This window comes from Streptomyces sp. NPDC127197 (assembly GCF_042672405.1).
Classification (GTDB): Bacteria; Actinomycetota; Actinomycetes; order Streptomycetales; family Streptomycetaceae; genus Streptomyces; species Streptomyces flavusporus.
The window spans coordinates 1-55,153 of record NZ_JBHXVG010000018.1 but is presented as its reverse complement, the minus strand read 5'-3'; the positions used below and the strand labels follow the sequence as shown (position 1 = coordinate 55,153).

57 protein-coding genes and 4 pseudogenes (1 of these 61 cut by a window edge) are annotated in these 55,153 nt (G+C 69.2%); 31 read left to right on the top strand and 30 right to left on the bottom strand.

Annotated features, from left to right (window positions below):
• Positions 1-469, top strand: partial view of a SigB/SigF/SigG family RNA polymerase sigma factor gene (locus ACFVJQ_RS26090; RefSeq protein ID WP_385787398.1) — the 3' portion only. 350 nt of this gene lie to the left of the window's left edge; 469 of the gene's 819 nt are visible here — the last part of the coding sequence; the start codon falls outside the window, past its left edge; the stop codon is at positions 467-469.
• Positions 470-602: 133 nt separating this feature from the next.
• On the opposite strand, the gene ACFVJQ_RS26085 is transcribed toward ACFVJQ_RS26090, so the two are convergent.
• The 4 genes from ACFVJQ_RS26085 to ACFVJQ_RS26070 form a co-directional block, all read right to left on the bottom strand.
• Complete coding sequence (locus ACFVJQ_RS26085; protein WP_385787395.1) at positions 603-1,319, bottom strand: ANTAR domain-containing protein; 717 nt, start codon at positions 1,317-1,319, stop codon at positions 603-605.
• A gap of 78 nt (positions 1,320-1,397) precedes the next feature.
• Positions 1,398-2,126 carry an ANTAR domain-containing protein gene (locus ACFVJQ_RS26080; protein ID WP_385787392.1) on the bottom strand — a complete coding sequence of 243 codons (729 nt, stop codon included), beginning with the start codon at positions 2,124-2,126 and terminating at the stop codon, positions 1,398-1,400.
• A 22-nt stretch (positions 2,127-2,148) separates the two neighbouring features.
• Positions 2,149-2,820, bottom strand: coding sequence for a hypothetical protein (locus tag ACFVJQ_RS26075; protein ID WP_385787389.1), 672 nt, complete (start codon positions 2,818-2,820; stop codon positions 2,149-2,151).
• On the bottom strand, positions 2,817-3,242 hold the full coding sequence (locus tag ACFVJQ_RS26070) for an STAS domain-containing protein (protein ID WP_385787386.1): 426 nt from the start codon (positions 3,240-3,242) through the stop codon (positions 2,817-2,819). Before ACFVJQ_RS26070 ends, ACFVJQ_RS26075 begins: the two co-directional genes overlap by 4 nt.
• Before the next feature lie 431 nt (positions 3,243-3,673).
• Here ACFVJQ_RS26070 and ACFVJQ_RS26065 point away from each other — a divergent pair, with 431 nt between their 5' ends.
• Positions 3,674-4,147: an Asp23/Gls24 family envelope stress response protein gene (locus ACFVJQ_RS26065; RefSeq protein WP_385787383.1), complete on the top strand. Its 474-nt coding sequence runs from the start codon at positions 3,674-3,676 to the stop codon at positions 4,145-4,147.
• Positions 4,148-4,601: 454 nt separating this feature from the next.
• Here ACFVJQ_RS26065 and ACFVJQ_RS26060 read toward each other — a convergent pair whose 3' ends face one another.
• The 5 genes from ACFVJQ_RS26060 to ACFVJQ_RS26040 are packed head-to-tail and all read right to left on the bottom strand — an operon-like array spanning position 4,602 to position 6,607.
• Positions 4,602-4,913: an STAS domain-containing protein gene (locus tag ACFVJQ_RS26060; protein ID WP_385787380.1), complete on the bottom strand. Its 312-nt coding sequence runs from the start codon at positions 4,911-4,913 to the stop codon at positions 4,602-4,604.
• Positions 4,914-4,924: 11 nt separating this feature from the next.
• Positions 4,925-5,317: a hypothetical protein gene (locus tag ACFVJQ_RS26055; RefSeq protein WP_385787377.1), complete on the bottom strand. Its 393-nt coding sequence runs from the start codon at positions 5,315-5,317 to the stop codon at positions 4,925-4,927.
• A 10-nt stretch (positions 5,318-5,327) separates the two neighbouring features.
• A complete protein-coding gene (locus ACFVJQ_RS26050; protein WP_385787374.1) occupies positions 5,328-6,032 on the bottom strand; it encodes a DUF5994 family protein in 705 nt (234 codons plus the stop codon).
• A 39-nt stretch (positions 6,033-6,071) separates the two neighbouring features.
• Positions 6,072-6,419: a hypothetical protein gene (locus tag ACFVJQ_RS26045; RefSeq protein WP_385787371.1), complete on the bottom strand. Its 348-nt coding sequence runs from the start codon at positions 6,417-6,419 to the stop codon at positions 6,072-6,074.
• On the bottom strand, positions 6,416-6,607 hold the full coding sequence (locus tag ACFVJQ_RS26040) for a CsbD family protein (RefSeq protein WP_385787368.1): 192 nt from the start codon (positions 6,605-6,607) through the stop codon (positions 6,416-6,418). Before ACFVJQ_RS26040 ends, ACFVJQ_RS26045 begins: the two co-directional genes overlap by 4 nt.
• A 314-nt stretch (positions 6,608-6,921) precedes the next feature.
• Here ACFVJQ_RS26040 and ACFVJQ_RS26035 point away from each other — a divergent pair, with 314 nt between their 5' ends.
• Positions 6,922-7,923, top strand: a complete 1,002-nt coding sequence (locus ACFVJQ_RS26035; protein WP_385787365.1) for an acyl-CoA desaturase — start codon at positions 6,922-6,924, stop codon at positions 7,921-7,923.
• 48 nt (positions 7,924-7,971) lie between these two features.
• A complete protein-coding gene (locus ACFVJQ_RS26030; RefSeq protein WP_385787362.1) occupies positions 7,972-8,370 on the top strand; it encodes a DUF5994 family protein in 399 nt (132 codons plus the stop codon).
• A gap of 54 nt (positions 8,371-8,424) precedes the next feature.
• On the opposite strand, the gene ACFVJQ_RS26025 is transcribed toward ACFVJQ_RS26030, so the two are convergent.
• Positions 8,425-8,973: a DUF5994 family protein gene (locus ACFVJQ_RS26025; protein WP_385787359.1), complete on the bottom strand. Its 549-nt coding sequence runs from the start codon at positions 8,971-8,973 to the stop codon at positions 8,425-8,427.
• A gap of 157 nt (positions 8,974-9,130) precedes the next feature.
• Positions 9,131-9,382 carry an ACT domain-containing protein gene (locus ACFVJQ_RS26020; RefSeq protein ID WP_224738082.1) on the bottom strand — a complete coding sequence of 84 codons (252 nt, stop codon included), beginning with the start codon at positions 9,380-9,382 and terminating at the stop codon, positions 9,131-9,133.
• Between ACFVJQ_RS26020 and ACFVJQ_RS26015 the strand changes: the two genes are divergently transcribed.
• Complete coding sequence (locus ACFVJQ_RS26015; RefSeq protein WP_385787357.1) at positions 9,381-9,923, top strand: DUF5994 family protein; 543 nt, start codon at positions 9,381-9,383, stop codon at positions 9,921-9,923. The genes ACFVJQ_RS26020 and ACFVJQ_RS26015 overlap by 2 nt on opposite strands.
• A 254-nt stretch (positions 9,924-10,177) precedes the next feature.
• Here ACFVJQ_RS26015 and ACFVJQ_RS26010 read toward each other — a convergent pair whose 3' ends face one another.
• Positions 10,178-11,353: a UDP-N-acetylglucosamine 1-carboxyvinyltransferase gene (locus ACFVJQ_RS26010; RefSeq protein ID WP_385787355.1), complete on the bottom strand. Its 1,176-nt coding sequence runs from the start codon at positions 11,351-11,353 to the stop codon at positions 10,178-10,180.
• 3 nt (positions 11,354-11,356) lie between these two features.
• The gene (locus ACFVJQ_RS26005) at positions 11,357-11,788 is read right to left on the bottom strand and encodes an ATP-binding protein (protein ID WP_385787352.1); all 432 of its coding nucleotides are present in this window, start codon (positions 11,786-11,788) and stop codon (positions 11,357-11,359) included.
• Positions 11,789-11,964: 176 nt separating this feature from the next.
• Between ACFVJQ_RS26005 and ACFVJQ_RS26000 the strand changes: the two are divergent.
• Together ACFVJQ_RS26000 and ACFVJQ_RS25995 are read left to right on the top strand one after the other, a co-directional pair.
• Positions 11,965-13,243: pseudogene (locus ACFVJQ_RS26000) on the top strand (helix-turn-helix domain-containing protein).
• Positions 13,240-13,784 (top strand): annotated as a pseudogene (locus ACFVJQ_RS25995) (flavoprotein). The pseudogenes ACFVJQ_RS26000 and ACFVJQ_RS25995 overlap by 4 nt, the downstream one beginning before the upstream one ends.
• Positions 13,785-13,878: 94 nt before the next feature.
• Here the strand turns inward: ACFVJQ_RS25995 and ACFVJQ_RS25990 are convergent.
• The 6 genes and pseudogenes from ACFVJQ_RS25990 to ACFVJQ_RS25965 all read right to left on the bottom strand — a co-directional run.
• A pseudogene (locus ACFVJQ_RS25990) lies at positions 13,879-14,279 on the bottom strand (hypothetical protein); the annotation flags it as partial.
• Between the two features lie 25 nt (positions 14,280-14,304).
• Positions 14,305-14,472 carry a hypothetical protein gene (locus tag ACFVJQ_RS25985; protein ID WP_385787349.1) on the bottom strand — a complete coding sequence of 56 codons (168 nt, stop codon included), beginning with the start codon at positions 14,470-14,472 and terminating at the stop codon, positions 14,305-14,307.
• Between the two features lie 233 nt (positions 14,473-14,705).
• A complete protein-coding gene (locus ACFVJQ_RS25980; protein ID WP_385787346.1) occupies positions 14,706-14,978 on the bottom strand; it encodes a hypothetical protein in 273 nt (90 codons plus the stop codon).
• 83 nt (positions 14,979-15,061) lie between these two features.
• Entirely contained in the window at positions 15,062-15,322 is a 261-nt protein-coding gene (locus ACFVJQ_RS25975) for a hypothetical protein (protein ID WP_385787343.1), read from the bottom strand.
• Positions 15,323-15,428: 106 nt separating this feature from the next.
• Complete coding sequence (locus tag ACFVJQ_RS25970; protein ID WP_385787340.1) at positions 15,429-15,653, bottom strand: hypothetical protein; 225 nt, start codon at positions 15,651-15,653, stop codon at positions 15,429-15,431.
• A 4-nt stretch (positions 15,654-15,657) separates the two neighbouring features.
• Positions 15,658-16,218, bottom strand: coding sequence for a DUF5994 family protein (locus ACFVJQ_RS25965; protein WP_385787582.1), 561 nt, complete (start codon positions 16,216-16,218; stop codon positions 15,658-15,660).
• Between the two features lie 278 nt (positions 16,219-16,496).
• Between ACFVJQ_RS25965 and ACFVJQ_RS25960 the strand changes: the two are divergent.
• Positions 16,497-16,984: pseudogene (locus tag ACFVJQ_RS25960) on the top strand (DUF5994 family protein).
• 39 nt (positions 16,985-17,023) lie between these two features.
• On the opposite strand, the gene ACFVJQ_RS25955 reads toward ACFVJQ_RS25960, so the two are convergent.
• From ACFVJQ_RS25955 to ACFVJQ_RS25940, 4 genes are all read right to left on the bottom strand, one after another.
• A complete protein-coding gene (locus ACFVJQ_RS25955) occupies positions 17,024-18,253 on the bottom strand; it encodes a PP2C family protein-serine/threonine phosphatase (RefSeq protein ID WP_385787579.1) in 1,230 nt (409 codons plus the stop codon).
• A gap of 588 nt (positions 18,254-18,841) precedes the next feature.
• On the bottom strand, positions 18,842-19,600 hold the full coding sequence (locus tag ACFVJQ_RS25950) for a DUF899 family protein (protein ID WP_385787338.1): 759 nt from the start codon (positions 19,598-19,600) through the stop codon (positions 18,842-18,844).
• A gap of 448 nt (positions 19,601-20,048) precedes the next feature.
• A complete protein-coding gene (locus ACFVJQ_RS25945; RefSeq protein ID WP_385787335.1) occupies positions 20,049-20,870 on the bottom strand; it encodes a hypothetical protein in 822 nt (273 codons plus the stop codon).
• 55 nt (positions 20,871-20,925) lie between these two features.
• Positions 20,926-21,762 (bottom strand): alpha/beta fold hydrolase, encoded by an 837-nt coding sequence (locus ACFVJQ_RS25940; protein ID WP_385787332.1) that lies wholly within the window; start codon positions 21,760-21,762, stop codon positions 20,926-20,928.
• 96 nt (positions 21,763-21,858) lie between these two features.
• Here ACFVJQ_RS25940 and ACFVJQ_RS25935 point away from each other — a divergent pair, with 96 nt between their 5' ends.
• From ACFVJQ_RS25935 to ACFVJQ_RS25860, 16 genes are all read left to right on the top strand, one after another.
• Positions 21,859-23,058: an acetyl-CoA C-acyltransferase gene (locus ACFVJQ_RS25935; RefSeq protein WP_385515588.1), complete on the top strand. Its 1,200-nt coding sequence runs from the start codon at positions 21,859-21,861 to the stop codon at positions 23,056-23,058.
• A gap of 10 nt (positions 23,059-23,068) precedes the next feature.
• Positions 23,069-23,698, top strand: coding sequence for an HAD family hydrolase (locus tag ACFVJQ_RS25930; RefSeq protein WP_385515589.1), 630 nt, complete (start codon positions 23,069-23,071; stop codon positions 23,696-23,698).
• 79 nt (positions 23,699-23,777) lie between these two features.
• The gene (locus ACFVJQ_RS25925) at positions 23,778-25,304 is read left to right on the top strand and encodes a long-chain fatty acid--CoA ligase (protein ID WP_385787328.1); all 1,527 of its coding nucleotides are present in this window, start codon (positions 23,778-23,780) and stop codon (positions 25,302-25,304) included.
• A gap of 59 nt (positions 25,305-25,363) precedes the next feature.
• Positions 25,364-26,329, top strand: a complete 966-nt coding sequence (locus ACFVJQ_RS25920) for an NAD(P)H-dependent flavin oxidoreductase (protein WP_385787325.1) — start codon at positions 25,364-25,366, stop codon at positions 26,327-26,329.
• 80 nt (positions 26,330-26,409) lie between these two features.
• Entirely contained in the window at positions 26,410-27,096 is a 687-nt protein-coding gene (locus ACFVJQ_RS25915) for a TetR/AcrR family transcriptional regulator (RefSeq protein WP_385787322.1), read from the top strand.
• A 197-nt stretch (positions 27,097-27,293) separates the two neighbouring features.
• Positions 27,294-28,112 (top strand): SDR family oxidoreductase, encoded by an 819-nt coding sequence (locus ACFVJQ_RS25910; protein WP_385515593.1) that lies wholly within the window; start codon positions 27,294-27,296, stop codon positions 28,110-28,112.
• A complete protein-coding gene (locus tag ACFVJQ_RS25905; protein ID WP_385787318.1) occupies positions 28,109-28,921 on the top strand; it encodes an enoyl-CoA hydratase-related protein in 813 nt (270 codons plus the stop codon). The genes ACFVJQ_RS25910 and ACFVJQ_RS25905 overlap by 4 nt, the downstream gene beginning before the upstream one ends.
• Positions 28,908-30,137 carry an acyl-CoA dehydrogenase family protein gene (locus ACFVJQ_RS25900; protein WP_385787316.1) on the top strand — a complete coding sequence of 410 codons (1,230 nt, stop codon included), beginning with the start codon at positions 28,908-28,910 and terminating at the stop codon, positions 30,135-30,137. The genes ACFVJQ_RS25905 and ACFVJQ_RS25900 overlap by 14 nt, the downstream gene beginning before the upstream one ends.
• 1 nt (position 30,138) lies before the next feature.
• A complete protein-coding gene (locus ACFVJQ_RS25895; RefSeq protein ID WP_385515596.1) occupies positions 30,139-30,921 on the top strand; it encodes an SDR family oxidoreductase in 783 nt (260 codons plus the stop codon).
• Entirely contained in the window at positions 30,914-31,948 is a 1,035-nt protein-coding gene (locus tag ACFVJQ_RS25890; protein WP_385515597.1) for a phosphotransferase family protein, read from the top strand. The genes ACFVJQ_RS25895 and ACFVJQ_RS25890 overlap by 8 nt, the downstream gene beginning before the upstream one ends.
• 54 nt (positions 31,949-32,002) lie before the next feature.
• On the top strand, positions 32,003-32,215 hold the full coding sequence (locus tag ACFVJQ_RS25885; protein WP_385515598.1) for a hypothetical protein: 213 nt from the start codon (positions 32,003-32,005) through the stop codon (positions 32,213-32,215).
• A complete protein-coding gene (locus ACFVJQ_RS25880; RefSeq protein WP_385515599.1) occupies positions 32,212-33,009 on the top strand; it encodes an SDR family oxidoreductase in 798 nt (265 codons plus the stop codon). The genes ACFVJQ_RS25885 and ACFVJQ_RS25880 overlap by 4 nt, the downstream gene beginning before the upstream one ends.
• A 78-nt stretch (positions 33,010-33,087) precedes the next feature.
• On the top strand, positions 33,088-34,746 hold the full coding sequence (locus ACFVJQ_RS25875) for an AMP-binding protein (RefSeq protein WP_385787311.1): 1,659 nt from the start codon (positions 33,088-33,090) through the stop codon (positions 34,744-34,746).
• 20 nt (positions 34,747-34,766) lie between these two features.
• Positions 34,767-35,651, top strand: coding sequence for an acyl-CoA thioesterase (locus ACFVJQ_RS25870; RefSeq protein WP_385515601.1), 885 nt, complete (start codon positions 34,767-34,769; stop codon positions 35,649-35,651).
• A gap of 31 nt (positions 35,652-35,682) precedes the next feature.
• Complete coding sequence (locus ACFVJQ_RS25865) at positions 35,683-37,758, top strand: 3-hydroxyacyl-CoA dehydrogenase NAD-binding domain-containing protein (protein WP_385515602.1); 2,076 nt, start codon at positions 35,683-35,685, stop codon at positions 37,756-37,758.
• A gap of 180 nt (positions 37,759-37,938) precedes the next feature.
• Positions 37,939-38,811, top strand: coding sequence for a hypothetical protein (locus ACFVJQ_RS25860; RefSeq protein WP_385787306.1), 873 nt, complete (start codon positions 37,939-37,941; stop codon positions 38,809-38,811).
• A 1,006-nt stretch (positions 38,812-39,817) separates the two neighbouring features.
• On the opposite strand, the gene ACFVJQ_RS25855 is transcribed toward ACFVJQ_RS25860, so the two are convergent.
• The 4 genes from ACFVJQ_RS25855 to ACFVJQ_RS25840 form a co-directional block, all read right to left on the bottom strand.
• Positions 39,818-40,867, bottom strand: a complete 1,050-nt coding sequence (locus tag ACFVJQ_RS25855) for an NADP-dependent oxidoreductase (protein WP_385787303.1) — start codon at positions 40,865-40,867, stop codon at positions 39,818-39,820.
• Positions 40,868-40,913: 46 nt separating this feature from the next.
• On the bottom strand, positions 40,914-42,233 hold the full coding sequence (locus ACFVJQ_RS25850) for an aldehyde dehydrogenase family protein (protein ID WP_385787300.1): 1,320 nt from the start codon (positions 42,231-42,233) through the stop codon (positions 40,914-40,916).
• Positions 42,234-42,317: 84 nt separating this feature from the next.
• Positions 42,318-43,022 (bottom strand): type 1 glutamine amidotransferase domain-containing protein, encoded by a 705-nt coding sequence (locus ACFVJQ_RS25845; RefSeq protein ID WP_385787297.1) that lies wholly within the window; start codon positions 43,020-43,022, stop codon positions 42,318-42,320.
• A 112-nt stretch (positions 43,023-43,134) separates the two neighbouring features.
• On the bottom strand, positions 43,135-44,622 hold the full coding sequence (locus ACFVJQ_RS25840) for an MFS transporter (protein ID WP_385515607.1): 1,488 nt from the start codon (positions 44,620-44,622) through the stop codon (positions 43,135-43,137).
• Between the two features lie 158 nt (positions 44,623-44,780).
• On the opposite strand from ACFVJQ_RS25840, the gene ACFVJQ_RS25835 reads away from it, so the two are divergent.
• Entirely contained in the window at positions 44,781-45,245 is a 465-nt protein-coding gene (locus tag ACFVJQ_RS25835; protein ID WP_385515608.1) for a MarR family winged helix-turn-helix transcriptional regulator, read from the top strand.
• Between the two features lie 58 nt (positions 45,246-45,303).
• Here the strand turns inward: ACFVJQ_RS25835 and ACFVJQ_RS25830 are convergent, their stop codons facing one another.
• The 3 genes from ACFVJQ_RS25830 to ACFVJQ_RS25820 form a co-directional block, all read right to left on the bottom strand.
• Positions 45,304-45,957, bottom strand: coding sequence for a TetR/AcrR family transcriptional regulator (locus ACFVJQ_RS25830; protein WP_385515609.1), 654 nt, complete (start codon positions 45,955-45,957; stop codon positions 45,304-45,306).
• A gap of 127 nt (positions 45,958-46,084) precedes the next feature.
• Positions 46,085-47,422, bottom strand: a complete 1,338-nt coding sequence (locus ACFVJQ_RS25825; RefSeq protein ID WP_385515610.1) for an MFS transporter — start codon at positions 47,420-47,422, stop codon at positions 46,085-46,087.
• Positions 47,419-48,981, bottom strand: a complete 1,563-nt coding sequence (locus tag ACFVJQ_RS25820; protein ID WP_385787292.1) for a long-chain fatty acid--CoA ligase — start codon at positions 48,979-48,981, stop codon at positions 47,419-47,421. The genes ACFVJQ_RS25825 and ACFVJQ_RS25820 overlap by 4 nt, the downstream gene beginning before the upstream one ends.
• Positions 48,982-49,467: 486 nt before the next feature.
• Between ACFVJQ_RS25820 and ACFVJQ_RS25815 the strand changes: the two genes are divergently transcribed.
• The 6 genes from ACFVJQ_RS25815 (at position 49,468) to ACFVJQ_RS25790 (ending at position 55,068) form a co-directional block, all read left to right on the top strand.
• Entirely contained in the window at positions 49,468-49,608 is a 141-nt protein-coding gene (locus ACFVJQ_RS25815; protein WP_385787597.1) for a hypothetical protein, read from the top strand.
• A 45-nt stretch (positions 49,609-49,653) separates the two neighbouring features.
• Positions 49,654-50,847, top strand: coding sequence for an acyl-CoA dehydrogenase family protein (locus tag ACFVJQ_RS25810; protein WP_385515893.1), 1,194 nt, complete (start codon positions 49,654-49,656; stop codon positions 50,845-50,847).
• Between the two features lie 16 nt (positions 50,848-50,863).
• Positions 50,864-52,351: an AMP-binding protein gene (locus tag ACFVJQ_RS25805; protein WP_385787288.1), complete on the top strand. Its 1,488-nt coding sequence runs from the start codon at positions 50,864-50,866 to the stop codon at positions 52,349-52,351.
• A 1,163-nt stretch (positions 52,352-53,514) separates the two neighbouring features.
• On the top strand, positions 53,515-53,781 hold the full coding sequence (locus tag ACFVJQ_RS25800; protein ID WP_385787285.1) for a hypothetical protein: 267 nt from the start codon (positions 53,515-53,517) through the stop codon (positions 53,779-53,781).
• A gap of 291 nt (positions 53,782-54,072) precedes the next feature.
• Complete coding sequence (locus ACFVJQ_RS25795; protein WP_385787282.1) at positions 54,073-54,429, top strand: hypothetical protein; 357 nt, start codon at positions 54,073-54,075, stop codon at positions 54,427-54,429.
• A gap of 24 nt (positions 54,430-54,453) precedes the next feature.
• Positions 54,454-55,068, top strand: a complete 615-nt coding sequence (locus ACFVJQ_RS25790; RefSeq protein ID WP_385787279.1) for a hypothetical protein — start codon at positions 54,454-54,456, stop codon at positions 55,066-55,068.
• Positions 55,069-55,153 lie beyond the last annotated feature (85 nt).

The window sequence follows — 55,153 nt, the reverse complement described above, 5'->3', positions numbered from 1 at the left end:
ACCGCGACGCGTACAGGAGCTGCGCAGCCAGGTCCGCTCCGCCGGCCACGAGTGCGCTTCGCTCTACGGCCGCGAACCCTCCGTCCACGAGATCGCCACGCACACCGGCCTCACCGAGGCGGAGGTACGGCTGGGCGAGGGAGCGCTGGAGAGCTTCACCTCCCTGTCCCTGGATGCCATACCCGGTCACTCCGAGCACAGCCACCCACTGACCGACACTCTCGGTGGCACAGAGCCCGGCTTCGACCTGATCGTCAACCGTGAGGCGCTCCGTCCGCTGCTGCGGGCACTGCCCGAACGCGAACGGCAGATCCTCTACATGCGGTTCTTCTGCGAGATGACGCAGAGCCGCATCGCCCTGCAGCTCGGTCTCTCGCAGATGCACGTCTCCCGGCTGATCATCCGCACCTGTGCGCGCCTGCGCGACCAGGTGATGGCCGAGGCCCACGATCGCAGGAGGACAGTGTGACGACGTCCCGGGTGCACGGGCGGCGCCGGACCGCCAGGGGGCGGTGTGGGCCGTTCCCTGGCGCGGGCGGTGCCCTGCGGGCAGGGGCGATGCCGTTCGTCTCCATCGAAGCGGGCCCCGGCAAGGGCGTGGATCAGGACCCCAGACCGGTGAGGGGTTCGGAACTGTCGATGAGGGCACGGGCCACATCGGCCAGGCGCCGGTTGTGGGCGCGGGCGTAACCGCGCAGCGCGCTGAACGCCTGCTCCATGTCGATGCCCTGGCGTTCGGCGAGTTTCCCCTTGGCCTGTTCGATCAGTACCCGGCTGTTCAACGCCGTCTGCAGTTGTTCGTTGAGCACCGTGCTGCGCTGAGCGGTGCGTTGTTGCAGCAGGCTGATGGTGGCGACATCGGCCAGGGCCTGGGCGACGGGTGTGGCGGCCGGGTCGAAGGGGCGGGGGGTGGTGCGGAAGAGGTTCAGGGCGCCGACGATCTCGTCCCGTAAACGCATGGGCAGGGCCTGGACTGCCCCGAACCCGCTGCGCTGGGCCGCCACCGCGAAGCGCGGCCAGCGGGCGGTCACCGTACCGAGGTCGGGGACGATCACCGGTACGCCGGTACGGAAGCACTCGAGGCAGGGGCCTTCGTCGTTCTGGAGCTGGAAGAGCTCCAGCAGGCGCACCCGTTCGTCGGAGGCGGCCATGACGCGGAGTTTGCCGTCCCGGTCGGCGAGCAGCACCCCGGCGGCGCTCGCATCGAGCATGCCGACGCAGCGGTCGGTCAGCAGGCGCAGGAAATCGATGAGGTCGAAGTCGGCGACCAGATTGTCGGCCAGCTCGACGAAGGTCTTGGCCAGAAGCTGTTGATCCATCGTGGGCACCCTTGATTGAGACTAGTCCCTGCCCGAAGGGGCGGGAAGTACGGCACGTTCCTCGGCCGGGACCGAACGTCAGGTTTCTTCCTCGGCCTGATCCGGCTCCGCGTCCGGGGAGAAACGAAGCCGTCGGGCCACCACATCGGCGGCCACGTCCGCGAGCCGGCGTCCCTGCCCATAGGCGTAGGCGCGGAGCCGGACGAAGGCTTCTTCGATGCCGACTCCGAGCTGAACCGTGAGCATCCCGCTGGCCTGGTCGATCTCCGCTCGGTATGTGCCCAGGTCCTCGAAGCTGCGGTCCGGCATCGGCCCGTCGGTCGGTGCGCCCGTCTCGTCGATCCTTGTGTCGAGCAGGAGCAGCGTTGCGAGATCGGCGAACGCCAATGCGTCGGCCAGTTCCTCCGTGTTCAGTACGGTCGGAATGCTGGCGTACAGGTCCAGAACTCCCGGGCTGATCGCCCCCTTCTGCAGGGGGAGCGAGAACACCGCGCGGGCTCCGGCTTCCAGGGCCGCATCGGCGAACACGGCCCAGTGATCCTGAAGTTCAGTGGTGAGCAGATCGGGTGTCAGGACGGCCGAGCCCCGTACAAAGGCGTCCACGCAGGGCCCCTCACCCAGCGTGAGCTGGAGCTCTTCCAGTTGCTCGCTGATGTCGTCGGTGCTGCACAACGGATGGCTCGCCGCGGCCTTGGACATCGCCGACAGCCCGGCCCCGCCGACCGGCAGCGCGGCCACAGCCGCGGTGCAAACGTCCACCACACTCACTCGGGCACCTCGTCGGACCGCCTGCTCGGCCACCAGCATCCGAATGCGGGCCGACCGCCTGTCAGACCCCACTGGGGCCACCGCCTCCAGGCATCGTGACAAGGCCCTCCAGCCTCGCCGTGGTGCGTTCCCCGAGGGGAAATACCAGCGCGCGGAACGTGGTGGCGCCCGCCGGCCTGCGAAGCTCTCCGATGTCCAGCCACCCCCAGGAGCGGAGCGCAGCGAGGGTTGGGCGATCGGCCCGGTCCACCAGGGCGGCGCCGAGCGATGCCTGATGGTCGGTCAGCAGCCGCTCCTGCACACGATGGGCGAGTTCCCGGTCCTGAGGGTGCGGCCGGATCAGGATGTCGGCGAACGCGAAGACGTTGCCGGACACTGTGAGTTGCTCGATGCTGCGCGGCAATGCTCCGTCGAAGCCGAGCCACCAGGAGCCGTCGCCGCGTACCGGGAATCCGAAGGCGCATCCCATCAGGCTGTCCGTCTCGGCGATCACCATGGCGAATCCCGGTCGGCGCATGTCCGCGGTGAGACGGTTCAGGAAGTTCTGGCGGCTGGGACGGCGGTATGGATCACCCGGCGCCGTTGCGCGGGACTCCACATACAGAGCCGCCAGATCCTCACGCAGGCCCTCCACCAGCCAACGGTTCAGCCGACGCAACCGCACCGGAGCCACGGCCGACGGCTCGCCGTCCCCCGGCTTCCGTGACTGTCCCCGCCCGGGTTCGGCCGTCATCGCACATCACCCGAGAGAACAGGCGCAAGCGGGACAGATCGGTGCGGCGAGGCTGGACGGGGCGCGGCCGGGGTGTCGCCGAGAGGAGGTGGCAGGTGGCCGAACGGACGGCCGAGGAGCAGGAACCCGCAGCCGGCGAGGCCGAGAATCCGAGCCGGCGGCGTCGGCGGATGGTGCAGTCGCAGGGTCCCGCCGGCCACAGTGGTCTGCTGCGCAGCGTGGAGGAATGCGTTGAGTCCGCTGCAGTCGCAGAAGGTGACGGGGGTGAGGTCGACGTCGATGATGCGGATACCGTCCCGCAGGCACCGCGCCAGGGACACGCGTACCAATGGCGCGGACTCGAGGTCGATCTCACCGGCCAGGGTGATCAGCGCCTGCTTCCTTCGGTCATGGCGGTAGACGGTGAGCTGTAAGAGGGGCATGACGCCTCGGTTCGGAAGACCATCCGGCAGCGGGCACGGTGGGCCGGAGTTCCGGCCCCTGGGCGCGCTCCCGGCAGGGGCGTATTTTCGGCGGAGGCAGAGCAACGGCCGGTCCGACAGCCTGCGCAGCAGGACAGAGGACCCACCCAGTTCTCTCCAGGGATGCGCCAGGTGACAGACGAAGAGTCCGCACCAGGCAGCCATCTGGGTTCAGCAACAGCATGCCGCCGGGGTCTGGGACGTCTACACAGCAGCGTAGTCCTCGCGTCGTGTGACGGATGGTCCGAAGCAGCCCAATCCCAGGATATGGACGGTGCAAAAAACGCGGTGGCGCGTGTGTATCCGAGGCACCGCACGGTACTCGTGCCTGAAGTACTCATGACGGCCGCCCGAGTAGGGCACTCCGTGCACCGCCCCAGGAGGTGGCTCGCATGACGGAGCCGAACAGTTCAGTTCTGCGGAAGCCTGATCCGGCTGAGTCCCACCCTGGCCTGGGCACGATGCTGCCGGCTGCGTCGGAGCCCCGTGGCAAAACGACCATCGCGGACGGAGTGGTGGAGAAGATCGCCGGGATCGCCGCACGGGAGGTCCCCGGAATCAACGCACTGGGCGGCGGATTCACCCGCACCATGGGAGCCATGCGCGACCGGGTCCCGGGCGGGCGCCCGAGCGCGGGGCGCGGTGTCAACGTGGAGGTCGGTCAGAAACAGACCGCCATCGACCTCCAGGTCGTCGTGGAATACGGGGTGAGCATCACCGACGTCGCCGCAGAGGTCCGCGAGAATGTGATCGCGGCGGTGGAACGGATGACGGGCCTGGAAGTCGTCGAGGTGAACATCGCGGTCAACGACGTCCATTTGCCGGACGAGGGCAGTCCGGAGACCAGTGAGGGGCGAGTGCATTAGGGCGACGCCTCAGAAGCGGTAGGCGTGATCGGAGGTACATGCCCGAACCCTGGGTGACGGGCCGCGTCGAAGGCCCTGCGGTAGCGGGCACGCTCCTTGTCGCTCGGATCCGGGATCCGAAGGAACCGGCCAGCTTGCTGCACTTCCGCGATCAACGCCGCTCCGACTTCCGCAGGGGACGGCCGTGGCGGCTTCACAGCACGCGCCGATCGACATCGCCGGGATGAGGCCGCAGCTGATGCGTGAGGGGCAGTGCGTTCTTTGGACTCGGGCGTCAAGGAACGTTGCGTGCGCGGAGCCCGCTCCGGCCGGTCCGGAAGATGGCCGTGCTCCAGGTAGAAGCGTCCGCGTCAGCGATCTCCGCCTGCCACTTCCCACCCTGCTTTCGAAGACCGCGGGCAGGAGGGCCGGCTCATCAACTCCTTCCTCGGCGTCGCCGTTCCGGCCCGGTCCATCACAGGAGCACACGATCGGAGCCGGTGTCCGCGAGGAGCCGGGCGGTCTGCGGGGACGGGTGGTGCAGCCGGAGGGACGCGTGGGTCTCGGCGGCGTGCCGCGATGCGTCGAGGAAGACGCGCAGGCCGCTGCTGTCGCAGAGGCCGACGGTGGTCAGATCGACGTCGATGGTGGTGATGCCGTCATGCAGGCACCGCTCCAGAGCGGTCCGCACCTGGGGCGCGGTGGCCGGGCCGATCTCACCGGCCAAGGTGATCAGTGCTCGCCTGCCCCGGTCGTGCCGGTAGATGTTCAGCTGCGGAAGAGTCATGACGCCTCGGTTCATGGGTCCCGGCCGCTCCTCGCGCGGTCCATGGCCGGGTGTACGTTCGCGGGCGCACGTGTCGGTACGAGCCGAGTCGACGGTCCGTGTGCGAGGCCGGTGATGGAAACCGGCTGGTCACCTGCGGTGAGTGGTACGGCTGCGGCGGCGGCGCGGCGGAAAGCGGCCGCGGCCGCCGTCGCGGTGGTCCCGCCGTTCGCCAGTGGTCGGCGACTCGGACCGGTCCGGTCCCACCGGGGGCTGCGGCGTGCCGCGGCCGCGGCGGCCGGGCAGGGGGCGCTGTACCGGTGCACGGCGATTCTGTCGGCGTGCTGGAGGTTGAGCTGGTGGATCACGTATGCCGCTGCTGCGATGAGAACCACGAAGGCGGCGGCTGTCAGGAAGGCGTTCATGGCGGCCACCTCACATACCGATGATCAGGCGACTGGCCCGACCGGGCGGACCGGTCTGCTCCGGAACGGCTGCGGACACCGCGGAGGCACCGCCTTCGTACTCCCATGACTCGTCCGGGTCCAGTGGCTCGTCGGTCGCGGAGACGCCGTGCCGGGCCTCGTCCGCGGCGATGAGCGCGCTCGCGGTCAGTGGCGGGCCGTCGTAGTCGGACGCGGCAGCCATCAGCCGGGCCGCCGACTCCGCCCCGGTTTCGGGCGGGATGACCAGCAGGTCCCAGCGTCCGGTGCCGTAGGAGAGCAGCAGCAGCTTGTGCGGGTCGATTTCCGGGGTGAACCAGCCGACCTTGACGATGTGGCCGTCCACGGGAACCTTGCGGGGGATGACCGGCCAGTACTTCGGGTTGACGGCGATGCGGGTGATGCGGCCCCACAAGGGGTCCAACACGTCGGTCAGTGTGGGCAGTTCGCTCAGCAGATCCCGGGAGCGGGGCCACCAGGCACCGTCCAGGAGTCCGCGGGACGTGCCGTCGGTCTTCAACGCGAGACGCGCGGCCGGGGCTGCGACGGACTCGTGGTGCGGCGGGGATGGGTACAAGGTCGCCGACATGATGCGGACCCGTCTCCGGGCCGCCTCTGCGGCGGCCCGGGTTTCATCGTTCGCCGAGAACGACCCAGCGTGGAAGCCGGCGTGCGAAATGCCCTCGGTACTGTCCACACTACTCCGCGCTCCGCCGCAGCGCGGAGTAGTGGCCGCCTAGATGTGGAGCAGTCGCTGGGTGATCTCCCGGTACTGCCTCAGCGCGAGCCGGAGTTCGTCGGCCCCTGCCTCGGGATCCCGGTCCTGCCAGCCGGCGCGCAGGACACGCCGCCGTTCCGCAAGGGCGTTCACGAGCTGGGTGGTGGCTTCGTCGTAGGCGCTCTCGGCCTCTTCCAGCGCCTCGCGCGGGGTGTCGGCGAAGGTGTTGAGGGCGTGCCGGAGACGCTGGACGATCTTGTCCTGTTCATCCGACGGGAACAGCGGATCCGGGCCCGGGCTGCGGCGCTCGGCGGGGCCCGGGGTTCGGCCCGCGGGCTGCTGGGCGCGTGCCTGGTCGTACATCATCGGGTGCCGCTTCCGTTCCGCCTCAAGGCGTCCTTGGTCTTCTCGACGGCCTGTGTCAGGCTTCCGGAGACCCGGTCGATCCTGCCCCGGCGCTGCAGTCGCCCGTTGCGGGTGACCCGGCCGAGCTCTTCCGTGATCCTGCCCTTCATCGTCTGCGCCTTGTTCCTGATGGTCCGTGAAACGGTCATGGCCGGCCTTACTGTTGTCCGGTAGGTGAGTTCCCGCGGGGTCTGGGCGAGGCGGGAAGGCGGAATGCTTCGCCGTGTGTTCCGGAGTGGCATCGCCCTGCACCGTGCCGCCAGTCAACGTCCGGCGACGGTCCGTGTCAACGCGGTGGCACGCGACCCGGCCCGCCTCGTTTCGGAGCGTGCGGGAGTACGGTGGAGAAAGCGAGGTCTCTTCGTATGCCGGTGTCCGAACCGGCCCCGTCCTTGCGAATCCCATCACAGGGGCAGCCCGTGACCCCGGCCGCGCCATCCGCATCCAGGCCGAGGAGCCACGTATGCCACTCAGTCCGAACACCTCCACGACGGTCACACCGTCGGACACCGTCCCGCCGCCCCAGGGCTACGACGGGACGTCCCCCTTCCCGCCGGACGGCCCGGCGCCCGCGCGCAATGGCGGTGAGCGGCTGTACGTCACGGTGACGGCGGTGATCGTCGTGCTGCCGTTCGTGGCGATCGGCCTCGCAGGCTGGCTGCTGTGGGGGAGTCTCATCCATCCCGCCGACATCGTGCTCGCCCTCGTCCTCTACACGATCACGGGTCTCGGCGTCACGGTCGGCTTCCACCGCGGCCTCACCCACGGCGGCTACCGGGCCGTGCGTCCCGTGCGGATCGCGCTCGCGGTGGCCGGTTCGATGAGTTTCCAGGGCGACGTCATCGGCTGGGTCGCCACTCACCGCCGCCATCACGCCTTCACTGACCGGCCAGGCGATCCGCACTCCCCGTACCGCTACGGCACGCATCTGCGCGGCCAGTTGCGCGGGCTGCTGCACGCTCATGTCGGCTGGCTGTTCCGCAACGACCGCACACCTGCCGACCGGTACGCCCCCGACCTCCTTGCCGACCGCGACATCCGTGCCGTCGCCCGCGCATTCCCGGCGCTGTGCGTCCTCACGCTCGCCCTGCCGTTCGCGGCGGGCTGGGTCATCGGCGGTACGTGGCTGCACGGCGTAACCGCCCTGCTGTGGGCGGGACTTGTGCGCATCGCGCTGCTCCACCACGTCACCTGGAGCGTGAACTCCCTCTGTCACATGATCGGTGAGCGGCCGTTCCGCACCCGGCGCCACGACCGGGCCACCAACCTGTGGCCCCTCGCCCTGCTGTCGTTCGGCGAGAGCTGGCACAACCTCCACCACGCCGACCCCACCAGCGCCCGCCACGGCGTCGACCGCGGCCAGCTCGACCCCTCCGCCGCCGTCATCCGCCTCCTCGAACGCCTCGGCTGGGTGCACGACGTGCGCTGGCCCACTGCGGAGCGCGTCGCCGCTCGCCGCGTCTGACACCGACCACTCACCTCCTCTGTCGCACAGCAGTTGACAGGAGCTTCCATGACCACCGCACTGCAACCCCCGCCTCCCTCCCATCCCCTCCTTCGCCTGCGCCTGGCCCCCCACGGCGGCATGCCCCGGCCCATCGACGGAGCGTGGTGGCCTCGTTCGTACGACCTGCTCGCCGAACTCCCCCGGCTGCTCGCCGGGTTGCCGCGCGCGTGGGGCCACATCACCAGCGTCACCGTCAACGGGGCGGTGTGGTCCGCTGTGCCCGGCCGGATGCTCGTCTTCAACCAGGTCGTACGGCTGCGCAGGACCGTGGCGGCATCCGCCCCGCACACCATCGTCCTGCTCGCCCCCGGTCGGGGGCGCTGGGACCTGCTGGTCGTGCCTCCGGATACGACCGAGGAGGCCGCGGAACCGCTCATGGCAGCCGCCGCAGGCGATCACGTGTGACTGGACCCGCCACGCACTGCCCGGCCGCGGCGGCCGATGCGTTCTGCGTGCCGGTCATATCCCCACAGCGCGCTGCTGATTCCGGCCGTGTGACGAGAAAGCACTGCCGCTCCCGTCCTTCCCGGCCTCCGGGCCTCCGTGGCGGGCCCGTTCCGCCGTGATGAGCGCGGTCGCGGTCATCGACGGACCGGTGTCCGCACTCGCGGCGGCCATCAGCCGGGCGGCCGAGGGGGCACTGGTCTCCGGGGGGATCACCAGAAGGTCCCAGCGGCCTGCGGTGTAGGACAGCAGAAAGATCCCGTGCGGATCCAGCTCAGAGGTGAACCAACCGATCTTCACCACATGGCCGTTGACGAAGATCCTGGGTGGGAGGATCGGCCAGTGGCGGGGGTTGACCGCGATACGGGTGATCCGCCCCCACAGCGGATCCAGCACGTCCGCCAGAGCGGAGAGTTCGTGTGTCAGGTCACGTGAACGAGGCCACCAGGCGCCGTCCAACTCGACGTGCCCTGGTGAAGGGCTCTCGGATTTCAGCGCGAGGCGTGCGGTCGGGGCCCGGAAGGGAACGGCCCGTAGCGGGGGATGAGGGGTGGTCGCGGACATCACGCAAACCTGTCTCCGGACCCCTGCGCAAAGCGCGGCCGCCCGGTGTCGTCGCTCACCGGGAACGACACCGGCATCGGGGCCGGTGTGCGAAGTGCTCCCGATGAGTTCACGCTACTCCCCGAAGAGGCCGGACGGACCGCTCCTGGACGTCGGCTCACTTCCGGCGGCGGGCGTCCTCCGCGGAGCGGCTGGTCTCCAGCCAGGACCGTGCCGGTTCTGCCGGGCGGGTGGTGTCCACGGTGAGCTGGAGGCGGGTCCCTCCCTCGGTGTCCGCGGGATAGCTGCGCTGCTCGGTGGCGGCGAAGCAGTGGCGGAGAACCTCCGCGACGCGACGGGCGACCTCGGGGGAGGCGGCGACGATGTTGACCTCGGCGTGCCCGTCCGGGGGTGTTGCCGTGGGCTGCATGGCGACCTCGTTGTGTGGGCACAGATTGGCGGACCGGATCTTTCACTCTACTCCGGCGTCCGACTCCGGCTCCCCGCGTGTGACCAGGCTCCTGCCGGACGCCGTCCACCAGGCCGTGCAGCCCGGGACGGCTGTCGTACGGCTGGAGACGACGCACGACCGCTGGGGTGTTCTCGACGGGGCGTGGCGGCCGCGTTCCCGGGACATCGCCGCGGAGCTCCCCGCCCTGATCGCCGCGCTGACCGAGTACCTCGGGCCGGTCACGCGCGTCGGCCTGGACGCCGATGCCTGGGAAGGACTGCCGACGAGGCTGGTCATCGATGACCGCGTCGTGCACATCGACTCCTTCCCGGTCGGCGACGACACCGTCCTCATCACCCGGGGCGATCAGGACCACTTCTCCCTCCTCGTGGTCCCGCCGCACGCGACGCCCGGCGCGGCCCGTGCCGCGATGGCCGAGGCCGTCCGCGCCGACAACGTGATGCCGGCCGAACAGATCCTCATCGACACCGGCACCGACCGAGCAGCGCCGGAGATGTGAGAGCGGGGCAGCCGCGGCGGTCCTCGGGCCGGACCGGTGCGGGTGCCGGGATGGCCGTGGTGTCGAAGTCGCCCGGGATGATCCGCGTGGCGAGGGGACTTGACCGATTCCTCCGGATCCTTCGGCTTCAATGGAACGGCACCGCAGCTCCGTTCCGAACCACGGAACCTCGGCGAACAGCCCGTTCCGGATCGGGCCGTGACGGCCCGTGCCTCAGCCGAAGGCGAGCGCGCGGAAGGCGTTGCGGACGTAGGTCAAGGGTTGGCGGTCTCCACTCCGGCGCCGGTCAGCTGCTGCGGACCAGTGAGGCGGCACTTGGTGGGCGACAGCTCGTGGATCTCGGCGCCGAGGCGGGCGAATTGGGGCAGTAGGTTGCCGTGGCGGCCGGGGTTGATGGTGTCGGAGAAGAGGTGCGTGCCGGAGCGGGTGAGGGCCAGGGCCATCAGGGGTGGTTCGAAGTCGGCGTCCAGGCCGCCAGGGGCGAGGGAGGCGACGGCTCGCAGCGGTCGGCTGGTGGGGCGGGTGTCTTGGGCCCGGACGGTGAGGACGTCGTCCTCGGTGCCGGCGGACACGCCGAGCCATCGAAGAGCGCTGATCAAGGGAGCGACGTCGTCGCCGCGTACGCCGCAGATACGTGCGTCGCCGCCTGTCGCTGCGACGGCACACGCCAGAGTGCCGGCCTCGATCTTGTCGCCGGGCACCTTCCAGGCGATGGTCTCCACGGGGGCGGACGGGGACGGCGCGAGCGTGAGGAGGGACTTGCTGACTCGGCACTGCCATCCGGCCGTCTGTAACGCCTCTACGACGCTGAGCACTTCTGGCGAGAGGTTGGGCAGCCCCAGCTGCAGCGGTCGTCCGGCCACGACCGCGCGCAGGAGAGCGGCGATACTCGCGCATCGGGAGCGGAAGGGCAGCATGATCGAAACCGTTCCGGTCCGTGCGGCAGCTGCTTCCACGAGGTAGCCGCGGTCGTTGACGGTGGTGCCGTCACCGAAGCGCTCGTAGACCTTGAAGTGCTGCTCCATTCCGCGTTCCCCGATCCGGCAGCCGCCTGGCCAGGGGAGTCGGGCCCTGCCGTATGCGCCCAGCAGTGCGGGTACGAGGTAGTACGAGGCTCGGATGCGTGTGGCGATCTCGGGGTCAGGTCCCGGTTGCGGCTTGTCGCTGGGCAGGATGACCGTGGTGTGCGGATCGCTGAGGGGGCGGGCAGTGTGCCAGCCGGCCTGCTGGAGCAGGGTGAGCATCGTTTCGACGTCCGTGTTCGCCGGGACGTTGCCCATGTGCACCGGGCGGTGCAGGGCCGCGGCGGCGGCCAGAAGCGGTAGGGCCGCGTTCTTGGACCCGTCGACAGCCACGGAGCCGGCAAGGGGGGTGCCGGGCCGGGTGGCGACTACTTCGGCGGCGACTGGGGGGATCCGTACGGCTGTCAACCGTCAACTCCTTTGGAAGGGAAGGCGTTGTGTGGGCTGGTCCGGGCCGCTGACCTTGAACTCGGCCCAGCACCGCTTGCCGGACGGCAGCGGGTCGATCCCGTGGCGATCCGCGAGGGCGGCGACGAGGAACACGCCGCGCCCGCCCTCTTCCTCCGCGTCCGGCAGCCCGGCCCGTGGGACCTTGGAGCTGGCATCGGTCACCTCAATCAGCAGACGTTCGTCGTTCAGGCGGGCGCCGGCCGAGATCGGCCCGTGGCCCCCGTGCCGTACCGCGTTCGCCAGCAACTCGGCGGCGACCAGCTCCGCTGTCTCCAGCAGTTCCTGATCGAAGGAGGCATCCCAGGCCCGTATCCCGTTCGCGAGCTGCTGCCGCGCGGACCTCGCGGCAGCGGGTGTGCCGGGAACGGGAAAACGGATCTGATGCGCTTCCATGAGCGGCCTCCTGGATCGGTGCGGCTACTCCACGCAACCGCTCCAAGGGCAAGCGGGACCACGCCGTGTGCCGGGGCTGCATCACTTATGCATGAGCTGCATCGCGGTCAATTGCCGCTCGGTTACGCTCGGTTGAGCAGGCAGGATCGGCGACGGCAGGAGGGGCCGTGGCACAGATGGCCGACGCACAGAGTGAAGCGAGACGGATCGGCGAAGTGATCCGTCAGGCACGCGTGTTACAGCGGCGCTCGCAGAAGGACGTTGCCGCCGCACTGGGGTATCGCCAGTCGAAAGTCAGCCGCCTGGAGAGCGGCAGGGGTACGGAGGACGTGCGCGTGCTGCGCGAGATCGCGCAGGTGCTGGACATTCCGCCGCACCGCCTCGGCCTCGCCGCCGCCCCCGACGCCAGCCCCGCCGACCCCGGAACAGAGGACATGCACCGCCGTACCTTCCTTGCCGCGAGCGTCGCTGCGCTCGCGGCTCCGCCGCCGTCGTCGACCGCAGCGCATCACGACCTGATCCAAATCCTGCTGCCGGGCACGAGCCCTGTTGTCACCGGACAGCCCTTGGGCATCGATGAGCTGCGGGATCGGGCACGGGCCGTACGCCGGATGTTCTGCATGTGCGACTACGCGGAGCTGGAGCGGACCCTGCCGGGTCTGATCGCCGACCTGCGCCAGGCTGCCGGTGACTCATCCGGCTCGGCGGAGGCGTCCGGACTGCTCGCGACCGCCTACCAGACGTCGGTGAGCCTGCTGCTGAAGCGAGCCGATCAGGGCAACGCCTGGCTCGCGGCCGGCCGGCCGGGCCATGGCCGAGGCGGAGCGGTCCGGGGATCCTGTCGTCCTCGCCGCCAGTGTCCGCGTGCACGCCCACGTCCTCGTGCGCGAGAAGCACACCGCCCAGGCCGTGAACATCATCCGCCACACCGCCGACCAGCTCACCGGCTCCTACGACCAGCGCTCGCCCCGGTACCTGGCAGCGGTCGGTCTGCTGTTGCTCCGCGGGGCGACTGCCGCCAGCAGAAACGGCGACCGCGGCACCACCCAGAGCTTCCTCATCGAGGCCAAGGAGGTGGCTCGCTACGCCGCCTTCGACCGGCCGGACGCCTGGGCGAACTTCAGCCCCACCAACGTTGCACTGCACGAAGTCAGCGCGGCCGTCTCCTTCGGCGACGCCGGCATCGCCCTGCAAACCGCACGGCCGCTCATGCGGCGGCACATTCCCGTTCCCGAGCGCCGGGCCGCGCTCTGGGTGGAGACCGCCCGCGCCTACAGTCAGCAGGGCAGACTCGCCGACGGCTACCAGGCCCTGCGCATCGTCGAGAGCTGCGCGGCACAGGACATCCGCCGCCCGGCCGTACGCGAACTGGTCGCCGACATGGCAGCCCGCGACCGCCGCCGGGCACTGCCCGAGCTGCACCACTTCAGCCGCCGACTGGGAGTGCCCGCGTGAGTGATCAGCCCGACAAGCCGTTCCTCCAGATCGTGGTCTGTGCGGTCGGGGTCGCCGCCGACGTCGGCCGGCTGATCAGCGCAGCGCAGGAGCGGCACTGGGACGTCGGCGGCATCGCGACCCCGCAAGGACTCGGCTTCCTTGACGCGGAGGCGGTCGAGGACCAGGCCGGCCGCCCTGTCCGCTCGGCCTGGCGATCACCGGGTGAACCGCGCCCGACTCGGCCTGCGGATGCCATCGCGGTCGCCCCGGCCTCCTTCAACACCGTGAACAAGTGGGCCGCCGGGATCTCCGACAATCTCGCCCTGGGCATCCTGTGCGAAGCACCCGCCATGGGCATCCCGGTCGCCGTGCTGCCGTACCTGAACTCCGCCCAGGCCGCCCACCCCGCATACCGTCAGAGCCTGGACCGGCTGCGTGAGATGGGCGTCCTGATCGGCTCGTACGAACCCCACCGGCCGAAGCCGGGGGCGGGGCCGACCGTTACCGCTGGGAGGAAGTGCTGGAGCTGCTTGCCCCCAGGCTGTCCGTGCGGTCGTGATCAGTGCCCCCGTGCTTGTTGCGGTTGCGGGGGCAGGACGGCAGCTGCTTGGTGGGCCGACTCCGTCGCCGTGGGCACCGATGAGCCCGCACATTTGGGCGGGCTCCAGCCGGGGGTCCTCTGGGTGCGCGTACGGTCCGAGGATCTTCGAGCAGACGAACAACGTCATCAGCTTGCTGTCCCGGCTCTCGAAGTCGGACCGGCGTTCGTGCCGCACGCGATCGGCCAGAGCCGGGACAGCAAGGGAACTCGCCCACAGTGAGGCCGAGTCCAGCCCCAGTGGCGCGTTACCCCAGTCCTCCCAGTCGAAGAGGCTGAAGGCTGGCGCGGTCATGTTCGCCCAGTTCAGATCCGCATGGGCCGTACCCACGGCTCGACGGTCGTATCGAACTCGCCGGAGAAGACACCGTGGATGGACTCGGTGACGAGGGCCTGGGTGATGGTGACGGTGTCCGGCGTGGCAACCCGCCTGGTGTCTTGAGCCGCCAGCGCGTCCGGTCGGGTGGCCGGCCGGGCCGCCCTACCGGACGCGGGGCCTGCGGCTGCGCCCCATCCGCGTTCTGAGGAGGACAAGGTCGGCGATGAGCACCATCACCCCGATGATCAGCAGGTAGAGCGTGTCCCTGCCGAGCGCACCGATGACGCCGAGCGCAACCGCCACGATGAGCAGCAGAAGAAACAGCACCACGTCAGCCTCCCGGCATCAGCGGCGGGCCAGCCGCTGTCCGCCGTCCGCGTAGACGGCGCGCTGATGACGCACAACGGCCCCGGCGTATACACACCGGGGCCGCCCTTCCGGGTCGTTGCACGTGAGAGTGCACCAGCCCACTCACCATGGTATGCCCGGTAGGCCATTTCAGTCATATGGGAGGACATGGCCGTAGTGACCGGCCGGAGCCCTGAAGGGCGGCCTGGGCCGTGTCAATCACTGTCCTTCTCCTCGGTCTCCATGAGCTGGATCCCCTTGTGCGTCAGTGTGACCATCGCGGGGGTGTTTCCTCGCGCCCAGTCGACCTGGATCAGTCCCTCGGCCGCCAGGTACGTGCAGGCGGCGGCCAGGTCCTCCTCGGGCATGGAGAGGTTCTCGCGCAGCTGCTCCCCGGTGAGGCCGAGGAGGCGATTGCCTTCGACGGCCTCGTACAGGGTCTTCATGATTGCCTCGCGGTAGTGCTCCCGCTCGTGCAGCGTCGCCATGGTCGCCTGCCTCTCGTGCCGGCACTGACGGAAACCCGTACGTCTGGGGCGGTGTCCTCCTTCCCTGCTGAGGGGCATCCTCCTCAGATTTCGTCCGGCTGTGTGTGATCGTCCCGGGAGGACTGGCTGGTCAACAGCCAGGAGCGCACCGGCTCCGCTATGCGCGTGGTGTCCACGGTGAGGTGGAGGCGTGTTCCGCCGTCGGGGTCTGTGGGGTAGCTGCGCGTTTCGGTGGCGGCGAAACAACGGCGGAGAGTCTCCGCGACATGGCGAGCCGCCTCCGGGTCCGCGGCGACGATACGGACCTCCGCGTGCCCGGCCGACGGCAGTTCCGGTGACTTCATGGTGACCCCTTGCTCCTTCAGGACGACGTGCATCAGGGGCGACGTGCCGGTGGGTGTGACGGCCGTCGCCCCACACCCACCCCTGGCTGGAAGCAGGTCTGCGTCATCAGCGGCTCCCCTCTCGGTGCTCACGGCGTGTGGCGTCGGCAGGAGGGCCCTTCGGCACGGTGGCACGTGGGCTCTTACGGGTCCGCCGACCGATTCCCGGTAGGGCGTCGCTGTAGTGGAACGCTCCGATCCTTTCGTCATGCTGCGCGTTGAGCCGGTGGATCAGGAACATGCCCGCGATGATCACGAAGACGATCACGGCGACGGTGACGGCGGTCTCCACGTCCTCACCTCCTCAGGGCGGAACTGAGGATCCCGATCGCGGCTCCGGCCGCCGCAGCGGCTCCGCCGTCGGTCTCCCATTCCTCTTCCCGGCTTTGAGCATCTGTCGCCTCGTGGCTGATGGCCTCGTCGGCCATCAGACCGCTGGCGGTGCGGATACCTCCCGGAACGGTTGCTGCTGCCATCAGCCGGGCGGCGGCGGCCGGCTCCGTCTCCGGAGGGATCACCAGCAGGTCCAGGCGGCCCACCGTGTAGGAGAGGAGGATCACTTTGTTCGGGTCCTGCTCGGCGGCGAACCAGCCGACATGCACCGTGTGCCCCGTGACGGGGACCTTGCGCGGGATGACGGGCCAGTGGGCCGGGTTCACGGTGACGTGGGTGATCCGGCCCCAGCACGCGTCCAGCGCGTCTGTCAGAGTGGGGATCTCCCGGAGGAGATCACGGGAGCGGGGCCACCAGGCACCGTCCAGAAGACCTGGAACCGAGCCGGTCGGGGCTAGGGACAGCCGGCCCGACGCCGAAGGCAGGCGCTCTTTGATGAACGTAGGTTCGATGGTCGCGGTCATGACGCGGACCTGTCCCCGGGCCTCCTCTTGGAGGCCGGTGTTGTTGCTCGCCGGGAACGACACCGACATGGCGGCCGGTGTGCGAAGTACTCCCGGTGCTTTCACTCTACGTCGCTCCGAGGCCCCGGGACGTGCGCATGAGCAGGCATTTCACCGACAGGCAACGAGTCCGGAACCGTCGGCGAGCGCAGCCGGTGCGGCGGCGCACGACTTACGGTGAGAGGACGAGGTCCCGCGTTCGGCGGCGACACCGAATCCCGCAGACAGGCGGACATATCATGACCGAATCCGACCTCCCTCGCGCCCCCGGGCTCCTGCCGGACGCGATCCATCGGGCCGCGAAACCCGGACAGTTCTTCTGCGGCTGGAGACGACACATTCCCGGGAAGGCAACCTCGATGGCGCGTGGTGGCCGCGTTCCCGCGACATCGGCGCGGAGTTGCCCGGCCTCATCCACGTGCTGACCGGGCACCTCGGCCCCATCACACGCGTCGGCCTGGACGCCACCGCATGGGATGGACTTCCCACGCGCCTGGTCATCGACGACCAGGTCGTCCATATCGACTCCTTCCCGGTCGGTGATGACACCGTCCTGATCACTCGGGGCGACCAGGACCACTTCTCCCTTCTCGTGGTCCCGCCGCACGCGACACCCGACGCCGCCCGTGCCGCGATGGCCAGGGCCGTCCGGGCCGACAACATCACCCATGCCGCACAGGTCCTCATCGATACCGGCACCCATGAGGCGGGGTCGTCGTCCGCGTGAGCGGCGCTGTCCGGTGCGGACTCGGTTGGCGTCGAGGCTCTAGTCAAGAACGGCGAGGTGGTCGGCGGCGCCCCCGCGCCACTCGATCATGAAAAGGGTGGCGTCGTCGCTGGTGCGCCCACCCCGTTCGTTCTTCAGCATGTGGGAGAGGCGGCGCAGATCTGCTCGCACCCCCTCCGACGGCTGGTCCCTCAGGCGGTTGACACAACTGATGAGGCGTTCCTCGCCGAACAGCTCCCCACCGGCGACGTGCTCCTCGATGATGCCGTCGGTGTAATACAGCACCCGGTCGCCTCGCTGGAGCGTGTGCTCTCTGATCCGGGGCGCCTCACCGCCGAAGCCGATGGGCAGCGTCGTGGCGCTCTCCAGCTGCCTGACGACCCGGCCGTCGCGGATCAGCAGCGGTGCGGGGTGGCCCGCGTTGACCAGCTCCATCTCACCGGTGGCGATGTTCATATGCATCAGCTGCGCCGTGACGAAGTGGTCGGGGCCGAACTGCCGGGAGATGGCATCGTCCATGAACGCGTACTTCTCAGCCAGGCCGATGAACACGCGCCGGGCATGCCGGTAGGCGCCGATGGCCACGGTCGCCATCGTGGCGGCGTCCAAGCCGTGGCCCATCGCGTCGATCAGGGCCACGTGCAGGATGTTGTCGTTGAGGGCGTAGTCGAAGCTGTCGCCGGCGACGCGATAGGCGGGCTCCAGCATGCCGACCACCTCGACCTGCGGTACGGACATCGACAGCGGCGGCAGCAGGGTCCACTGGATCTCCGCGGACACGCTCATCGGTCCCCGGCGCCGGGCCTGGAAGAACTGGTCGGTATAGGCGTTCTTGGTGACCAGCAGGTCAGCGACCAGGCTGGCGAGCCTACTCAGCAGGCGCCGGTCGTCCTCGCCGACAGCATCCAGGGTCAGGGCCATCACGCCCACCGTGTCGCTGCCGTCCAGCAGCGGCAGGTACATCCTCACGCCGCCGCGGGCCAGCGGCGACTCGACGACCTCCCCGCTCAGGAAGGCCCGGCCGGCGGGGGAGTCGATCACCGGCTCGGGCTGGCTGACGTGGAGCTTCCTGCCCGGCAGCGGCACCAGCAGCTCCTGCGCGTAGTCCTGGAGCAGGATAGAGACATCACGACCTCCGACCCTGCCCACCTCCTCCGCGATCAGCGGGGCGATCAGCTGCGGCGGCAAATGGCGCGCCCTGTCCAGCAGCAGGCCGAGCAGCCGCTCACCAAAACCCTCCGACCGGTCCTCCGGGATCTCCTCGCCCATGGCCCTGCTCGCCACCTCGTTCCTCCCCGCCCACCCCCGTCGCCGCCTCCGCACAACGTGACCCGGGAAGCCCGCCCGAGCGGCTCATTACGCCATGCGCGGCATGTCGGCCCACGCCATCCGCAGTTCGAACTGCGTGTCCGGGATCGTCTCGCCTGGCGGGGTGATCAAGCTGCTGGGAGGAAATCACCCTGCCCGAGGACCTGCAGACCAGGCACTCAGCGTCGTACACCCGCGAGGCAAAGGTCAGGACGTCGATGCGAAACATGCGCGGCGCAGGTGGCTTCCAGAAGGCGCGGACGCTCCCGGAACCGGAGGACGTACCCGAGGCGTTGCCCGAGATCACCCGTGCCTGGGGGCATCCGTGCTGAGGGACGTCAAGTGCCGATGTACATGTCCGGGGCCCCGGCACCGCCAGCATCACTCGATCAGGAACCCCGTTCGACTGATCAATACCGCCGAACGGCAAACGGACGCCTTCTGAGCGGCTGCGTGCAGCGACCGCTGGGAGGTTGGGGCACGGTGAGGCTGCACGTCCGGATCACTGCGGTCCTCGGATCCGGCTGGGCTGCGCCTGCGGGCCCGGCTTCAGGAGCAGCAGCCCGAGCTGCCCGTGCCGGCCTGTCCATCGTGGAGGCCGTCGTCGTGCCCGGCGGCGATCCGTGCCCATTGCGCGGTCGGCCGTCCGTCCTTGCGGAACTGCTGGCCGAGCGTCTCGTACGGCTGCGGCCAGCCGGACGGGGAGTCCTCCCAGGCCTCCTGCCGCCCGTGGACGGTCATGTCGAGGATGCCGTAGGACGGCGCCATGGGTTCGACGCCGCGGCCGGTGGTCCAGTACGTCTCGTAGACGCGGTCCCCGTCGCGGAGGTAGCACGCTTTCATGCCGAAGTGGCGGCCGGCGAGGAGCCGTTCGTGGGACTCGGCGGGGACGGAGTACCAGGGCATGTCCCAGCCCATGAAGCGGCGGTAGCGTTCGGACTCCTCGTAGGGGCCCTGGCAGAAGACGGCGAAGGTGACGTCACGCTGGTGCAGGTAGGCCAGTTCGCGGACCTGGCCGGTGAAGAAGGTGCAGCCCTCACACTGGTCGGCGGCGGGACGGCCGTCATGCCACATGTGATACGACACGAACAGCTGGGTACGGCCCTCGAAGACGCCGATCAGGGGAACAGCTCCCTTGCCTCCGACGAGCGGGGTCGAGGGGTCCACCTCGGTCATGGGCAGGCGGCGCCGGGCAGCGGCGATCGCGTCGCCCTCCCGGGCGTGCGCCTTCTCCCGGGCGCGCAGGGTGTCGATGGCGGCCAGCCACTCCGTGCGGGAGACAACCGGCGGCGTGTTCGTTGCAGTCATGCCCGTGCTGACCCGGCAGCCCGCAAGAACTCATCGTTCGACTGATCAAGACCGCCGAACGGAATGCGGACGCCTTCTGAGACGCGCAGGGCCTCGTGTACCCGTTCGAGGGGAGAGTCAGATCGTCAGCCGTTTACGCTCGTTTGACGCTCTGGGCACCTCACACATTCATTGCAGGACCAAGAAGCGGCGCCTGACCTGCTAGTTTCCGAGTTCGCGCTCAGGCCGACACCTTTCCGATGACGCACCATGTGGAGTGCGTGGCGATTCTGGAGCCTGCGGAAAGGGATCTCTGACCTGCGGTCTCTTCTGGCGTGCACTATGGCGACGCGCCGGGGCCCCGGGGCCGGATGGTCGGTGTGGGGTCAGGTCCCGGGCGGCGGCGTCGACGTGGGTGAGCCAGTTCGAGCAGTTCGAGCACGAAGCGGATGGGGTGTGAAAGGCTCGGTCAGCCGATCTTGAGGAGGCCGGCATCGACGACCGTGCGGCCGAACGGGCTCGCCAGTTCTGCGAGGCGTTCGCAGTCCGCATCACCCAGCGCGGCGTAGGCGGGAAGGGCCAGGCGGTCGGTGCGGTCCTCGATGTGCTGGCGCAGGCGTACGCCTTCCGGGCTGAGGGAGTCGCCGTCGAGAAGACCTCGCGTGCGCAGGCGCTCCGCGGCGGCGGCCCACTCCTCCTCGGGCCACGCGCGACTTCCCTTGAGGAAGTCGACGGGAACCTCGCCGGTGGCGGCATGCAGAACCAGGGCCTCCAAGCCCCCGACCCCCTCGCTCAGCAAGCACGCGACATGGCCGTCTCCACGGAACTCCCGGAGCAGCGTCTGGGCGTGCCACAGCTGCAGTACCGGTTCCTCCGGCCAGGGCAGCGCGGCATGGGCGGCGAACAACGGGCGGCCCTGCGCGTGTTCGCAGGCGGCCTCGGCGGCCCGGCGTGTCAGGGCCAGGACCTCGTCCAGAGCGGGGAGTTCGTGGATCCCGGCCCGCCGTAGGGCTTCGCCCGCGGCGGCGTGCCGCGCGTCCAGCACCTGCTGCGGCGTCGCCGCGTCCCAGGCCCCGTCGACCGCCTTCCGTACGAAAGCGGGGTTGAAGTTGTAGAAGGTCGAGATGACCAGATCGGCAGATGCCCGGCCGAAGGGGGCGCTCCGGGAGGCGAAGTAGCCGGTGCGTCCGCTGAGTCCGAGGTCCGCGTACCGTCGCCTTCCCTCGGGGACGAAGTAGATCATGGCGTGTACGGGCTCGAGTCGGCGCCAGGCTGCTCGTGCTGCCTTCATGGGGGTCACCTCTTCTGAGAGTCGACAGACGGGGTATTCGCTGTGGTTCCGGTGGTTACTCGCCGTGCGCTCGCAGATGTTCGAGCAGCAGGCGACTCAGCGTCTCGGGCGCTTCCTCGGGGACCCAGTGGCTGACGCCCTGGAGGGTCTCGAACCGGTACGGCCCGTTGACCCACTGCCCGGTCTCCTGCGCGGCCGCCAGGCCGAACGCGCTGTCCTCCGTGCTCCAGACGTACAGCGTGGGCACATCGATGACGCCGATCGCGCCGTCGGGGCGGCCGGCCCTGTACCAGTTCAGCGCCGCGGTGAGAGCGCCCGGGTGGGACAGGTGCCGCATGTAGGCCTCGACACTGTCCTGCGGGATCTTTCCGGCATAAGCGGCGCGAAGCGCCTTGGCATCGTCTGCGAGCATGCGCTCTTCGGTTGCGGGCGTTTCGCGCCAGTCGATCATGTAGTGCGATCGTTCGCGCTGGTCCGGGTCGGTGCGCAAGGTGGTGGCCAGAGCGCCGGGGTGCGGGGTCGAGACAACCGTCAGCGTGCGTACGCGGCCGGGGTGGGCATCGGCGGTCCACCACGCCACCGCGCCGCCCCAGTCATGGCCGACCAGGTCGAACGACGTCCAGCCCAACTCCTCTGTGATCGCGACGACATCGTCGACCAGGACGCTGATGCGGTAGTCCTCGGGACGCTCGGGGCGGACCCCGGGGGAGTACCCGCGCTGGTCGGGGGCCACCACCCGGTAGCCGTGCGCGGCCAACGCCGCGATCTGCCGTTGCCACGCGAGGCCCGTCTGCGGGAAGCCGTGCAGCAGCAGCACGGGGCGGCCCTCGGGTGGACCTGCCGCGATCGCGTCGAACACGCCCGCAGCAGTGGAGATGCTCAACTCGGTCATGATTCGGCCCTTCATACCGGCTGGTCGGTCACCTTACCGCGCCGTGATTGAACTTGACGCCGAGTTCAACTATAAACGGTCGGGAGGTGAGGCGACATGAGAGAAGCAGTCATCGTTTCGACGGCAAGGACGCCGATCGGGAAGGCGTACCGCGGTGCGTTCAACGACACCCAGGCGCAGGAACTCGCCGCCCATGCCCTCTCGCACGCGGTGCAGCGCGCCGGGCTCGAGGGCGGCGAGGTCGAGGATGTGATCTTCGGCTGCGCCATGCAGCAGGGATCCTCCGGCGGCAACGTCGCCCGCCAGGCCGCCCTCCGCGCCGGACTTCCGGACACCGTCTCCGGGATGACGATCGACCGGCAGTGCTCGTCGGGCCTGATGGCGATTGCGACGGCCGCCAAGCAGATCGTCGGTGACGGCATGCAGGTTGCTGTCGGCGGCGGGGTCGAGTCGATCTCCTTGGTGCAGAACGACCACATGAACACCCACCGCATGGCGGATCCCTGGCTGGTCGAGCACAAGCCGAGCATCTACATGCCGATGTTGCAGACGGCTGAGATCGTCGCCGAACGCTACGGCGTGAGCCGGGAGCGCCAGGACGAGTTCGCGCTGGTGTCGCAGCAGCGCACCGCGGCAGCGCAGGAGGCCGGGCGGTTCGACCAGGAGATCGTCGCGCTCGCCAGTGTCAAGAAGGTCCTGGACAAGCAGTCCGGGGAAGTGCGGGACGAGGCTGTGACCTTGACCCGGGACGAGGGCAACCGCGCGTCGACCACACTCGAGGGCCTGGCCGGGCTGGCGCCGGTGCTGCCGGACGGTCAGGTGACCGCGCATTCCAGCGTGACGGCGGGCAACTCCTCGCAGTTGTCGGACGGGGCTTCGGCATCGGTGTTGATGGAGGCGAAGGAAGCCGAGCGCCGCGGACTGGAGCCGCTGGGCGTTTACCGGGGTATGGCCGTTGCCGGTTGCGGGCCGGACGAGATGGGGATCGGTCCGGTGTTCGCCATTCCGAAGCTGCTGAAGCAGCACGACCTCACCATCGACGACATCGGTCTGTGGGAACTCAACGAGGCGTTCGCTTCCCAGGCGCTGTACTGCCGCGACGAACTGAACATCGACCCGGAGCGGTTCAACGTCAATGGCGGCGGGATCTCGGTGGGCCATCCGTACGGAATGACCGGTGCCCGCCTGGTGGGGCACGCCCTGATCGAGGGCAAGCGCCGCGGCGTCCGGTACGTGGTGATCTCGATGTGTGTCGGCGGCGGAATGGGCGCAGCCGGGCTGTTCGAGGTGGCCTGAGGTGTCGAGCGTGACGGAAAAGGCGCGAACCGCGGTCCTCGTGGACTTCGGTGGGGTCATCACCTCCAGTGTGTTGCAGGCTTTTACCGACTTCGGCGCCTCACTCGGCGGCGATCCTCGGCTGCCGCTGGACCTCCTCAGCCGGGACCAGCCATCACGCACCCTCCTCGCCGACCACGAATCCGGCCGTATCGACGCTGCAGCCTTCGAGCGAGGATTCGCCGAGCGCCTCCGCGCCCACGGCGCCGACGTACCGGCCGAAGGGCTCACGGCCCGAATGCAAGCGGGAATGTCGATCGACCAGGACATGCTCACCCTGCTCGATGATCTCCGCGCCGCCGGGTATCCCGTTGCGCTGGTGTCCAACTCGTTCGGAACCGGAACCTACGACGGCGTCGACCTCGCCGCCGTGGCCGACGCGGTCGTCATCTCTGCCGAGGTCGGGATCCGCAAGCCTTCCCGGCGGATATACGCGATCGCATGTGAACGCCTCGGCGTCGCCCCCGAGGAGGCGGTCATGATCGACGATCTGCAGCAGAACCTCGACGGAGCGGCGCGGATCGGAATCGGGGGCGTGCTGCACACCAGCGCCGCCGACACCCGCCGCCAACTCGCCGAACACTTCAGGATCACCGCCTGACCGATCGACCGACCGCAGCAGACCGGTCATGTGGGATCCGCACCGCATCACCTGCTCACATCCCCGGAAGGCACCGCTCATGCCCAGTGTTCTCGACCCGGTCCGCCGCCACGCGGCTGCAACTCCCGACAACATCGCGCTGCGCGGCGGCGCGGATCAGTGGACCTACCGGCAGTTGTCCGACGCGAGCGTTCGGTATGCGGGCGCCTTGACCGCCGCGGGCCTGTCGCCCGGGGACCGGGTACTGCTGGCGGCGCCGTCGGTGCCCGAATTCGTGGTGGCCTACCTCGGGATCCAGGCCGCGGGCTGTGTCGTGGTGCCGGTCAACACGATGTCCACCCGGGCCGAGGTCGAGTACGTTCTCGGCGACGCCGGGTGCTCGTTGGCGATCGCATGGCACGCCCTGGGCCCCGCCGTCGCGGAGGCGGCCTCGGCGCTCAAGGTGCCCTCCTGGACGCTGTCCCCGGGCGCGACGGTCACCGATGCCGCCCCCGCCCGCGTCGTCGACCGGGACCGCGACGAGACCGCGGCCATTCTGTACACCTCGGGTACGACAGGGCGGCCGAAGGGTGCCCAGCTCACGGTCGGGAACCTGTTGTCCGCCGGGGAGATCGGCGCCGAGTGCAGCCGCGGATCGAGCGCCGACCGTACCGGCACCGGACTTCCGCTGTTCCACGTGTTCGGCCAGGCATCGGTCATGATGGCGACCCTGACCGTAGGCGGCTCGATGTCGTTGCTGGCCCGATTCGACCCGGCGTCGATGCTGGAGATGCTGCGCCGCGACCGGCTCACCATCATGGCCGGCGTACCGACCATGTGGAACGCGATGCTGCACGCGGCGGGCGATGCGAACCCGGCGGACTTCGCCGGGCTCCGTGTCGCCGTCTCCGGGGGCGCGTCGCTGCCCAGGGAGATCGCCCGGGCCTTCGAGGCGCGCTTCGGCTGCACCATCCTCGAAGGCTATGGGCTCACCGAGACCACCGCGTTCGGCACCTTCAACGACATCGACCGCGGCGGCAAGACCGGGTACACCGGCCGAGCTGTCCCGCGGCTTCAGGTCCAGGTGCGTGACATCGACGGCAAGGAGTGCCCGCCGGGCACCGTCGGCGAGGTCCACATCAAGGGACCCACAGTGATGCGCGGCTACTGGAACCGCCCCGCGGACACCGCCGCGGCCATCTCGCCCGACGGCTGGTTCCGGACCGGCGACCTGGGCAAAACCGACACGGACGGCGACCTGCGCATCGTCGACAGGATAAAAGACCTGATCATCCGCGGCGGCTACAACGTCTATCCCGGTGAGGTGGAGGAAGTTCTCTACGAGCACCCGGACATCATCGAGGCAGCCGTGATCGGCGTTCCCGACGACCACTACGGCGAGGAGATCGCCGCGCTCGTCGCCGCCCGGCCCGGTTCGGATCTCGATGCCGGGGACGTGTCGGACTGGACACGAGAGCGACTGTCCGCCTACAAGGTCCCGCGCATCATCCGGTTCGTCGACGCGCTGCCCAAGGGCCCGAGCGGGAAGATCCTCAAGCGTTCCATCGACCGTACGGAGCTGACCCGCGACCCCGCACTCGGCGACGTACCCGCCCGCTGGCACTGAACATCCGTCGACGGACGAGATGCCTCCGCCGCAGAAGAAAGACGCATAGTGAGTTGCTCATGAGCCTGCCCCCCATCCTGCAGGACCGGCTGCGCCTGCCCGTGGTCGCATCGCCGATGTTCATCGTGTCCAATCCGGAGTTGGTCATCGCCCAGTCCGCCTCCGGCATCGTGGGTTCCTTCCCCGCGCTCAACGCGCGGCCGCAGTCGGCACTGCGCGCATGGCTGCAGCACATAACGGAGGAGTTGGCCAAGCACGACGCCGACCATCCCGAGGCACCGTCCGCGCCGTTCGCGGTCAATCTCATCGTGCACAAGACCAACTCACGCCTGGAGGAAGACCTCGCGACCGTCGTGGAGTTCAAGGTGCCGATCATCATCACCTCTCTCGGCGCCCGGGCCGATGTCAACGATGCGGTCCACTCCTACGGCGGCATCGTCCTGCACGACGTCATCAGCAACCGGTTCGCCCGCAAGGCAGTTGAAAAGGGCGCGGACGGCCTGATCGCCGTCGCCGCGGGCGCGGGCGGGCACGCCGGCACGCAGTCACCCTTCGCGCTCGTCCAGGAGATTCGCGACTGGTTCGACGGCCCCCTCCTGCCGTCGGGCTCCATCGCCCACGGCCGCTCGATCCTCGCCGTACAAGCCGCCGGCGCGGACCTCGCCTACGTGGGTTCGGCGTTCATCGCCACCGAGGAGGCGAACGCGGAGGACCAGTACAAGCAGATGATCGTGGACTCCACCGCTGCGGACATCGTGTACTCCGACCTGATCACCGGCGTGCACGGCAACTACCTCCGCGGCAGCATCGAGGCCGCGGGGCTCGATCCGGCCGCACTGCCCGGCTCCGATCCGTCCGCCATGGACTTCGGGAACCAGGACCTCAAAGGGGCCAAGGCGTGGCGGGACATCTGGGGTGCCGGTCAGGGCGTTGGCGCGGTCGGGGCGGTACTTCCCGCGGCAGCGGTCGTCGAGCGCCTCGCCGGTGAGTACGCCGAGGCGAAGAGCCGGCTTCAGCGTTTGTAACGGTGTGTGCCACAGCCCCACGAGTCCGCGCACCGTGCGAACTTATGAGTCTGGCGTCGGATTCAAGTACACTTTCGCGAATGGACACCACTGCGCCCGAGGACAGCGAGCAGGTACCGCCGATGGCGCCCCTCTCGCCACTGCGCGAGCCGCCGACGACGCAGCGCGGAGCGCGGACGCGCGCCGCTTTGGTGAAGGCCGCGCGGAAGGTGTTCGAGCGGGACGGCTACCTCGACACCCGCCTGACCGACATCACCAAAGAGGCCCGATGCGCGGCGGGCTCCTTCTACACCTACTTCGCCAACAAGGAAGAGGTGCTTGCCGCCGTCCTTCTGGAGGCGCAGGAGGACATGCTGCACCCCGGCATGGGCCGGGTGCAGGGTACCGACGATCCGTATGCGGTACTCGAGGCGAGTAATCGCGCGTATCTCGAGGCATACAAGCGGAACGCCAAGCTGATGGGACTGCTTGAGCAGGTCGCACAAGTGGAGCCGGAGTTCCGAGAGTTCCGACGCCGGCGCGCGGATGCGTTCATCCGCCGCAACGCCCGCGGCATCGCCGACCTGCAGGCGCGGGGCGTCGCAGACCGTGAAGTCGATCCGATGATGGCCTCCCGTGCGCTCTCGAGCATGGTCAGCGTCATGGCCTACAACGCCTTCGTGCTCGGCGAAGGGCAAGACGAAGGTACGCCAGTGGACTTCGAGGAACTCGTGTCCACGGTCACCCGGCTCTGGGCGAACGCCCTGCGGTTCCCCGGCCACCGCTGATCCGGCCTTCTCCCTTCTGCCCTCTCAACCCTTTCTCTGCGGATGTGGCGATCGCTTGCGCCTTTTCCGTGTGGTGACGCGCGCCCAACACTTGAACCTGACGTCAGATTCAACTATACAGGTGGCGGAGGTCACGGCCGCAGCACCGCGAGGGCCGTGCCCCGGCACCGCACACCCCGCCACGGAGAGGGTTCGCTGTGAACGTTGCACAAAGAGTCGCCATCGTCACCGGTGGCGGTGGTGGCATCGGCGGCGCGCTGGTCGCACGGCTCGCTCGGGAGGGTGCCCGGGTCGTCGTCGCGGACCTCGACGCGGACACCGCGCAGGCGGTATCCACGAGAGTCAACGCCGGCCATCCGGGAAGCACCGCCAGCGTCGGCGCGGACGCGTCGGACCCCGCTCAGATCCAGGAGTTGATCGACCTGGCGGAGCGCACGTTCGGTCCGGTCGACCTCTACTTCGCGAACGCGGGTATCGCCGGGGCACCCGGCCTCGACGCGGGCGAGCAGGACTGGGACCTCTCGATCGACGTGAACCTGCGAGCCCACATCCGTGCGGCGACGCTGCTGGTACCGCGGTGGCTCGAGCGCGGCGAGGGCTACTTCGTCAGCACCGCCTCTGCGGCCGGGTTGCTCACCCAGATCGGCTCCGCCACGTACGCCGTCACCAAGCACGCGGCCGTCGCCTTCTCCGAATGGCTGAGTGTCACCTACGGCGATCGCGGGGTCCATGTCAGCTGTCTGTGCCCGATGGGGGTGAACACCAGGTTGCTGTATTCCGGGAAGGACTCCGGAGACGCCCTGGGGAGAGCGGCCACCCAGGCCGTCACGTCCGCGGGTGACGTCCTCGAGCCGGACGAGGTCGCCGACGCCGTCCTCGCCGCGATCGAGGACGAGCGCTTCCTGATTCTGCCGCATGAAGAAGTCCTGGACATGTACCGGCAGAAGGGCTCGGACTACGACCGGTGGCTGCGCGGGATGCGCCGCTACCAGAGCTCTCTGCTGGCGCAGGCATGACCGGCGCGCCGGGCGAGCTCGTCCTCGCCGAACACCGAGGGCCCGTGCTGGTGCTCACGTTCAACCGGCCCGCCAAGCTGAACGCCTGGACCGACGAACTCGAAGACCGCTACTTCACGCTGCTCGACGCCGCCGAGGACGATCCGGACGTACGCGCCGTCGTGGTCACCGGCGCGGGACGCGGATTCTGCGCCGGCGCCGACCTCCAGCGGCTGCAGGCGCTCGGCGAGGTCTCCGAGGCGGACCGGGCGCGGCGCCGGCCGCGCGATGTACCGCTGACCCTGCGCAAACCGCTGATCGGTGCGGTCAACGGAGTGGCCGCGGGCCTGGGCATGGTGGAGGCGCTCTACTGCGACATCCGCTTCGGCTCGCCCTCGGCGCGGTTCACCACGGCATTCGCGCAGCGCGGGCTGATCGCCGAGTACGGGATCTCCTGGCTGTTGCCGCGGCTGGTGGGGCGCAGCCGGGCAACGGACCTGTTGCTGTCGAGTCGCATGGTGGACGCCGAGGAGGCACTGCGTATCGGTCTTCTCGACCACCTGGTCCCCACCGGCAGTGTGGTCGATGCCGCTGTCGCGTACGCCGCCGATCTGGCGACGCGCTGCTCCCCGGCCTCCATGGCCACCATCAAGAGCCAACTGCAGGGCGACGCGGACGGCACCTACGCCGATTCCGTGACCCGGGCGGAAGGCCTCATGCTCCAGGCCTTCCGCGGGGCCGATTTCGTCGAGGGCGTGGCCAGTCACCTCGACAAGCGCCCACCGAGTTTTCCCTCCCTCCCCGTCAGGAGTTCGGATGTCCCTGTTTGAGATGTCGGACCGCGCCAAGAAGTACCAGGCGGATCTGCTCAAGTTCATGGATTCGCACATCTACCCCGCTGAGGCGGTGTACGACGAGCAGATGCGCGCGTCGGGCGACCCGCACTTCCAGCCCCCGATCATCGAGGAGCTCAAGGCGGAGGCGCGCAAGCGCGGGCTGTGGAACCTCTTCCACCCGCACCCCGAGTGGGGCCCGGGGCTGACGAACCTCGAGTACGCGCCGCTGGCGGAGATCATGGGGCGCAGCCACATCGCCTCCGAGGCGTGCAACTGCAACGCTCCCGACACCGGCAACATGGAAGTGCTCACCCTCTTCGGCACCGACGAGCACAAGGAGAAGTACCTCAAGCCCCTGCTCGACGGGACGATGGCCTCGGCCTTCGCGATGACCGAGCCGCGTGTCGCCAGTTCCGACGCCACCAACATCAAGCTGCGTATGGAGCGCGACGGCGACGAGTACATCCTCAACGGCCGCAAGTGGTTCGCCTCGAACGCGATGCACAAGAACTGCAGGGTGCTCATCGTGATGGGCAAGACCGACCCCGCGGCGGCCCCGCATCGCCAGCAGTCGATGATGGTCGTCCCCATCGACGCTCCCGGGATCACCGTGATCCGGAACCTCCCGGTGTTCGGGTACGCGGATCGCGAGGGGCACGCGGAGATCACCTTCGAGAATGTGCGGGTGCCGGCCAAGGACGTACTCAAGGGCGAAGGGGAGGGTTTCGCGATCAGCCAGGCCCGGCTCGGGCCCGGTCGTATCCACCACTGCATGCGGGCGATCGGCGCTGCCGAGCGGGCGCTGGAGCTGATGTGCCGACGCGCGCAGTCACGTGTGACCTTCGGTAGCCCGGTTGCCGAACGGTCCAATGTCCAGGACTGGATCGCGGAAGCGCGTATCGACATCGAGATGATCCGCCTGCTCACGCTCAAGGCCGCGTATCTGATGGACACGGTCGGGAACAAGGAAGCGCGCACCGAGATCGCGGCCATCAAGGTGGCCGCCCCGAACATCGCGTTGAAGATCGTCGACCGCGCGATCCAGGTGCACGGGGGAGCAGGAGTGACCGAGGACTTCCCGTTGGCGATGATGTACGCGCATCTGCGGACGCTGCGGCTGGCGGACGGTCCCGACGAGGTCCACAAGCGGGCCATCGCCAAGCAGGAACTGCGGCAGTACCGCGACGCCACCACGGCAGCGGTGAGCTGAGATGGCAGGACTCGATCTCACCGGTCGCACCGCCGTCGTCACCGGCGCCTCGCGCGGCATCGGGCTCGCGATCGCCCAGGCCATCGCCGCGGCCGGCGGAAACGTCGTCCTCACCTCACGGTCCCAGGAGGCAGCGGAGGCCGCCGCGGCCCAGGTCAAGGGCACAGCGGTCGGCGTCGGTGCGCACGCGGTCGACGAAGAGGCGGCCCAGCGCTGTGTGGATCTGACGCTCGAGCGCTTCGGAAGCCTGGACATCCTCGTCAACAACGCGGGGACGAACCCGGCGTTCGGGCCGGTCATCGACCAGGATCACGGACGGTTCGCCAAAACCTTCGACGTGAACCTGTGGGCTCCCGTGCTGTGGACGGGTCTGGCCACGCGGGCCTGGATGGGCGAGCACGGCGGGGCGGTCGTCAACACCGCGTCGGTCGGCGGCATGGCCTTCGAGGCGAACATCGGGTTGTACAACGCGTCGAAGGCCGCACTCATCCATCTCACGAAACAACTGGCCCTGGAACTCTCGCCCAAGGTCCGCGTCAACGCGGTGGCACCGGGTGTGGTGCGCACGAAACTGGCCGAGGCTCTCTGGAAGGATCACGAGCAGGCTGTGTCCGCATCGATGGCGCTGGGCCGCATCGGCGAGCCTGCCGACATCGCCTCCGCGGTTGCCTTTCTCGTCTCGGACGCCGCGAGTTGGATCACCGGCGAGACCATGGTGATCGACGGCGGGCAACTGCTCGGTGACGCGCTCCCGTTCAGGCAGGGAGCCGGCATCAGTGTCTAGTGCGGACATCGTCGGAATCGACGCCGGGGCGGTGAGCCGCTGGTTCGAGACCCTCGGCGTCGATTTCGCCGGGCCGCTTGTCTTCGACCGGATCGGGCTCGGCCAGTCGAATCTGACCTACCTGGTACGGGATCTGGCCGGCCGTAGGTGGGTGCTGCGGCGCCCACCGCTGGGCCACCTGCTGGCGTCGGCGCACGACGTGGCCCGCGAGGCGAGGATTCTGGCCGCCCTGGAGAGCACCGCCGTCCCGACCCCGCGGGTGCTCGGGCTGACCGACGATCCCGCCGTGACCGACGTTCCGCTGCTGCTGATGGAGTTCGTGGACGGCCAGGTCGTCGACAGGATGTCGACCGCGCGGTCGTTGACGCCCGAGCGCCGTCGGGCGATCGGGATGTCGTTGCCGCGGACGCTGGCGAAGATCCACGCGGTCGATCTCGAGGTGACCGGGCTGACCGGTCTGGCCAGCCACAAGCCGTATGCGCAGCGTCAGCTCAAGCGGTGGTCGGCCCAGTGGGAGAGGTCCAGGACCCGCGAGCTGCCCGCCCTGGAGGACCTCACCCACCGCCTTGTCGCGGCCGTCCCGGAGCAGCGCGAACTGACGCTCGTGCACGGCGACTTCCATCTGCGCAACGTCATCACCTCCTACGACACCGGGGAGGTGACCGCGGTGCTCGACTGGGAATTGTCAACGCTGGGCGATCCGTTGGCGGACATGGGCAGCCTGCTGGCCTACTGGCCTGGCAAGGGTGAGAACACCTCGGGCGACTTCGTCGCGACCGCTCTCGACGGCTTCCCGACCCGCGAAGAACTCGTGGCGGCCTACTCGGCGGCGTCGGGACGCGACCTGACGGCGCTGGGCTACTGGCACACGATGGGGCTGTGGAAGGTCGCGATCATCGCGGAGGGCGTCATGCGCCGCGCGAGGGACGAACCGCGGAACAAGGCCGCGTCCGGGACCCCGACCGCAGAGCGCATCGACGCACTGGTGGCGAAGGCCCACGAAGTCGCGGACACGGCAGGTATCTGACCCGATCGCCTGCCCACGGGGCTTTGGCACTCACGCATACAGAAAGGAGCGGTGATGAGGCAGGACGTGATTCTCGGGTGCGCCGCGCAGCAGGGGTCCGCCGGCATGACCGGCATCTCGGTCGGCCACCCGTACGGCATGACCGAGGCGCGGTTGGTCGGACCCACGTTGCTGGAAGGCAGGAGCCGGGGCGCGCGCTACCCCGTGATCACCATGTGCATCGGCGGCGGCATGGGCGCGGCGGGCCTGATCGGGGCGGTGTCGTGAACCCCGCCGCACTGTTCGACGTCAGCGGAAAGACCGTGGTGGTAACCGGCGGCTCACGCGGAATCGGGCTGATGATCGCGCACGGTTTTGTGGCGGCCGGGGCCACGGTGATCATCTCTTCACGCAAGGCCGAGGCGTGCGAGAAGGCGGCAGCGGAGTTGTCCGCGCTGACGTCCGCCGGCGCCGGAACCTGTCTGGCACACCCGGCGGACCTGTCCACCGCCGAGGGCCTCGAGAGCCTGGCCGAGCGGGTCGCGGAGGTCGCGCCGCGGCTGAACGTCCTGGTCAACAATGCGGGAGCCGCCTGGGGTGCGCCGATCGGCGAGTTCCCCGACTCGGGCTTCGACAAGGTGCTCAACGTCAACGTCAAGGCGGTCTTCTCGCTGACGCAACGACTGCTGCCGCAGTTGCGGGCGGCCGCCACCGCGGAGGACCCCGCGCGAGTGATCAACATCGGGTCGATCGACGGGCTCGTGGTCTCCGCGTCCGACAACTTCTCCTACGTCGCGAGCAAGGCGGCGGTGCACATGCTGACCCGCAAGATGGCCGCCACGCTGGCGAGTGATCACATCACCGTCAACGCCCTTGCTCCGGGCCCGTTCCCGACCAAGATGATGGCGCACGTCCTGGACGCCCCCGAGCTGCGGGACGCCGTGGTCGAACGGGTGCCCCTCGGCCGCGTCGGCACCCCCGAGGACATCGCGAGTCCGGCGATCTTCCTCGCCTCCCGCGCGGGCGCCTACCTGACCGGCACGGTGATCCCCGTTGACGGCGGGATCTCCGGGACGCGCTGACCGGTCGCGTGCGAAGGTCAGCGCGCCCCCACCTGAAACACCCCCCACCCTCACCCCCGAAAGGCGGCTTCGGCAGCGATGAGCTGGTTCGACGACAGGCCGTGGACGGCGCAGTACACCGAAAGGCTGCGGGAGGTGGAACCGGTCCCGGCCCGCACCACGCTGGAACTGCTGGCCGACGCGGTGGCCACCGCCCCCGACCGCCCGGCCACCACCTACCTCGGTGGCACGCTGACCTACCGGGAAGTGGATGAGCTCTCCGACGGAGTGGCGCACCACCTGCTCGAGCGCGGCTTCCGACCCGGCGACCGGCTGGCGCTGTACCTGCAGAACATCCCGCAGTTCGTGCTGGCGCTGTTCGGTGCCTGGAAGGCGGGCGGCGCAGTCGTACCGCTCAACCCGATGTACCGGGACGAACTCGTGCACATCCTCACCGATTCCGGGGTGTCGGCGATCGTGTGCGATGAGCAGGCCTGGTCGGAGCACGTCCGTGAGCGGGCCACCGCGGCGGGGATGACGACAGCGCTCACCGCCAGCCCGCTGGACCTGCAATCCCTGGACGACCCACGCGTCTTCGCCGGTCTGGCCCGGCAGCGCAGTGAGGGCGCGGACGACATCCTCGAAGTGGCGAGGGCACGGGTTGGGCGGCGACCCGCCCAACCCGGGCTGACACCCGACGACATCGCACTGATCTCCTACACCTCCGGCACCAGCGGACTGCCGAAGGGGGCGACCAACACCCATCGCAACCTGACCGTCAACGCGGTCCTGCTGCGCCTGTACGACGAGATCCCCTCGGGATCGCCGATCTTCGCTCTGGCCCCGCTGTTCCACATCACCGGCATGGTCGTCCAGTTGCTCAACGCGGTCGACCTCGCGAGCCCCCTGGTGCTCGCCCACCGCTTCGAGTCGGGGGTGGTGATCGATGCGCTGAAGCGGGAACGGCCCGCCTACATGGTCGGGCCGTCCACCGCATACATGGCGCTGATGGCACACCGCGACTTCTCCGCCGAGGCGTTCACCTCGCTGAGGACCCTCAACTCCGGCGGCGCCCCGCTGCCGCCCGCAGTCGTCGAGCGGTTCCGAGAGCAGACGGGACTGTACATCCGCAACGGTTACGGGCTCACGGAGACCAGTGCCCCTTGCGTAGTGGTGCCCGTGGGCAGACGGGCTCCCGTGGATCCCGACTCGGGCACCTTGTCGATCGGCCTGCCCCTTCCGACCGCGATGGTCCGTATCGTCGACGAGGGCGGCAGGGACCTGGGACCGAACGAGGTCGGCGAGATCGCGGTCGAAGGACCCATGGTGGTTCCCGCGTACTGGAAGCGGCCCGAGGCCACAGCGGAGTCGATCCCGGACGGGCGGCTGCTCACCGGCGACGTCGGTTTTATGGACGGGCAGGGCTGGGTGTACGTGGTGGACCGCAAGAAGGACATGATCAACGCCTCCGGGTTCAAGGTGTGGCCTCGCGAGGTCGAGGACGTCCTCTACCGGCACCCCACGGTGCGCGAGGCGGCCGTGGTCGGTGTGTCCGACCCCTACCGCGGCGAGACGGTGGCGGCCTTCGTCAGCCTGAGGCCCGAAGGATCCGTCGAGCCCGAAGAGCTGGTCGCCTACTGCCGCGAGCACCTGGCCGCCTACAAGGCCCCTCGGACTGTCAGCATCCGAGACGACCTGCCCAAGACCACCAGCGGCAAGATCCTGCGCCGAGAACTGCGCGGGGCGACGTCCGCATGACGAGCGAGAGGAGCCGAAGCATGGCCGGTCTGCCAGAGGTCCTGGCCCTCGACGAGATTGCGCCGGACCGGTTCCGGTCCGGCCCGATCCCCAGCGAGTGGGCGCGGACGTTCGGTGGCCAGATCGCCGCCCAGTCGCTGATGGCCGCGGCGCGTACCCTCGACCGGTCGTACTCGGCTCACTCGCTGCACGGGTACTTCCTGCGGCCCGGCCGTCCGCACGAGCCGACCGACCATCTGGTCGAGCGGATCCGCGACGGCGGCAGCTTCTGCACCCGCCGGGTGACCGCAGTCCAGGCGGGGGAGGCGATCTTCACGGTGACGGCGTCGTTCCATCGCGGAGACGACGGTTTCTCCCACCAGGTGGACATGCCGGCGGTGCCGGCACCTGACGACATCCCGGAGTCCGACCGCATCAACGGCTGGGGCATGCCGCGGCCCGCGGAGTGGCGCCACTGGGAGATGCGATGGGTGCCCGGGGGCGAGATCGGCCACGTCCCGGGGGCGCCGGCCTGCCAGCGGGTGTGGATCCGGTACGGACGTCCGCTGCCGGACGACGGTGCCGTCCACACCTGCGCGCTGACCTATCTCAGCGACATGGCACTGCTGGGCTCCGCGCGGCTGCCACATCCCCGAACCGCCGTACAGGGTGCGTCGCTGGACCATTCGCTGTGGTTCCTGCGTCCCTTCCGCGCGGACGAATGGCTGCTGTACGACCAGGTCTCCCCTTCGGCCGAGCACGGCCGGGCGCTCACCCGCGGAAGGCTGTTCGACACGGGCGGGCGTCTGGTGGCCGCCGTCGCACAGGAGGGACTCATGCGCTTCGAACGGCCCCGGCCGACGGAGGGCGGCGACAAGGAAATGTCCCTGTCATCACCCGCTTCAGCCGTCACCGACCCGCGTTGACCACCGATTCGTCAAGGAAGTGGTGCCACCCATGTCCACCCAGTACAGCGTCATCGGACGCACAGCGATCCTCCGCCTCGACAACCCGCCGGTCAACGGGCTCGGGCACGCGACACGGCAGGGCATCGTGCAGGGTCTCCACCGTGCCCTCGACTCCGGCGACGTCGATGCCGTCGTGCTCACCGGCCGCGAGGGATTCTTCTCCGCCGGGGCCGACATCACGGAGTTCGGGACGCCCAAGACCACCGCGGAGCCGACGCTCGGCGACGTCATCGCGGCGCTGGAGGCCGCGGACAAGCCCGTCGTGGCCGCGATCGACGGCACATGTTTCGGCGGCGGACTGGAGCTCGCGCTGGGCGCCCATTACCGGGTCGCGACGTCGAAGAGCAGGATCGGACTCCCCGAGGTGAACCTGGGACTGGTCCCCGGCGCCGGCGGCACCCAGCGGCTGCCACGCCTGGTGGGGGCCGCCGTGGCGGCGGACATGATCAGCGGCGGTGCACCGCGTACGGGGCGGGAGCTCGGAGACCTCCCGGGACAACGGCTCTTCGACCGGGTCGTGGACGGCGACGTGATGGCGGCGGCGCTGGAACTCGCGGCCGAGATGGCCGCGGTACGGCCGCTCCCGCGGGTCCGGGACCTGAGTGTGGGTTCCGGCGACGCGGCCGCGGTGAGCGTGATACGGGAGCGCCTGGGCCGGCGCAGCCGAGGATTCCTGGCGCCGGTGGCGGCTCTCGCTCTGGTCGAGAAAGCGGCGACCACGCCGTTCGAGGAAGGGCTGGCCGAGGAGCGGAAGACGTTCCTGGAGCTGATGAACGGCGAGCAGTCGGCCGCGCTGCGCCACGCCTTCTTCGCCGAGCGGGCCGCCCGCAAGGTCCCCGACGTCCCGCTCGGGACGTCGGCCCGGAGGGTGGACACGGTGGCGGTCATCGGTGCCGGAACGATGGGCGGCGGCATCGCGATGAACTTTCTGGACGCGGGTATTCCGGTCACCGTCGTGGAGAGCAGCCAGGAGGCGCTCGACCGCGGCTTGGACATCATGCGTCGCAATTACCAACATCAAGTGAAGACGGGGAAGTTGACGGCCGAAGGGCTGGAGCAGCGCATGGCGCTCCTGACACCGACCCTGGACTATGCGGACGTGTCGGACAGCGACCTGGTCATCGAGGCGGCCTTCGAGGACATGGACGTCAAGCGTTCGGTGTTCACCCGGCTCGATGAGGTGGCGAAACCCGGCGCGATTCTGGCGTCGAACACCTCGACCCTCGACATCGATGCGATTGCCGCGGTGACCGGGCGCCCCGGGGATGTTCTCGGCATGCACTTCTTCAGCCCCGCGAATGTCATGAAACTGCTGGAGATCGTGCGCGGGGCCAAGACAGTGGACGACGTGCTGGTCACAGCCATGGCGGTGGGACAGCGGATCGGCAAGACCGGCGTGGTGGCCGGGGTGTGCGACGGCTTCATCGGCAACCGGATGCTGGCCAAGTACCGGGATGCCGCGATGGAACTCCTCCGCGCGGGCGCGACACCGGCCGATATCGATTCCGCCGCGGAGACCTTCGGCTTCGCCATGGGCCCGTTCCGGACATCCGACCTGGCGGGCAACGACATCGGATGGGCGATCCGCAAGCGGCGCTACGCGGAAGACCCCGGCATGCCCCGGGACGAGATCGCCGATGCCCTGTGCGAAATGGGCAGGTTCGGGCAGAAGGCCGGTGCCGGGTGGTACGACTACAAGCCCGGCAGTCGCGAGGCGATCCCGAGCCCCGTCGTCGACGAGCTGCTGGCTTCATTCCACACTCAGCACGGCACCGAGCTGCGTACCTTCGAGGCGGACGAGATCGTGCAGCGCCTCGTGTTCGCACTCGTCGACGAGGGCGCGCGCATCCTCGACGAAGGCATAGCCCTGCGTGCCTCGGACATCGACGTGGTCTACATCGCGGGGTACGGCTTCCCGAGGTACCGCGGCGGACCGATGTTCTACGCCGACACGGTGGGTGCCGCACATGTCCTCTCCGGACTCAGGCGGTTCCACGGAGATGACGGTTGGGAGCCCTCGCCGTTGCTGACGCGGCTGGCCGACGAGGCCGGGACATTCAACTGACGCCACCACCGCAGAGGTGGGACCCGGCCGTTACGCGCGGTGCCGGCGCGCGCAGCCCAGGTTTGTCACCCCGCAGGACTTACGAGTTGCCCCGCGATTGCTGTTGGGCCGTGTTGGCCTGGAGGTTCGGCTGGTGTGCACCCGACCCTGCCTGGGTCCGGTGTTGCACTGTCAGGGAGGATGGCACACGTGGAAGCAGCATTCGCCCGTACGGTCTGGCAGGTCCTCGAACCCCTGCACGCGGTCACGTACTTCGCGCCCGAGAGCCGCGAGGCCAACCGCATGGTCGGCCTGCGCGGATTTTGGATGGGCTACTTCGCAGCCCGGGCCGCGCCGCTGGGAGCGGTGGCGGCGGGTGCGGTGGAGGCGGCCTTCTTCAACTTCCACCCCGCCATGGTGCGACGCGCCATCCCCGACGCATGGGGATTCGCCACACCCGAGGCCGTGCTCCGTGCCCGCGCTGAGGCGGCCACCGCAGCGCTGCGCCGAGTAGCGCCGTCGGCGGCGGACGCGGCGGCAAAGGTCGTCCCGCTGTTGGAACGGACGGTTGCCGTTGCGGACGGCGCTGGGCGTCCGTTGTTCGCCGCCAACCGCGGGCTGCCCAGGCCCGAGGACCCGGTCAGCGCCCTCTGGCAGGCCACCACGGCGCTGCGCGAGCACCGCGGTGACGGCCACGTCGCCGTGCTGACCGCCGAGGGCCTGGACGGCTGCGAGGCCCACGTGCTCTTCGCCGCATGCGAGGGCGTGCCCGTGGCGATCCTGCGGGACAACCGCGGCTGGTCCGAGGAGGACTGGCAGATGGCTGCGGACCGCCTCACCGCACGGGGACTACTGGAAAGCAGCGGGCGCCCCACCGCCGAGGGGCGCGGCCTGCGTGCCCACATCGAGGTCCGCACCGATGCCCTCGCCGTCCGGCCCTACCGCGCCCTCACACAGACCGAGACCGCCCAGCTCCTCGGTCTGCTCAGCCTGCTGGCCGACCAGGTCCTCACCTCCGGCATCATCCCCTTCCCCAACCCCATGGGCCTTCCGGCCCGCCCCGCACGAACTTGACGATTTGCCTCGCGAATGATCGCGGGTGGCCGTGACACGACGATGGCCGCCCGGGTTCTTGAGGTGCGAAGATCAAGCAGGCCCGCGCGGCCATGTCGCATCCAGCCTTGTTCGGCGTCACACGCCAGCATCCCGGCGAGTTGATCGAGGAACTCGCGCCACGCTGGGAAGCGCGCTGCGTGTCCGCAGGGCACGAGCGGCGCCGGGGCGCCCGCCGGCGGCAGGCCGGAGGGGGGCCGAGGTATGGGCTGGTCTTCACCGACCGGCTGCCGGCCACCCTGGTCCACCTTCGCACCGGCCTGACCCATGCGCCTACGCCACGGCCGAGAACGTCACCTTGCGCATCGACGGCATGGAGACCCAGGTCCGCCGTCCCAGAGCACACCGCCCCGGCGGAAGCCGATGTGGTCCGCCGCCCGGGACGCCTGGCCCTCGCCGACCTCGGCCTGTGCCCCGGCGATCTGCACCGGTTCCTCGACGAGATCCGCAGCGAGGGCCGCGACTTGGCCCAACTGCTCACGCTCGTCGGACTGGGCGGCTCACCCCCCTTGCTGCCCGCCTCCGTCGCCGCCCCATATCCGCCCTCGGGCATCGTCGACCGGCCGGTCCCGATCACTGCTCTCACGCCTCGCTTGCGCAGGTGGATAGGGATGGCGCGGGAAGAGTACGCCTCATCATGTCCGAGACGTATGCGGCGTCGTGAGCGCTCCGAGAAGAGGGACAGGTTCGCCGCCCCTGTCGTGATGCTGCCGCAAGTCGTAGGTTGCCGTGGTTCGAGCCTCTTCCTGAGATCGCGGACCTGCGTGGGGCTGGGCCACGACGACACGCCATGACCAACCCCGCTACCTACCGGTCATCCCCGTGAAAGGTTTTGGCGCAACTGTCGATCACGGGAGTCGACGTCCGATTCTTGAACCATGCAAACCCCGGCATGGGCCCGGTGGCAGGAGCCCCGGGCCCACGCGCTGAGGAGTGCGGACTCTGCCGTGCAGTCCGCCCACGATGGTCAGTTGTCGACTGCGGCCCGTGTCGGCAAGGTGACGATCATCTTGCCGGTGTTGTCGCCGCGGAGCATGCCGAGGAATGCCTCGACGTTGTTCTCGATGCCTTCCACGACGGTCTCCTCGTAGCGGAGCTTCCCGTCGCGGATCCAGCCGCCGACCTCCTGCACGAACTGCTGCTGCAGGTCGTTGTGGTCGGAGACCAGCAGGCCGCGCAGGGTGAGGCGCTTGCCGATGGCGAGTGCGAGGTTGCGCGGGCCGGGGGCCGGATCGGTCGCGTTGTACTGGGCGATGGCCCCGCACAGCGCTGCGCGGCCATGCACGTTCAGGGCGCCGATCGCGGCCTCGAGGTGGTCGCCGCCGACGTTGTCGAAGTAGACGTCGATGCCATCCGGGGCCGCCGCCTTGAGCTGCTCGGCCACGGGCCCGTTCTTGTAGTTGAAGGCGGCGTCGAAGCCGTACTTCTTGAGGAGCAGTTGGACCTTCTCGTCAGAGCCCGCGCTGCCGATGACCCGCTTGGCGCCCTTGAGCCGGGCGATCTGCCCGACCTGGCTGCCGACCGCACCGGCCGCGCCGGAGACGAAGACGGTGTCGCCCTCGTGGAACTCCGCCACGCGCAGCAGACCTGCGTAAGCGGTCAGTCCGGGCATGCCGAGGACACCGAGGTACGTGCTCAGCGGAGCGTTCCCGGCGTCGACCTGCACGGCGTCCGCCGCGTCGAGGAGCGCGTACTCCCGCCAGCCGAGCCCGTGCAGGACGTGATCACCCACGGCGATGGAGCCGGCGGGGGAGCCATCGCCCACGGCGACGACGACGCCGACCGCACCCCCGTCCATCGGCTGGTTCAGCTGGAAGGGAGGGATGTAGGACTTCACGTCGTTCATCCGGCCGCGCATGTACGGGTCGACCGACAGGTGAAGGTTGTGTACGAGGATCTGACCGGAGCCGGGCTCGGTGAGGGGAACCTCGCGCAGGGCGAAGTCCTGCGGCCGGGGCACACCGTTCGGGCGGGCGACCAGGTGCCATTCGCGGCTGGTGGTGGGGAGAGCGTTCATGGTGGGAATGTCTCTTTCCGCCGTGCTCATGCACGGCTGGGGTGGATCAGCTGAGGGGCTTGGCGAGGACGGCTTTGCGGTGGCTGAAGGTCTCGATGGAGTAGCGGCCGTGGTAGCTGCCCATGCCGCTTTCGCCGACGCCGCCGAACGGCAGGTCGGAGATGGTGAGATGGGCCAGCGGCAGGCCGAACCCGAGGCCGCCCGAGGAGGTTTCGGCCGCCAACCGTTCCCGGGTGGTGTCCGATTCGGTGAACGCGTACAGGGCCAGCGGCTTGTCGCGGTCGTTGATGAAGTCGATGGCCTCGTCGAGTCCGGGCACCTCGACGATCGGGAGGATCGGGCCGAAGATCTCCTCCTGCATGACGGGCGCGTCAGGTGACACCTCGGCCAGGACGGTCGGCGCGATGTACTTCGTCTCGCGGTCGTACGCGCCGCCGGTGACCTGGCGGCCGGAGGTGAGGAGGGCGGTCAGCCGGTCGAAGTGGCGTGCGTTGACGATACGGCCGTACTCCGGGGAGGCGGCGGGGTCGGGCCCATACAGCGCCTCGATGGCCTTGGCCAGTGCGGCTTCCAGAGCGCGTGCGGTCTCACGGTCGGTGAGGACGTAGTCGGGCGCGACGCAGGTCTGTCCGGCGTTGAGGAACTTCCCGGCCGCGAGGCGGGCGGCGACGGTGTCCAGGTCGGTGCCACGGTCCACGAACGCCGGGGATTTGCCGCCGAGTTCGAGGGTGACGGGGGTGAGGTGCCGGGCGGCCGCGGCCATCACGATGCGGCCGACCGTGCCGTTGCCGGTGTAGAGGATGTGGTCGAAGCGCTGCTCGAGCAGGGCGGTGGTCTCCGGGACGCCGCCTTCGACCACGGCGACCGCGTCGGTGTCGAGGTACTGCGGCAGGAGGCGGGCCAGGGCGGCGGACGTGGCCGGGGCCAGTTCGCTGGGCTTGGCGACCACCGCGTTGCCCGCGGCCAGGGCACCGGCGACCGGGGCCAGCAGCAGCTGCGCCGGGTAGTTCCAGGGGGCGATGACGAGCACGACGCCCAGCGGGTCGTACTGCGTCCAGGCACTCGCCTCCCCGATGAACGCGGGGACGGGGGCCTGTTCGGGGCGCAGCCACCCGTCGAGATGTTCCAGGGTGTGGTCGATCTCGCGTATGACGAAGTCGATCTCCGTGCGGTACGCCTCGGTGGAGCTCTTCCCCAAGTCGGCGTGGAGTGCCGCGGCGAATGTCTCCCCCTGTTCGGTGAGCAGGGTACGCATCCGGTGCAGCTGCTCGGTGCGCCAGGCCATGGGCTTGGTCTTGCCGGCGCGGAAGGTGGCGCGCAGCCGGGCGACGAGCTCGGCGGGCTGCTCGGGCGCTGGATTGTTCATGGTTCCCTCACAGGTGCGGTACGGGGACGGGGGCGTTGTCGCCGCGCCGCGGGGCAGCCCGGGCGCCGGCGTCGGGCAAGGGGATCAGCCGCGGTTGAGGATCTCGATGATGTTCCGGGCGAGCTGCTCGGAGGAGGCGGGGTTCTGACCGGTGTGCAGGTTGCGGTCCGTCACGACGTGCTCGCTGAACGGGGCGGCGGCGTGGAAGTCGGCGCCGAGCTCCACCAGGCGGTCCTGGAGCAGCCAGGTGGCCTTGTCGGCGAAACCGGCCGCGGTCTCCTCGTCGTTGGTGAAGCCGGTCATGCGGTAACCGGCGAACGGCCAGCTGCCGTCCTCGCGCCGGGCGGCGAGCAGGGCCGCGGGGGCGTGGCACAGCACCGCGAGGGGCTTGCCGGAGTCCAGCGCCGCGGTGAGCAGGCGACCGGAGTCGGCGTTGACGGCGAGGTCCTCCATGGGGCCGTGGCCACCGGGGTAGAGGACGGCGTCGTACGCGTCTAGGTCGATCTCCTCGACCTTGACAGGGTTCTCCAGGTCGGCGCGGATGGAAGCCAGGTACGCGGCGATGGCGTCGGCCTGCTCCTTGCCGCCGGTGGACTCGGCGGCAAGGCTGACGGCGTCGACGGTCGGGGTCACGCCGCCGGGTGTGGCGATGGTGACATCGAAACCGGCCTCGCGGAACAGCCGGTGCGGTGCGGCGAGTTCCTCGGCCCAGTAGCCGGTGGGGTGCAGGGTGCCGTCGGCGAGCGTCCAGTGGTCGGCGCTGGTGACGACGAACAGAACTGCGGTCATATCTGTCTCCTTTACAACGGTGCGCGCGGGTCGCACGGTGGTGGTGGGTCTTGTTGTCCGGCAGGGTGCCGGTAACTCCTTGGTGCAGTGGTGCAGATCGCGGTGGGGCTTGTCAGGCAGCGGTGGTGGCAGCGGCCGACTCCGTGGCGGGCAGGTGTTCCGTACGGGGCGCCTGCTGTTCCCGTTTGAGGCCGACCAGCGAGAGGGCCAGGACGAAGGAGAAGGCGACACCGGCAAGGATGAAGCTCAGGGTGAACTGGCTCTCGGCGGGCAGCGGGGGCATTCCGGCCGGAAGGTTCTCGATGGTTCTGGAGGCGAGCAGTGAAGTGATCAGCGCGCTGCCGATCGAGCTGCCGACGGACCGGGAGATGGAATTGATGCCGTTGGCGATGCCGGTCTGGTGGGGTGGCACGCCCGCGACGATGAGGGCGGGCATCGCGGCGTAGCCGAGGCTGATGGCTGTTCCGACAGCCATTCCGGCGCCGATGACCGAGGGGGTCGAGGAGTGCGCCGCGGCCAGCCAGGCGAAGCCGGCGACGCCCGTCGTTGCGCTGAGGGCGAGGGTGAGGCGTGGGCCGATCCTGCGGATCAGCAGGCCACCGAACTGGGAGGCGACGAGGGACGCGATCGTGCTGGGCAGCAGGTACTCGACGGAGGCGCGGAGAACGGAGGCGCCGAAGCCGTAGCCTGCGACGTCCCTCGGCACCTGCGCCAGATAGGAGACGCCGAGGAACTGGGCGAACATCCCGAATCCCACGAAGAGGCCCGCGAGGTTGCTGAAGAGCACCGGGCGGTGGAGGAACATCCGCATGTCGACCATGGGTTCGCGGACCCGGCTCTCGGTGAAGCTCCAGACGCCGGCCATGATGACCGCTCCGGTGAAGCTGCCCAGCGTACGGGCGGAGGTCCAGCCCCACTCGTGGCCCTGGGAGATCGGCAGCAGCAGGAGAACCAGGAAGAGGCCGAGGGTGAGAGCGCCGAGTATGTCGGTGCGTCCGCCGGTCTTGGTGCGGCTTGCCGGTACGAGGAGGACGACGGCGAGCAGGGTGACCACTGCGAGGCCGGTGGCCAGCCAGAAGACGCGGTGGTAGTCGGCGTCCTCGCCGCGGGTCAACAGGCCGGTGGTGACCAGTGCGAAACCGCTGCCGAACGCCAGGGTGCCGCTGACCAGCGCCATCGCTCCCGGCAGACGGCGGGCAGGGACCTCCTCGCGGAGTACCGACAGAGCGAGCGGGAAGATCGCGGTGGCGGCGCCCTGCAACACGCGGCCGACGATCAGCCAGAGCAGCGAGTCGGTCGTGGCGGCCAGGACAGAGCCGACGATCATCACCGCCAGCACGCCGATGAGGGTCGGCTTCTTGCCGTGCTGGTCGCCGAAGCGGCCGAGCAGCGGGGTGAAGACGGCAGCAGAGAGCAGGGTCGCGGTGGTGACCCAGCTGACCTCGGCCGAGCCGGCGCCGAGGCTGCTCTGGATCAGGCCGAGGATCGGCACCACCAGTGTCTGCATCATCGACACGACCATCGCGGCGAGGCTCAGGGCAAGGATGACCGAGGTCTCGGCCCGGTGTCGGCCGTGCGGCGGAGCAAGGGGTTGTGACACGGGTGCTTTCTCCGGGGCGGGGCGGGGTGTCGTGGCGGGAGCTCAACGAAGGGAGACTCGTCGACGAGTTAGATGCTTGATGCAGCCAAGCAGTGAGCGAGACAGTAAACCTCAATGGTTGAGGAAGTCAAACGTTGAGCTTCCCTTACAATTGAGGCATGGCCCACACTCCCGCCCCACCCGCCGACCGCTCCGCCGCGCAGGGCAGCGATCCTGCTCACGACGCACTCATGGACCGCTTGGCACGCGCTGCTGCCGGTTACTACCGCGACCTGACAGCGGCCGCCGCAATGCACGGGCTCACCATGACGCAGGCCAAGATGCTCATCCTGCTTCGGCAGCCGCTGCCCATGCGAGGCCTCGCAGGGCTGCTCTCCTGTGACGCCTCCAACATCACCGGGCTCGTCGACCGGCTGGAGGCACGTGGGCTGGTCTCCAGGCACCTCGATGCGGCCGACCGGCGGATCAAGAACGTGGTCGCCACCGATGAGGGAAGGGAGGCCGTTCGCCTCATCCGCGCCGACATGCGGGCCACTTCGGCAGCCTTCGCGCGTCTGGACGAGGAGGGGCGCCGCAGTCTCTACGAGCTACTGGGACGCCTGCACCCTGAGGAGACGACCTGATCGCGGCCGAGGCGCCGACCGCTGCAAGTCACCTCGCAGACATGCAGCGGTACGCCTGTCAGGACTCCCCGGGATCCTCCGCGGGTGCGGCAATCCGGGCGTGCAGTGCCGTGAGACCGTCGAGGAACATGTCGAGGGCGAGTTCGAAGCTGTCGGGGTCGATGTTGTCGGCGTGCTCGCGCAAACGGTGGGCCCCGGCCAGGTGCGGATATCGGCCCATGTAGACCTGGATATCGTCGTCGAACCCTCCGGCGAAGGAGCTCATCGCGGCACCGACCACCAGGTACTTGGTCGAAGCTCCGATCATCGTCGCGTACCGGGGAGGCCAGCCTCCCGCCACCAGGCCGCCGTGAACGGTGTTGGCCCGCTGCAAGGACGCGTCGCGATGTGCTGGTCCGTAGGCCAGGAACGGAACGATGTTGGGGTGAGCGGCCAGCGCAGCGCGATACGACCGTGCCCAGGACGCCACTCCATGACGCCAGTCGCCGGTCTCGAAGCCCGAGACATCCACGCTCGCCATGATGGTGTTCGCGACCTCGTGAAGGACATCGTCCTTGGTCTTCACGTGCTCATAGAGCGAGGAGACCTGGACCCCGAGGCTTCGGGCGAGCTTGCGCATCGACAGCTCGGCGAGGCCTTCCTCGTCCACGATGGCCAGTGCCGCGGTACAGATGCGCTCCCGGCTGAGGATCGGTCTGGTCGGCCGAACCACCGATGCACCCCCCAGTGTCGTGTGGCGGGCGGGCATCCGCAGTGCCCAGCTTCTGACCTCACCTTACAGGCAGGCCCTCCCTGCGGTCCGCGGTCCGGACCGCAGGGAGGGCGCGGCGAAGCGACGGCTATTCCGCCGGATCGCGAACCGGTTTGATCCGCCACAGCGACAGCAGAGCGACGGCCGCCATCACTGCCACGTAGATGGAGATCGACATCGACGTGTGTGTGGACTCCAGCAGCAGAACCATCAGGAACGGTGCCAGACCACCGCCGAGCACCGAGGCGATCTGGTAGCCGAGGGAGGCGCCGGAGTAGCGCACCTCAGCGCTGAACATCTCCGCGAACAGCGCCGCCTGCGGGCCGTACGCCGCCGACAGACAGATGACGCCCCCGACCAGGGCAAGGACAACGAGCGGGAACTGCTTGGTGTCGACGAGCTGGAACATCGGGAACGCCCAGACACCCAGCGCCAGTACCCCGGCCGCGTAGACCCGACGGCGGCCCAGACGGTCCGAGAGCGCCGCGAAGAGCGGGAGTGCGACGAGCTGGGCGGCGTTGCCCAGCAGTACGGCAGTGAGTACGGAGCTCTGGCCCATCCCCAGGTGCCTGTTGCCGTAGTCCAGCATGCCGGTCACCAGCAGGTAGAAGGTCGCATTGACGACGAGGAACGAACCGGCCGCGAGCAGGACCTGCTTGGGCTGGGAGCGCAGCACCTCCAGCACCGGCGAGCGCCGCCGGGCCGCCTTGCCCTCGGCCAGCCGCTCCTCCGCGCGCTGGAACGCCGGCGTCTCCTCCAGCCGCCGGTGAACGAACACCGCCAGCGCGATCATCACGATGCTGAAGAGGAACGGCACCCGCCATCCCCATGCCTCGAAGTCGTCCTTGGCGATCACGCTGGTCATGAAGAGGAAGGTCAGATTGCCGAGGATCAGGCCGATCGGCACGCCGAGCTGCACAAAGCTGCCGTACAGGCCTCTCCGCCCGGGCGGTGCGTACTCCGTCGCGACGAGCATCGCACCGCCCCACTGTCCCCCGACCGCCAGGCCCTGGGCGAAGCGGAGCAGCGCCAGGATGATGGGTGCGGCGATCCCGATCACGGAGAAGGTGGGCAGCAGACCGATCAGCGTGGTCGCCCCGCCCATGACGATCAGTGTCGCCACCAGAACGGGTTTGCGGCCGAACTTGTCGCCGTAGTGGCCGCAGACGATGCCCCCGAGCGGGCGGGCGGCGAAGCCGATTGCGAACGTTGCGAAAGCAGCGAGCACTCCGGCGACGGGGCTGAACGACGGGAAGAACTTGGTACTGAACACGAGCGCGGCGGCCGTGCCGTAGATGAAGAAGTCGTACCACTCGATGGCGGAGGTGGCCATGGCCGTGAAGGCTGCACGGCGCACCTCGGAGCGCGGAACCGTCGCTGTATCGACGTGCTTCTGCGGGTCTGTCGTGGTGTCCTGAGCAGTCATGAAGTGACGGTCCTTTCAGTGGCACGGGGGGTGGCCTGCTGGGTGAACTGCCGGCGCAGTTCCCGCTTGAGCACCTTGTGGCTGGGGCCGAGCGGCAGACGGTCGACGACCTCGACGCGACGGGGGTACTTGTGGCGGCCCAACCGGTCGCGGGTCCACGCGATGAGGGCGTCGGGATCGACAGGGCGCCCGGAGCGCGGCACGACAACGGCGCAGATTTCTTCGCCGCGTTCGTCGTCGGGGATGCCGATGACGGCTGCCTCGGTGATGTCGGGATGGCGCGCCAGGGCTTCTTCGACCTCGCGGGGGTAGACGTTGAAGCCACCGCGGATGATGAGATCCTTCTTGCGGTCGACGATGGAGAGAAACCCGTCGGCATCCTTGAGTCCGATGTCGCCGGTACGGAACCAGCCGTCGACGATGGCTGCGTCGGTGGCCGCCGGATCACCGAGATAACCGGCCATGACGTTGTGACCGCGAATAACGATCTCGCCCGTCTCGCCGGACGGCAGCAGCACGATGCAGTCCTCGATACCGGCGTCGGCGATTTCCACCTCAACACCCCACAGGGGATGGCCGACGGTGCCGGGCCGCCTCCCGTACCCGGGCTGGTTGACGCTCGCGGTCGGAGACGTCTCCGACAGGCCGTAGCCCTCGTACACGGTGGTGGTGAAGGCCTTCTCGAAGCGCTCGAGCACCGTGACTGGCAGTGACGCACCGCCGGAGATGCACATGCCCAGCTGCGGGAGCTCCGGCCGATCCGCCGCGCTGTCCAGGAGCCTGACGAACATCGTCGGTACGCCGTAGAACGCGGTGACCCCTTCGTCCCGCATGAGGGTGATGGCGCCGTCCGGATCGAACCGGGGCTGCAGCACGAGGGTGGCACCTGCGCGGAAGGTGGCGTTCATGGCCACGGTCTGGCCGAAGGTGTGAAACAGCGGCAGGCAGCCGAGCACGACATCGTCGGAGCGCAGATGAACGGCGTCGAACGCGTTCACCGTCGCGTTCATGACCAGATTGAAGTGGGTGAGTACAGCACCTTTGGGGCGTCCTGTGGTGCCGGAGGTGTAGAAGATGACGGCTGGGTCGTCGGTATCGCGGGTGATGTACGTACTCAGAGGGTCGGCCGAGCGTGCGAGTGTGTCCAACGACCCGCTGTTGTGGCCGTCCCCGAGGGGCAGGAAGGAGATCCCCGCCGTCTGCGCCGCCTTCCGGCCGAGATCGAGGTGGCTCACCTCGGTGATGAGCGTTCGGGCGCCGGAGTGCTGGAGGATATATGCGACTTCGTCGGCGTTGAGCAGCGTCGGCACCGGCACGACGACACCGCCCAGGGCCAGGATGGCGTAGTAGGTGCGAACGAAGTCCGCAGTATTGGGGCACAGCAACGCCACACGGTCGTCGGGGCGCACGCCCTGCTCCCGTAGCGCGGCGGCATAACGCAGGGCCTCGGCCCACAACTCGCCATACGTCAGACGGACGCCGCCTTCGACCAGCGCGAGGCTGCCGGGGGAGCGGCGGGCGGGTTCGGCGAGCGTAGCCGCGAGTGACAAAGCTGCCATAAGGGTCTCCTGCCATCACAAAAGAGCGCTGACATGGGTCAGCGAAGGACTGGCGGACATGGGTCCTGGACCGACGGCCTGACGAGGCTCGGAGCGTGCCTGTGGGCAGCTCGGCGAGTCGGCTGCGCCGGACGGATGCAACGGATGAACACGAGGGGATGGGCCCGGTGGCGGCGCGGCGACGGTCGTGACCGCGCTCTGTGACGCCGGGTGGCGCTCGGGGTGGCCGATCGCTGTTCGGTTATTTCGGCAGAGTAAACCGAACAGTGATCGGCTACAAGAGGGCGACGGAGCAGCCCTGCCGGGGCCGGTCAGGGGTGCCGCGGTCAGGTTCCGGCGTCTCCGGTGAACGTGCTGACGTCGGCGCCCGGCACGCCCATGCGCTCCACGGTGCGGCTTCACAGTCGACGGTGTTACGGGTTACATTCCCAAAAAACTTGCAGTGCTAGTTTAATTTCGGCAGTACGCCGCCGAACAGGAGGCCCCGTGCTCCCCGTGTACTGCGCCGCCGCCCGCCGCACCCCCATCGGCCGGCTGCGTGGCGCCCGCTCCACCGTCCGCCCCGACACGATGGGCACCGGCCCGGACCCCGCCAGGACAGGCACCGCGGTCGTCGACCGCGGCTGACACCCCACTCACTGTCACCATCACGACGTCACCTGAGGAAGCTCTGTGAGCAACAGCCGTACTCTCGCTCCATTCGACCCGATGGATCCGCTGGGCCTGGACTCCCAGCTCTCCGACGACGAACTGGCCGTCCGCGACACCGTCCGGAAGTTCTGTGCGGAACACGTGACCCCGTACGTCGGGGACTGGTTCGAGGCCGGCGACCTGCCGACCGCGCGGGAGCTCGCCAAGGAGTTCGGCAAGCTCGGCGTGCTCGGCATGCACCTCGAGGGTTACGGGTGCGGTGGCGCGAGCGCGGTGCACTACGGTCTGGCCTGCCTGGAACTGGAAGCCGCCGACTCGGGCATTCGCTCGATGGTCTCCGTGCAGGGCTCGCTGGCGATGTACGCGATCTGGGCGAACGGGTCCGAGGAGCAGAAGCAGGAGTGGCTGCCACGCATGGCCGCCGGCGAGGCCATCGGGTGCTTCGGCCTGACCGAGCCCGACTCCGGATCCGACCCGGGCTCGATGACGACCACGGCCCGGCGCGATGGCACGGACTGGGTGTTGAACGGCCGCAAGATGTGGATCACCAACGGCAGCATCGCCGACGTGGCTGTGGTGTGGGCGTCCGCCGAGGGCGGGATCCGTGGTTTCGTCGTTCCGACCGACACGCCTGGATTCAGTGCCCACAAGATCAAGCACAAGCTGTCCTTGCGGGCGTCGGTGACCAGCGAACTGGTGCTGGACGACGTCCGGTTGCCCGACGGCGCGATGCTGCCCAAGGCGAAGGGGCTCTCCGGACCACTCGGCTGCCTGACCGAGGCGCGGTACGGAATCATCTGGGGCGTCATGGGCTCCTCCCGGTCCGCCTGGCAGGCCGCGCTCGAATACGCGGGACAGCGCACGCAGTTCGGCAGGCCGATCGCCGGCTTCCAGCTCACTCAGGCCAAGCTCGTCGACATGGCGGTGGAGCTGAACAAGGGCCTGCTGCTGGCCCTGCACCTCGGCCGTCAGAAGGACAGGACCGGCCTGCGCCCCGAACAGGTCAGCTTCGGCAAGCTCAACAACACACGCGAGGCGCTCGACATCTGCCGGACCGCGCGCTCCATCCTGGGTGGCAACGGCATCTCGCTGGAGTACCCGGTGATCCGGCACATGGTGAACCTCGAAACGGTGCTGACCTACGAGGGCACGGCCGAAATACACCAGCTGGTGCTCGGCCAGGCGTTCACCGGGCACAACGCGTTCCGCGGATAGGAGACAAGGATTCCGGATGACTGCAACCCTCTGCTTCGAAGACAAGGAAATCGCCCCCGAGGAGCTCGATGCCCGGGCGCGCAAACTGGCGGGCGGACTGGCGGCGCTGGGGCTGCGCGAGGGCGATGTGGTCGCGGTGCTCCTGCGCAACGACCCCGTCTACGTGGACATCATCCTCGCCTGCCGCATCGGCGGGTTCTCCTACTGCCCTCTCAACTGGCATTTCACGCCGCCCGAAATCGGCTACATTCTTGAGGACTGCGGCGCCCGGGCGGTGATCGGCCACGCCGATCTGCTCCATGCGGCACGCGCCGTGCTGCCCCACGGCGTCACCACACTCGCCGTCGCGGGCGATGCCGGCGGAGAAGCGGTCGAGTACGAGAACTGGCTGGTGCAGCAGCCCGATTACAGCGGCCCGGTCGTCGCACCGCGCGGGCACATGGCCTACACCTCGGGCACGACCGGACGGCCCAAGGGCGTGGTCCGCGCTCCCATACCCCTGACGGAACTGGAGCTGTACCGAAGGTGGTCCCTCGAGGTGATGGAGGCCTGCTTCGGGGTGCGGGCCGGCTGCCGTGCCCTCGTACCGGCTCCGCTCTACCACAGTGCGCCGAGCGGTTTCGCGCAGTGGACGAGCCAGATCGCCGACACCCTCGTCATCGCGCCTCGCTTCGACGCCGAGCAGACGCTCGCCCTGATCGAACGCCACCGCATCGACACCCTGTACTGCGTCCCGACCATGTACGTCCGCCTGCTGAAACTGCCCCACAGCGTGCGTGAGCGCTATGACCTGTCCTCCCTGCGGTTCGTCGGATCCACGGGCGCGCCCTGTGCTCCGGAGGTGAAGCAGGCGCTGATCGACTGGCTCGGTCCGATCGTGTACGAGACCTACGCCTCCAGCGAGAGCGGCTGGATCACCGTGATCGACTCGAAGGAGGCACTCGAGCGTCCCGGCAGTGTCGGCCGTCCGGTCGGCGAGGCGCGGATCCGCATCGTCTCCCCGGACGGCGCGGACTGTCACCCAGGTGAGACCGGGATCATCTACGTGCGGCAGCCCGCGTACACCGACTTCACCTACCGGAATCAGCCCGATGCGCGTGAGGGCGTCGCCCTGGACGACCTGATCACCCTCGGGGACATGGGCTACCTCGACGCGGACGGTTACCTCTACATCTGCGATCGCGCAGTGGACATGGTGATCTCGGGCGGAGTCAACATCTATCCGGTCGAGATCGAGAACGCGATCCTCGGCCAGCCCGGTGTGCTCGACTGTGCGGTGTTCGGTGTGCCCGACCCCGAATTCGGAGAGCGGCTGCACGCCCTGGTGCAACCGGAGCGCGATGCCGTGATCGACCCGGGGGAGCTCGGCCGGGCCCTGCGCGCCACGCTCGCCGGATTCAAGGTCCCGCGGAACATCGAGATCGTCGACGACCTGCCACGTGACGACAACGGCAAGATCGCCAAGCATCGCATCCGTGCGCAATACGCGGAGGCCGGGGCGTGACAGGCCTGACGGGCGTCTCCTGCCTGGCATAGTTCTTTTGTTGGTGGTACCCGAGCGGGATGCCCAATGGCCTGGACAGATGCCCACGTTCGAGGCTCTACGCAGTGCCTTGGCCCGATACTGGTCCGGGTCTTGGATCGGGAGGGTCGATGTGGGCTGTCTTCCGCCAGGGGAGGCCGGAGCACTGGCCAGGCGTGCACCGGCAGCTGGTTGGGCAGTCACTGTGACTTTATCCGGAGCGACAACCGCAGCTGGAGCGGGCCGCCCGCGACAGTGCGGGCGACCTGCCGCCTGGTCAGGCGTGCTCGGTCGTGCGGTGCTTGTGCACGCCGTCCTCGGGCGACGGAGATGCCCAGCCCTGTGACAGCACGGCCCCACGTCCGCCACCTTGAAGCCGGCGGCGTTGTACGGCTGCTTCCTGCCAGGTTCGTCTTCCGGGCGGCCGAGCCGGTCGTGGAGCCGCGCCAGGAGCGGCCGCCACGACTGCGCACGCCGGTACCGCGGCCCATCACGGTCCGACTGTTCTCTCCTCGTGCAGTCGCGCGGTCTCTACGACCCGACAGGTGGGCGGGACACGACGGCCGAGGCGAACCACCGGGCACGCACGCGTATATGGAACCGAGACCGTCCCGCATGCCTCTCCTTGCAACCCCCGGAACTGTCCTGTGTGTCCAGGAACGAGCGTGTGGCCGGCCGCACGGCGCCGCACACCCTGGTCACGGTGGTCACGCAGGTCGTGGTCGTGGCTTCATCAGCTTCGTCGGTCGACGAGAGGACCCGCCATGCCTGGTCTCAGAGGTACGTCGGTGATGGCGGTGATTGGGCGGAGTCATGGTGTTGACCGGATGCCAGGATGCGTCGGGTTCCCACGCCGGCTCGGGTGCCCTCTCCTCCTCTTCGCCTTCCGCGCATGCCGCTGTGGTGGCAGGCACCCCTTCGGACGGCCCGGCCACCACCACGCCCCCGACAGCTGTCACCACCACGCCCGCGCCGTCGCGCACCTCCGCCGCCCCGGCCAAGGCTGTCTCCCCCGCTCCCGCCGGAACTCTCACCACGCCCGCAAACGACCACGGCTGCCGCAATCTGACCGTCAGCAACGAAGTGAAGGCAGCCGTGACGGGGGCCTACCAGCACAGCTTCCCCCCTTCGTCCATGTCCAGCCTGTGCCGCACCAGTTCTTCTACGACCAGTGCGGCGGCGTCCGCTACGCCGCCACCCGTTTCGAGGCCACCCCCGGTGCCACGCACGAGGAACTCGTGGGCATGCAGGACGAGGGCAGCGCCACCAAGTACTTCTGCGGCACTTCCGGGAGCAGCTGGATCTACATCGCCAGCGATGGCTTCCCCCGTGGGCCACACGGGTGCGGCGATGTCCCACAGATCCCCGAAGCCCTGGTCGCGGCGTGGGGGAACTGCCCGGTCGTGCAGTGAACTTCGAACGCCGGCGACTCCGACCGGCCTTCCGACCGGCGGAGGTCGGGGCCTTGTCGATACGGGGCGTCGAGGATGCCGACGACGCCGAGTTCCTTGCTCTTCGTCGGAGTCCTGAAGGGGACCTCCCCGAGCCGGGCCCGGTCCTCGAATGACCAGGCGAGTCGGCGTGGTGGCGGGCTGCGGTGTCCGGGCAGTCCGAGCGCCCGGAGACTTCCGGATCCCGGCAGTGACGGCGGACCGCGCGCGGGGCAGACTTCGCGCCGGGGAAGCACGGAGAGGGAGTGGGACATGGCGGTCTTCCTGTGGTGCTGGATCGTCCTGTTCACTGCAGTACTGCTGCCTCTCGGCATCGCCATGCTCCGCGGCTGGGCACCGAAGAGGGCGCGCACACGGTGGTCCCCGGCGTGGATCCGGGTGCAGGGAGTCTCCGCGCTCGTGCTGTACGGGGGTGGCCTGGTGCCCGCGGTGGCCGACCTGGCAGGCATGCCCCGTGAGGCCGCCGACATCCTGCTGTCCGCGACCGCACCCCACCTGCTGTTCCTGAGCCTGGGACTGCAGGGCGGCGCGGCCCCCTCCGACTGGTTCGGACGGCGGACCGAGCCATGGACGGGCCTGTCCGGGGCGCAGCCTCGGCAACTCGGCTGACCCCTGTCCGGAAGGCGAGGACCCGTGGTGTTGAAGAGCCAGGTGAAAGCGAAGTACGCGCAGCGGTGGACGTCGCCCGCGGCGGCCCGACGACGGGCGCGCCGCTGGACCGCCTTCGCCGGGGCGCTCGTCGTGTCGCCCTTCGTCGCGCTTGCCGTGGCGGCCGGTGGCCTGTTTCCCGCAGGGGTGGCGATCGCGTCGGCACTGACCGCCGGACCGGCCGGACTCCTGCTGCTCACCGAACTGAACACGGAGAGGCCGCCCCAGCGCCGCTCCGGAACCCTTCTGACCTCGCGGACACTGACCGGTGAGCGCACCGTGGACCTGTCCCGGATCGAGCGGGTACGGCTGCTGACCTACTTCTCCCGCAGCGGTGTCTCGGAACGCGTCCTGCTGGTGCGCGACGCCTACGGCACGTCCCTCGGTCTCACCAGTCCGGCCTCCCACAGAGCGCTGCGCCGGGCCCTCGAACGCCTGCCCAGGCGCGGACCCCGGCCCCGGATGAGCAGGGCGGCGCTGGTCCATCTCGGCATGCTCCCGGCCCGCAGCCGACTCGCCGTTCACACCGTCACCGTCTGGCTCGCCACCGTGGTCGGAGTTTGCGGTTACGTGTGCGCTGTGCTCGAACTCGCTTCCTAATGCCGTTGTCAAGCAGCTGCAGTCGCTGGAGGTGCGACTTGATAGCACCGTCGGTCACGGATCAGGGCCCACAGAACGTTGACGC

Bases quoted from the DNA above. Each gene is read 5' to 3' on its own strand.
- ACFVJQ_RS25855 (WP_385787303.1), bottom strand. From the start codon at position 40,867: ATGAACGCTCTCCCCACCACCAGCCGCGAATGGCACCTGGTCGCCCGC.
- ACFVJQ_RS25805 (WP_385787288.1), top strand. From the start codon at position 50,864: ATGACTGCAACCCTCTGCTTCGAAGACAAGGAAATCGCCCCCGAGGAG.
- ACFVJQ_RS25920 (WP_385787325.1), top strand. From the start codon at position 25,364: ATGAGCCTGCCCCCCATCCTGCAGGACCGGCTGCGCCTGCCCGTGGTC.
- ACFVJQ_RS26030 (WP_385787362.1), top strand. From the start codon at position 7,972: ATGACCACCGCACTGCAACCCCCGCCTCCCTCCCATCCCCTCCTTCGC.
- ACFVJQ_RS25845 (WP_385787297.1), bottom strand. From the start codon at position 43,022: ATGACCGCAGTTCTGTTCGTCGTCACCAGCGCCGACCACTGGACGCTC.
- ACFVJQ_RS25835 (WP_385515608.1), top strand. From the start codon at position 44,781: ATGGCCCACACTCCCGCCCCACCCGCCGACCGCTCCGCCGCGCAGGGC.
- ACFVJQ_RS25965 (WP_385787582.1), bottom strand. From the start codon at position 16,218: ATGACCGCGACCATCGAACCTACGTTCATCAAAGAGCGCCTGCCTTCG.
- ACFVJQ_RS25825 (WP_385515610.1), bottom strand. From the start codon at position 47,422: ATGACTGCTCAGGACACCACGACAGACCCGCAGAAGCACGTCGATACA.
- ACFVJQ_RS26065 (WP_385787383.1), top strand. From the start codon at position 3,674: ATGACGGAGCCGAACAGTTCAGTTCTGCGGAAGCCTGATCCGGCTGAG.
- ACFVJQ_RS26005 (WP_385787352.1), bottom strand. From the start codon at position 11,788: ATGGAAGCGCATCAGATCCGTTTTCCCGTTCCCGGCACACCCGCTGCC.
- ACFVJQ_RS25860 (WP_385787306.1), top strand. From the start codon at position 37,939: ATGGCACACGTGGAAGCAGCATTCGCCCGTACGGTCTGGCAGGTCCTC.
- ACFVJQ_RS25900 (WP_385787316.1), top strand. From the start codon at position 28,908: ATGTCCCTGTTTGAGATGTCGGACCGCGCCAAGAAGTACCAGGCGGAT.
- ACFVJQ_RS26015 (WP_385787357.1), top strand. From the start codon at position 9,381: ATGGCGACCTCGTTGTGTGGGCACAGATTGGCGGACCGGATCTTTCAC.
- ACFVJQ_RS25905 (WP_385787318.1), top strand. From the start codon at position 28,109: ATGACCGGCGCGCCGGGCGAGCTCGTCCTCGCCGAACACCGAGGGCCC.
- ACFVJQ_RS25935 (WP_385515588.1), top strand. From the start codon at position 21,859: ATGAGAGAAGCAGTCATCGTTTCGACGGCAAGGACGCCGATCGGGAAG.
- ACFVJQ_RS25865 (WP_385515602.1), top strand. From the start codon at position 35,683: ATGTCCACCCAGTACAGCGTCATCGGACGCACAGCGATCCTCCGCCTC.
- ACFVJQ_RS25950 (WP_385787338.1), bottom strand. From the start codon at position 19,600: ATGACTGCAACGAACACGCCGCCGGTTGTCTCCCGCACGGAGTGGCTG.
- ACFVJQ_RS25885 (WP_385515598.1), top strand. From the start codon at position 32,003: ATGAGGCAGGACGTGATTCTCGGGTGCGCCGCGCAGCAGGGGTCCGCC.
- ACFVJQ_RS26045 (WP_385787371.1), bottom strand. From the start codon at position 6,419: ATGATGTACGACCAGGCACGCGCCCAGCAGCCCGCGGGCCGAACCCCG.
- ACFVJQ_RS26080 (WP_385787392.1), bottom strand. From the start codon at position 2,126: ATGCTGGTGGCCGAGCAGGCGGTCCGACGAGGTGCCCGAGTGAGTGTG.
- ACFVJQ_RS25975 (WP_385787343.1), bottom strand. From the start codon at position 15,322: ATGAAGTCACCGGAACTGCCGTCGGCCGGGCACGCGGAGGTCCGTATC.
- ACFVJQ_RS25915 (WP_385787322.1), top strand. From the start codon at position 26,410: ATGGACACCACTGCGCCCGAGGACAGCGAGCAGGTACCGCCGATGGCG.
- ACFVJQ_RS25955 (WP_385787579.1), bottom strand. From the start codon at position 18,253: ATGGGCGAGGAGATCCCGGAGGACCGGTCGGAGGGTTTTGGTGAGCGG.
- ACFVJQ_RS25945 (WP_385787335.1), bottom strand. From the start codon at position 20,870: ATGAAGGCAGCACGAGCAGCCTGGCGCCGACTCGAGCCCGTACACGCC.
- ACFVJQ_RS26070 (WP_385787386.1), bottom strand. From the start codon at position 3,242: ATGCCCCTCTTACAGCTCACCGTCTACCGCCATGACCGAAGGAAGCAG.
- ACFVJQ_RS25925 (WP_385787328.1), top strand. From the start codon at position 23,778: ATGCCCAGTGTTCTCGACCCGGTCCGCCGCCACGCGGCTGCAACTCCC.
- ACFVJQ_RS26020 (WP_224738082.1), bottom strand. From the start codon at position 9,382: ATGCAGCCCACGGCAACACCCCCGGACGGGCACGCCGAGGTCAACATC.
- ACFVJQ_RS25940 (WP_385787332.1), bottom strand. From the start codon at position 21,762: ATGACCGAGTTGAGCATCTCCACTGCTGCGGGCGTGTTCGACGCGATC.
- ACFVJQ_RS25875 (WP_385787311.1), top strand. From the start codon at position 33,088: ATGAGCTGGTTCGACGACAGGCCGTGGACGGCGCAGTACACCGAAAGG.
- ACFVJQ_RS25820 (WP_385787292.1), bottom strand. From the start codon at position 48,981: ATGGCAGCTTTGTCACTCGCGGCTACGCTCGCCGAACCCGCCCGCCGC.
- ACFVJQ_RS26025 (WP_385787359.1), bottom strand. From the start codon at position 8,973: ATGTCCGCGACCACCCCTCATCCCCCGCTACGGGCCGTTCCCTTCCGG.
- ACFVJQ_RS26085 (WP_385787395.1), bottom strand. From the start codon at position 1,319: ATGGATCAACAGCTTCTGGCCAAGACCTTCGTCGAGCTGGCCGACAAT.
- ACFVJQ_RS25895 (WP_385515596.1), top strand. From the start codon at position 30,139: ATGGCAGGACTCGATCTCACCGGTCGCACCGCCGTCGTCACCGGCGCC.
- ACFVJQ_RS25980 (WP_385787346.1), bottom strand. From the start codon at position 14,978: ATGGCGACGCTGCACGAGCGGGAGCACTACCGCGAGGCAATCATGAAG.
- ACFVJQ_RS25795 (WP_385787282.1), top strand. From the start codon at position 54,073: ATGGCGGTCTTCCTGTGGTGCTGGATCGTCCTGTTCACTGCAGTACTG.
- ACFVJQ_RS26035 (WP_385787365.1), top strand. From the start codon at position 6,922: ATGCCACTCAGTCCGAACACCTCCACGACGGTCACACCGTCGGACACC.
- ACFVJQ_RS26040 (WP_385787368.1), bottom strand. From the start codon at position 6,607: ATGACCGTTTCACGGACCATCAGGAACAAGGCGCAGACGATGAAGGGC.
- ACFVJQ_RS25850 (WP_385787300.1), bottom strand. From the start codon at position 42,233: ATGAACAATCCAGCGCCCGAGCAGCCCGCCGAGCTCGTCGCCCGGCTG.
- ACFVJQ_RS26060 (WP_385787380.1), bottom strand. From the start codon at position 4,913: ATGACTCTTCCGCAGCTGAACATCTACCGGCACGACCGGGGCAGGCGA.
- ACFVJQ_RS26055 (WP_385787377.1), bottom strand. From the start codon at position 5,317: ATGAACGCCTTCCTGACAGCCGCCGCCTTCGTGGTTCTCATCGCAGCA.
- ACFVJQ_RS25870 (WP_385515601.1), top strand. From the start codon at position 34,767: ATGGCCGGTCTGCCAGAGGTCCTGGCCCTCGACGAGATTGCGCCGGAC.
- ACFVJQ_RS26075 (WP_385787389.1), bottom strand. From the start codon at position 2,820: ATGACGGCCGAACCCGGGCGGGGACAGTCACGGAAGCCGGGGGACGGC.